Annotated in this window: 60 protein-coding genes and 2 pseudogenes (1 of these 62 only partly in view); 26 read left to right on the top strand and 36 right to left on the bottom strand. The window is 64.1% G+C overall.

The window, feature by feature from the left end; translation table 11 throughout:
* Positions 1–33: 33 nt before the first annotated feature.
* The 17 genes and pseudogenes from HG250_RS05155 to HG250_RS05235 all read right to left on the bottom strand — a co-directional run bounded on the left by HG250_RS05155 (position 34) and on the right by HG250_RS05235 (position 14,619).
* Entirely contained in the window at positions 34–762 is a 729-nt protein-coding gene (locus tag HG250_RS05155) for an outer membrane beta-barrel protein (protein WP_170003368.1), read from the bottom strand.
* Between the two features lie 208 nt (positions 763–970).
* Positions 971–1,354 (bottom strand): DUF2793 domain-containing protein, encoded by a 384-nt coding sequence (locus HG250_RS05160; protein ID WP_338103866.1) that lies wholly within the window; start codon positions 1,352–1,354, stop codon positions 971–973.
* An 86-nt stretch (positions 1,355–1,440) separates the two neighbouring features.
* Positions 1,441–3,642, bottom strand: a complete 2,202-nt coding sequence (locus HG250_RS05165) for a GTA baseplate fiber-binding domain-containing protein (protein WP_170003374.1) — start codon at positions 3,640–3,642, stop codon at positions 1,441–1,443.
* Complete coding sequence (locus HG250_RS05170) at positions 3,643–4,062, bottom strand: NlpC/P60 family protein (RefSeq protein WP_170003376.1); 420 nt, start codon at positions 4,060–4,062, stop codon at positions 3,643–3,645.
* Positions 4,059–4,874 (bottom strand): DUF2163 domain-containing protein, encoded by an 816-nt coding sequence (locus HG250_RS05175; protein ID WP_170003377.1) that lies wholly within the window; start codon positions 4,872–4,874, stop codon positions 4,059–4,061. Before HG250_RS05175 ends, HG250_RS05170 begins: the two co-directional genes overlap by 4 nt.
* Positions 4,871–7,182 (bottom strand): annotated as a pseudogene (locus tag HG250_RS05180) (DUF2460 domain-containing protein). The gene HG250_RS05175 and the pseudogene HG250_RS05180 overlap by 4 nt, the downstream one beginning before the upstream one ends.
* 64 nt (positions 7,183–7,246) lie before the next feature.
* Complete coding sequence (locus HG250_RS05185; RefSeq protein WP_170003379.1) at positions 7,247–7,828, bottom strand: tail tape measure protein; 582 nt, start codon at positions 7,826–7,828, stop codon at positions 7,247–7,249.
* The gene (locus HG250_RS13035) at positions 7,821–8,048 is read right to left on the bottom strand and encodes a phage tail assembly chaperone (RefSeq protein ID WP_170003381.1); all 228 of its coding nucleotides are present in this window, start codon (positions 8,046–8,048) and stop codon (positions 7,821–7,823) included. The genes HG250_RS05185 and HG250_RS13035 overlap by 8 nt, the downstream gene beginning before the upstream one ends.
* The gene (locus HG250_RS05195) at positions 8,045–8,356 is read right to left on the bottom strand and encodes a gene transfer agent family protein (RefSeq protein ID WP_170003383.1); all 312 of its coding nucleotides are present in this window, start codon (positions 8,354–8,356) and stop codon (positions 8,045–8,047) included. The genes HG250_RS13035 and HG250_RS05195 overlap by 4 nt, the downstream gene beginning before the upstream one ends.
* A pseudogene (locus HG250_RS05200) lies at positions 8,353–8,706 on the bottom strand (phage tail tube protein); the annotation flags it as partial. The gene HG250_RS05195 and the pseudogene HG250_RS05200, both read right to left, overlap by 4 nt.
* A 79-nt stretch (positions 8,707–8,785) precedes the next feature.
* The gene (locus HG250_RS05205; RefSeq protein ID WP_170003385.1) at positions 8,786–9,340 is read right to left on the bottom strand and encodes a head-tail connector protein; all 555 of its coding nucleotides are present in this window, start codon (positions 9,338–9,340) and stop codon (positions 8,786–8,788) included.
* 109 nt (positions 9,341–9,449) lie between these two features.
* A complete protein-coding gene (locus HG250_RS05210; protein ID WP_170003387.1) occupies positions 9,450–10,652 on the bottom strand; it encodes a phage major capsid protein in 1,203 nt (400 codons plus the stop codon).
* Between the two features lie 129 nt (positions 10,653–10,781).
* Positions 10,782–11,174 (bottom strand): HK97 family phage prohead protease, encoded by a 393-nt coding sequence (locus tag HG250_RS05215; protein ID WP_170003920.1) that lies wholly within the window; start codon positions 11,172–11,174, stop codon positions 10,782–10,784.
* Positions 11,174–11,482 (bottom strand): DUF6127 family protein, encoded by a 309-nt coding sequence (locus HG250_RS05220; RefSeq protein ID WP_170003389.1) that lies wholly within the window; start codon positions 11,480–11,482, stop codon positions 11,174–11,176. The genes HG250_RS05215 and HG250_RS05220 overlap by 1 nt, the downstream gene beginning before the upstream one ends.
* Complete coding sequence (locus HG250_RS05225; protein WP_170003391.1) at positions 11,479–12,684, bottom strand: phage portal protein; 1,206 nt, start codon at positions 12,682–12,684, stop codon at positions 11,479–11,481. Before HG250_RS05225 ends, HG250_RS05220 begins: the two co-directional genes overlap by 4 nt.
* Positions 12,685–12,709: 25 nt before the next feature.
* On the bottom strand, positions 12,710–14,047 hold the full coding sequence (locus HG250_RS05230; protein WP_170003922.1) for a DNA-packaging protein: 1,338 nt from the start codon (positions 14,045–14,047) through the stop codon (positions 12,710–12,712).
* 50 nt (positions 14,048–14,097) lie between these two features.
* Positions 14,098–14,619, bottom strand: a complete 522-nt coding sequence (locus HG250_RS05235; protein WP_205763536.1) for a hypothetical protein — start codon at positions 14,617–14,619, stop codon at positions 14,098–14,100.
* Positions 14,620–14,869: 250 nt separating this feature from the next.
* Here HG250_RS05235 and HG250_RS05240 point away from each other — a divergent pair, with 250 nt between their 5' ends.
* Entirely contained in the window at positions 14,870–15,517 is a 648-nt protein-coding gene (locus tag HG250_RS05240; RefSeq protein ID WP_170003393.1) for a YqaA family protein, read from the top strand.
* Here HG250_RS05240 and HG250_RS05245 read toward each other — a convergent pair.
* The 7 genes from HG250_RS05245 to HG250_RS05275 all read right to left on the bottom strand — a co-directional run bounded on the left by HG250_RS05245 (position 15,514) and on the right by HG250_RS05275 (position 20,113).
* Positions 15,514–15,945 (bottom strand): OsmC family protein, encoded by a 432-nt coding sequence (locus tag HG250_RS05245; RefSeq protein WP_170003395.1) that lies wholly within the window; start codon positions 15,943–15,945, stop codon positions 15,514–15,516. The two genes, HG250_RS05240 and HG250_RS05245, sit on opposite strands and share 4 nt — an antisense overlap.
* 77 nt (positions 15,946–16,022) lie before the next feature.
* On the bottom strand, positions 16,023–16,424 hold the full coding sequence (locus HG250_RS05250) for a YsnF/AvaK domain-containing protein (protein WP_170003397.1): 402 nt from the start codon (positions 16,422–16,424) through the stop codon (positions 16,023–16,025).
* 86 nt (positions 16,425–16,510) lie between these two features.
* A complete protein-coding gene (locus tag HG250_RS05255) occupies positions 16,511–17,167 on the bottom strand; it encodes a YsnF/AvaK domain-containing protein (RefSeq protein WP_170003399.1) in 657 nt (218 codons plus the stop codon).
* Positions 17,168–17,219: 52 nt separating this feature from the next.
* Positions 17,220–17,690 carry a hypothetical protein gene (locus HG250_RS05260; RefSeq protein ID WP_170003401.1) on the bottom strand — a complete coding sequence of 157 codons (471 nt, stop codon included), beginning with the start codon at positions 17,688–17,690 and terminating at the stop codon, positions 17,220–17,222.
* A 405-nt stretch (positions 17,691–18,095) separates the two neighbouring features.
* Positions 18,096–19,349 (bottom strand): serine palmitoyltransferase, encoded by a 1,254-nt coding sequence (spt, locus tag HG250_RS05265; RefSeq protein ID WP_170003403.1) that lies wholly within the window; start codon positions 19,347–19,349, stop codon positions 18,096–18,098.
* Entirely contained in the window at positions 19,346–19,594 is a 249-nt protein-coding gene (locus HG250_RS05270; RefSeq protein WP_170003404.1) for an acyl carrier protein, read from the bottom strand. Before HG250_RS05270 ends, spt begins: the two co-directional genes overlap by 4 nt.
* A 111-nt stretch (positions 19,595–19,705) precedes the next feature.
* Positions 19,706–20,113, bottom strand: coding sequence for a response regulator (locus HG250_RS05275; protein ID WP_170003406.1), 408 nt, complete (start codon positions 20,111–20,113; stop codon positions 19,706–19,708).
* Positions 20,114–20,230: 117 nt separating this feature from the next.
* On the opposite strand from HG250_RS05275, the gene HG250_RS05280 reads away from it, so the two are divergent.
* Genes HG250_RS05280 through HG250_RS05300 form a run of 5 tightly spaced genes read left to right on the top strand, consistent with a single transcriptional unit; the run spans position 20,231 to position 23,567 of the window.
* A complete protein-coding gene (locus tag HG250_RS05280) occupies positions 20,231–20,500 on the top strand; it encodes a DUF3572 domain-containing protein (protein ID WP_170003408.1) in 270 nt (89 codons plus the stop codon).
* Positions 20,497–21,186 carry an HAD family hydrolase gene (locus HG250_RS05285; RefSeq protein ID WP_170003410.1) on the top strand — a complete coding sequence of 230 codons (690 nt, stop codon included), beginning with the start codon at positions 20,497–20,499 and terminating at the stop codon, positions 21,184–21,186. Before HG250_RS05280 ends, HG250_RS05285 begins: the two co-directional genes overlap by 4 nt.
* Positions 21,183–21,644 (top strand): RidA family protein, encoded by a 462-nt coding sequence (locus tag HG250_RS05290; RefSeq protein ID WP_170003412.1) that lies wholly within the window; start codon positions 21,183–21,185, stop codon positions 21,642–21,644. Before HG250_RS05285 ends, HG250_RS05290 begins: the two co-directional genes overlap by 4 nt.
* Complete coding sequence (locus HG250_RS05295) at positions 21,616–22,434, top strand: glycerophosphodiester phosphodiesterase family protein (RefSeq protein ID WP_170003414.1); 819 nt, start codon at positions 21,616–21,618, stop codon at positions 22,432–22,434. The genes HG250_RS05290 and HG250_RS05295 overlap by 29 nt, the downstream gene beginning before the upstream one ends.
* Entirely contained in the window at positions 22,431–23,567 is a 1,137-nt protein-coding gene (locus HG250_RS05300; protein ID WP_170003416.1) for a GNAT family N-acetyltransferase, read from the top strand. The genes HG250_RS05295 and HG250_RS05300 overlap by 4 nt, the downstream gene beginning before the upstream one ends.
* Positions 23,568–23,590: 23 nt before the next feature.
* On the opposite strand, the gene HG250_RS05305 is transcribed toward HG250_RS05300, so the two are convergent.
* Positions 23,591–23,920, bottom strand: coding sequence for an SEL1-like repeat protein (locus HG250_RS05305; protein ID WP_170003418.1), 330 nt, complete (start codon positions 23,918–23,920; stop codon positions 23,591–23,593).
* A 350-nt stretch (positions 23,921–24,270) separates the two neighbouring features.
* Here HG250_RS05305 and dksA point away from each other — a divergent pair, with 350 nt between their 5' ends.
* The 7 genes from dksA (at position 24,271) to kynU (ending at position 30,098) form a co-directional block, all read left to right on the top strand.
* Positions 24,271–24,726: an RNA polymerase-binding protein DksA gene (gene dksA / locus HG250_RS05310; RefSeq protein WP_170003420.1), complete on the top strand. Its 456-nt coding sequence runs from the start codon at positions 24,271–24,273 to the stop codon at positions 24,724–24,726.
* Positions 24,727–24,896: 170 nt separating this feature from the next.
* The gene (locus HG250_RS05315; RefSeq protein WP_170003422.1) at positions 24,897–25,277 is read left to right on the top strand and encodes a PilZ domain-containing protein; all 381 of its coding nucleotides are present in this window, start codon (positions 24,897–24,899) and stop codon (positions 25,275–25,277) included.
* 65 nt (positions 25,278–25,342) lie between these two features.
* Positions 25,343–26,860 carry an ABC transporter substrate-binding protein gene (locus tag HG250_RS05320; protein WP_170003424.1) on the top strand — a complete coding sequence of 506 codons (1,518 nt, stop codon included), beginning with the start codon at positions 25,343–25,345 and terminating at the stop codon, positions 26,858–26,860.
* A 144-nt stretch (positions 26,861–27,004) separates the two neighbouring features.
* The gene (locus HG250_RS05325; RefSeq protein ID WP_170003924.1) at positions 27,005–27,394 is read left to right on the top strand and encodes a DUF4112 domain-containing protein; all 390 of its coding nucleotides are present in this window, start codon (positions 27,005–27,007) and stop codon (positions 27,392–27,394) included.
* Positions 27,395–27,406: 12 nt separating this feature from the next.
* Positions 27,407–28,198 carry a tryptophan 2,3-dioxygenase gene (locus HG250_RS05330; protein ID WP_170003426.1) on the top strand — a complete coding sequence of 264 codons (792 nt, stop codon included), beginning with the start codon at positions 27,407–27,409 and terminating at the stop codon, positions 28,196–28,198.
* Positions 28,195–28,836 carry an arylformamidase gene (kynB, locus tag HG250_RS05335; RefSeq protein ID WP_170003428.1) on the top strand — a complete coding sequence of 214 codons (642 nt, stop codon included), beginning with the start codon at positions 28,195–28,197 and terminating at the stop codon, positions 28,834–28,836. Before HG250_RS05330 ends, kynB begins: the two co-directional genes overlap by 4 nt.
* Positions 28,833–30,098: a kynureninase gene (gene kynU, locus HG250_RS05340; RefSeq protein WP_170003430.1), complete on the top strand. Its 1,266-nt coding sequence runs from the start codon at positions 28,833–28,835 to the stop codon at positions 30,096–30,098. The genes kynB and kynU overlap by 4 nt, the downstream gene beginning before the upstream one ends.
* A 16-nt stretch (positions 30,099–30,114) precedes the next feature.
* On the opposite strand, the gene HG250_RS05345 is transcribed toward kynU, so the two are convergent.
* Entirely contained in the window at positions 30,115–30,702 is a 588-nt protein-coding gene (locus tag HG250_RS05345; RefSeq protein WP_338103872.1) for an HNH endonuclease, read from the bottom strand.
* Between the two features lie 141 nt (positions 30,703–30,843).
* On the opposite strand from HG250_RS05345, the gene gluQRS reads away from it, so the two are divergent.
* The 5 genes from gluQRS to HG250_RS05370 all read left to right on the top strand — a co-directional run bounded on the left by gluQRS (position 30,844) and on the right by HG250_RS05370 (position 33,937).
* A complete protein-coding gene (gluQRS, locus tag HG250_RS05350) occupies positions 30,844–31,698 on the top strand; it encodes a tRNA glutamyl-Q(34) synthetase GluQRS (RefSeq protein ID WP_170003926.1) in 855 nt (284 codons plus the stop codon).
* Between the two features lie 33 nt (positions 31,699–31,731).
* The gene (locus HG250_RS05355; protein WP_170003434.1) at positions 31,732–31,962 is read left to right on the top strand and encodes an HIG1 domain-containing protein; all 231 of its coding nucleotides are present in this window, start codon (positions 31,732–31,734) and stop codon (positions 31,960–31,962) included.
* A 12-nt stretch (positions 31,963–31,974) separates the two neighbouring features.
* The gene (locus HG250_RS05360; protein ID WP_170003436.1) at positions 31,975–32,553 is read left to right on the top strand and encodes a cob(I)yrinic acid a,c-diamide adenosyltransferase; all 579 of its coding nucleotides are present in this window, start codon (positions 31,975–31,977) and stop codon (positions 32,551–32,553) included.
* Between the two features lie 92 nt (positions 32,554–32,645).
* Positions 32,646–33,515, top strand: a complete 870-nt coding sequence (locus HG250_RS05365) for a 3-hydroxybutyryl-CoA dehydrogenase (protein ID WP_170003928.1) — start codon at positions 32,646–32,648, stop codon at positions 33,513–33,515.
* 53 nt (positions 33,516–33,568) lie between these two features.
* Positions 33,569–33,937, top strand: a complete 369-nt coding sequence (locus tag HG250_RS05370; protein WP_170003438.1) for a hypothetical protein — start codon at positions 33,569–33,571, stop codon at positions 33,935–33,937.
* A gap of 18 nt (positions 33,938–33,955) precedes the next feature.
* Here HG250_RS05370 and HG250_RS05375 read toward each other — a convergent pair whose 3' ends face one another.
* From HG250_RS05375 to mutS, 3 genes are read right to left on the bottom strand one after another with little or no spacing between them, the layout of a single operon-like run.
* Positions 33,956–34,369: a YidH family protein gene (locus HG250_RS05375; RefSeq protein WP_170003440.1), complete on the bottom strand. Its 414-nt coding sequence runs from the start codon at positions 34,367–34,369 to the stop codon at positions 33,956–33,958.
* Positions 34,341–34,703, bottom strand: coding sequence for a hypothetical protein (locus HG250_RS05380; protein WP_170003442.1), 363 nt, complete (start codon positions 34,701–34,703; stop codon positions 34,341–34,343). The genes HG250_RS05375 and HG250_RS05380 overlap by 29 nt, the downstream gene beginning before the upstream one ends.
* A gap of 60 nt (positions 34,704–34,763) precedes the next feature.
* Complete coding sequence (gene mutS / locus HG250_RS05385; protein ID WP_170003443.1) at positions 34,764–37,388, bottom strand: DNA mismatch repair protein MutS; 2,625 nt, start codon at positions 37,386–37,388, stop codon at positions 34,764–34,766.
* 237 nt (positions 37,389–37,625) lie between these two features.
* Between mutS and HG250_RS05390 the strand changes: the two genes are divergently transcribed.
* Positions 37,626–39,845 (top strand): NADP-dependent malic enzyme, encoded by a 2,220-nt coding sequence (locus tag HG250_RS05390; RefSeq protein ID WP_205763544.1) that lies wholly within the window; start codon positions 37,626–37,628, stop codon positions 39,843–39,845.
* Between the two features lie 226 nt (positions 39,846–40,071).
* On the opposite strand, the gene trmB is transcribed toward HG250_RS05390, so the two are convergent.
* From trmB to lptB, 4 genes are all read right to left on the bottom strand, one after another.
* Complete coding sequence (trmB, locus tag HG250_RS05395) at positions 40,072–40,770, bottom strand: tRNA (guanine(46)-N(7))-methyltransferase TrmB (protein WP_170003447.1); 699 nt, start codon at positions 40,768–40,770, stop codon at positions 40,072–40,074.
* A 70-nt stretch (positions 40,771–40,840) separates the two neighbouring features.
* Positions 40,841–41,536: a response regulator transcription factor CtrA gene (gene ctrA / locus HG250_RS05400; protein ID WP_170003449.1), complete on the bottom strand. Its 696-nt coding sequence runs from the start codon at positions 41,534–41,536 to the stop codon at positions 40,841–40,843.
* Between the two features lie 137 nt (positions 41,537–41,673).
* Positions 41,674–43,137: an RNA polymerase factor sigma-54 gene (rpoN, locus tag HG250_RS05405; protein ID WP_170003451.1), complete on the bottom strand. Its 1,464-nt coding sequence runs from the start codon at positions 43,135–43,137 to the stop codon at positions 41,674–41,676.
* Positions 43,138–43,175: 38 nt separating this feature from the next.
* Positions 43,176–43,961, bottom strand: a complete 786-nt coding sequence (lptB, locus tag HG250_RS05410) for an LPS export ABC transporter ATP-binding protein (RefSeq protein ID WP_170003930.1) — start codon at positions 43,959–43,961, stop codon at positions 43,176–43,178.
* A gap of 285 nt (positions 43,962–44,246) precedes the next feature.
* Here lptB and HG250_RS05415 point away from each other — a divergent pair, with 285 nt between their 5' ends.
* Entirely contained in the window at positions 44,247–45,713 is a 1,467-nt protein-coding gene (locus tag HG250_RS05415) for a mechanosensitive ion channel family protein (protein ID WP_170003453.1), read from the top strand.
* Positions 45,714–45,781: 68 nt separating this feature from the next.
* Here the strand turns inward: HG250_RS05415 and ppa are convergent, their stop codons facing one another.
* Positions 45,782–46,318, bottom strand: coding sequence for an inorganic diphosphatase (gene ppa, locus HG250_RS05420; protein WP_170003455.1), 537 nt, complete (start codon positions 46,316–46,318; stop codon positions 45,782–45,784).
* 127 nt (positions 46,319–46,445) lie between these two features.
* Here ppa and hisS point away from each other — a divergent pair, with 127 nt between their 5' ends.
* The 6 genes from hisS to metK all read left to right on the top strand — a co-directional run bounded on the left by hisS (position 46,446) and on the right by metK (position 53,677).
* The gene (hisS, locus tag HG250_RS05425) at positions 46,446–47,735 is read left to right on the top strand and encodes a histidine--tRNA ligase (protein ID WP_170003457.1); all 1,290 of its coding nucleotides are present in this window, start codon (positions 46,446–46,448) and stop codon (positions 47,733–47,735) included.
* Positions 47,732–48,802 (top strand): peptide chain release factor 1, encoded by a 1,071-nt coding sequence (gene prfA, locus HG250_RS05430; RefSeq protein ID WP_170003459.1) that lies wholly within the window; start codon positions 47,732–47,734, stop codon positions 48,800–48,802. The genes hisS and prfA overlap by 4 nt, the downstream gene beginning before the upstream one ends.
* Positions 48,802–49,662 (top strand): peptide chain release factor N(5)-glutamine methyltransferase, encoded by an 861-nt coding sequence (gene prmC, locus HG250_RS05435; RefSeq protein ID WP_170003461.1) that lies wholly within the window; start codon positions 48,802–48,804, stop codon positions 49,660–49,662. Before prfA ends, prmC begins: the two co-directional genes overlap by 1 nt.
* Before the next feature lie 244 nt (positions 49,663–49,906).
* The gene (locus HG250_RS05440; protein ID WP_170003463.1) at positions 49,907–50,743 is read left to right on the top strand and encodes a DUF4167 domain-containing protein; all 837 of its coding nucleotides are present in this window, start codon (positions 49,907–49,909) and stop codon (positions 50,741–50,743) included.
* Positions 50,744–50,771: 28 nt separating this feature from the next.
* On the top strand, positions 50,772–52,382 hold the full coding sequence (lnt, locus tag HG250_RS05445; protein ID WP_170003465.1) for an apolipoprotein N-acyltransferase: 1,611 nt from the start codon (positions 50,772–50,774) through the stop codon (positions 52,380–52,382).
* Positions 52,383–52,441: 59 nt separating this feature from the next.
* Positions 52,442–53,677 (top strand): methionine adenosyltransferase, encoded by a 1,236-nt coding sequence (gene metK / locus HG250_RS05450; protein WP_170003467.1) that lies wholly within the window; start codon positions 52,442–52,444, stop codon positions 53,675–53,677.
* Positions 53,678–53,756: 79 nt separating this feature from the next.
* Here the strand turns inward: metK and HG250_RS05455 are convergent, their stop codons facing one another.
* Together HG250_RS05455 and HG250_RS05460 are read right to left on the bottom strand one after the other, a co-directional pair.
* Positions 53,757–54,398, bottom strand: coding sequence for a CoA transferase subunit B (locus tag HG250_RS05455; RefSeq protein ID WP_170003469.1), 642 nt, complete (start codon positions 54,396–54,398; stop codon positions 53,757–53,759).
* Positions 54,399–54,409: 11 nt separating this feature from the next.
* On the bottom strand, positions 54,410–54,633 hold the final stretch of the coding sequence (locus HG250_RS05460; RefSeq protein WP_170003471.1) for an HAD family hydrolase. Its footprint extends 430 nt past the window's final position; the window shows 224 of its 654 coding nt (coding positions 431–654); its start codon lies off the right edge, out of view; it ends in the stop codon at positions 54,410–54,412.

The raw sequence follows: 54,633 nt of genomic DNA on the forward strand, positions 1-54,633 counted from the left end.
ATCCGGTGACGAGGCAATCCTGTCCCGCGCGCTTCAGCGCCGTGCAGGCGGCGGCGGCGGGGGCGGCGGCGGCGGCGGGGGAGGCGGGGGCGGCGGCGGCGGAAGGATCTCTTCGCCACCGAAGTTGAACGTCAGCGTTCCCAGCAGGGAGTGCGTACGCAACTTACCGTCGATGTCGCGGCCGAGCGAATCGATGATCCGCACATCTTCTGCCGTGAACATGCGGTATCTGAGGCCCACGTCGACATTGTCGCTCAAAGGAGCGCGCACGCCGGCCAGGATCTGCCATGCAAAACCGGTGTCGGAATCGTTGAATGCATCCGGAGCCGACAGCTGGATGGACGTATCCAGATCGGTCCGGGCAACGCCGACACCACCACCAACGAAGCCCTGAAGGCTGTCATCGTCGCCGAAATCGGCAAGGCCGTTCAGCATGAAGCTGAGAGCGTTGATCGATCCATCGGAGACGAAGGTACCCGCGCCTGAGTTGCCACGATTTGCGATAACGCCCGACGGGCCAACGATCAGATTGTCGATATCCGCATCACGATAGCTGGCTTCAGCTTCGAGACGGACGGCACCGAAATCGTAACCGACGATACCACCGACATCCCAGCCGTAATCCGTGTCAGCCGTAATAGTGTCTGCATCGCCGTTGACATCGAGATCGATGTCTTCAACGATCATTGCGCCACCATCGAGCTCGACGTACCATTGTCCGTCGCGCGCGAGGGCTGGCGACGCAAGGGCCGTCGAAGCCATCGCCATTCCTATGACGAGTTTCCGCATTAGATAATCCCCTTTATAGCGAAACTAATTCCACCGAGTGGCGTGTTTTCTAACTTCTCCCCCGAAGGGTGGCAAGCGGGCATTCTTCGGGAACTGTTGCAAGAAAGCCTCGAATGTTGTGGCCTGATGCAAAAAGATGCCGTGAATACGCCCTCCTGTGGCGTCATAACGGGGTGAAGTGTCAGATGTTCCCAGCGGAGGGCGGCAGTAGCTTCGCTAATTCGAGCGCTTCGATCAGCTTCGCCAAAGTACTGCGCGCTTCGGCGTCCACCGTGTGGCCGCCGCTGGCAGGCGGCACTGCGGAGATCCGCTGCCAGCCTTTTGCAAAGAACAAGGTCTGCGACGCGGCCCTGTCCACAACCTGCATGCCCGTCTTCGGCTTTATGAAGAGCCAGTTGCCACCCTGGTAACCTGCCAATGCGCCATCATGACCAGACCATGCACCGCCAGCGCCGGGGCCGACGATCCAGCATTCGCCTTCGCCCGGTTCGGTCGGGGGAAGGCTGCCTTCGCCCTCGACACAGGCGTGCAGGAGAATGTCGGTCAGCGCATGCGCCTCCTTCACGAAGAATTCCTTTTGCGCCTGTCCTGCAAAGAGCATTGGAAGGGCGAATCGGGCAGTGGCAGAGGGAAAATTGGTTGCCTGTGTCATCACGTGTCCTCGAGTTGGGAAAAGCTGAACAGGAAAAGAGGGTCGGATTGGGCGAAGGTGCCGATCTGCCGGACCCACAATTGTTCAGAAGGATAGATGATTCGCAAAGCCGCGAGTTCTTCCGCCGGGAAGCGGAACGATAGTGCAGAAATAACCCAGTTGCGATGCGGTTGATCCAGAGGGCCAATGCCAAGGCGATATGATTCGGTCTGCTCGACGAGCGGAGCATCAACTTCGTCCGGCCACGCCCAGGCACCCCGCGCCCTGCGCGTCCAGCGCAGATCGAGTCCGCCACTCGCGCTGAGAGAGGCGCGGGGGTGAACGGGTGGCAAGGGGCGCAGCGATGCTCCGGCATCGCTCAGGTGAACCGATGCTTCCGATCTGTCTGCCGGACTGATCGCCGTAACCGTCACCCCTGCGGAACCAGCCGTCAGATCGGCATCCAGTAGCGTCAATCGATCGTCGATCACCACGAAGGCCGAACCCGGTGCGTGCGGATGCGCGGAACGTTGTTCCGTACCACCCCGCCCACGCAGCAATCCGGAAAGCGTCCACGAGCGCGGCGCTGTTCTGACGGCGTTGCTATATTGCACGATCTCTCCGTCGATCCAGATTCGATTGGCACCTTGCGCCAGCGCTGCAAGCGATGCCGGAGGGAGGATTGCATCATCCGATTCGAGGGTGACGGCAAGGATCGCGCTCCGATCGAACAACATGGCGCTGGAAGGCATCAAGGGGCTGCTGATCGTTCCGCCGATATTCGGCCTTCTGCCGCTTACACCGGCAGGAACGAGGCGGCCTTCCTGCGACAGGTAGAGAGCGGCTCCGGCGAAGGAGCCTCCCTTGCTGCCCGTCGCCACATAGGCGCGGCGGATGTCGGCCGCACCGATGCCGTCCCAGGGCAGTTCGAAGGCGCGCAGCCAGAGCGCGCCTGCACTGACATCCGCCGCGATCTGCGCCCGGCCGGCGTCGCCGGGAAGGGCGACTGCCGTGACGGGACGCAGCCGGACCAGCTGCAGTTCAATTCCCTTGTCGCTCCATTCCCATTCCTCGACAGTCCAGAACCCGTCGACTCCAGGCGCCATCACCGTACTGCCCGGCGCGATTGCAGGGTCGAGCTCCGCAACCCGCCACAGCATCCTTTCCTGCTGCCAGGCTGCGCGGCGCATGGCCATGTCCACCAGACTTCGCGCTGCACCGGCGGAAAGCGCGCCGGAAAATTCGATGGATCGCCGGGAGCTGACGATCGCCCTGCCGCCGGCTCGTTGCAGATTCGGCTGATAATCCCGATCGAGGTCGTAATAACGCATCGCACCTAGGGAACCTTGCCCAGCTGGATCCCGCTGGCGGTGGGTTCCGTCCCCCGCGGATGCTTCATCATCCCACCCCGCAGTCGGCTGCCCGAGCAGGATCGGCATCGAATTCTGTTCTTCAGCGGCAGACAGCGTCAGGGTGTCACCACCTGAATCGCAGGCGATCGGATGCAGCGCGTGGATTGCCGCCAAGGGATGAACCAGCGGACCGCCTTCGATCGAAAATCCGCCGATATCGCGCAGCACGAGATCGCTTCGGCCGCCGTCCGGCAGGGTGTTCAGCAATTGCGCCACCGTCATCGGCTCGTCGTCGGCGATGATCTCGAAGGTAAGCGAGGGGATGCGGTTGCCAAAATCCGCGAGTTGCAGATCTTCGAAGACCACATAGGCTGTGCCGCGATAGGCCGGGCTCCTCGATCCTTCCGCATCGCGCAGCAGAGGGTCCGGCTCATGATCGCCGCATCCATCGTAGAAGCGCAGGCTGCCGCCCGTCTTCAGATCGCCGGCTGCGCCGCGCAGCAGACTGCCGTCGGCCCAGATCCGGCCCAGCCGACTCATCGGCCGGCTCGACAGGGCCACTGCAAAGCTGGCGGAATAGCTGTAAGTGGTCACCTTGGGCTGACCTTTTCCGCCGCCAGCCACATCGCTGACCTCCTTCAGGTCTGTCGCCCAGATGACCGTGCCACCCACGCGCATCCTGCCAAAATGCTTGGGCACCGGATTACCGTAAGTCGATGTCGTTAACGTCAGATCCTTCAGCCGCGGTCCTTCGCCGGAGGGCCGGCCCAGGATCGTTCCGTCGATTGCCTGACCGGCAAGCGCGCCCAGGGCACCGCCCAGCGGCCCTCCGAGCGCGGTTCCGGCGGCTGTCAGTAGCAAGGTTGCCATCTATCTGTCCTGTCGCTTTGGGGCGAGGTGCCATTGCGAGATCACCGGCCAGGGAATGCGTCCGGTGAATGCGACCACGCGGCCCAACCCGGCATGAGCGTGAATGAGATCGTTACCGGGCCCGGCAATCACCAGATGCTGCTGGAGCGGACCTGCAAGGACCATCAGGATGTCGCCGGGCTGCAACTGCCTTTCGCCCCTGGAGAAGCCCTGCCGCAGCGCGCTTTGTTCGATCCGGTCGAGCGAGCGATTGCGCAGCCCATAGAGTCCGGCAAGGTCCAGCACATGGCCTGCTGCCGCATAGGCGCATTCGATCAGACCGACGCAATCCAGCCCATGCCCGACCGCACGCCCGTGCAGACGAAAAGGGGTGCCGATCATCGCCCGCGCGGCCCGAGCGGCGCGAAAACCCGTCGTCATGGCTGCACCGGATAGCGCATGAGCAGGTCGTTTCCGGGAAGAAACGGTTCGCCCTGAAAATTGACGGCGTTGGCGAAGCGGTCCGCGCAGGTCGCGATTGTATGGTCGCAGCCCTCGCGCAGGATAACACGCATGCCGGCAGAGACTTCGCCGCTCAGGGGCATGTCCGTATAGAGTGCGTCTGCTTCGGCATCGACGATCTGCATGACGGCCCCGACATGCGGGCCATCTATCCAGCGCAGTTCACCATAAAGATACCGACCGTGATCGGGCAGATCGAAGCCCATGCGGTTGGATGCATGCCCGACATGCGACAGTCGTGCTTCGCGTGAGAAGCGTGAGGCTGGAAGAGTGCAGCCCGGTCCGCAGAAGCGGGCACGGCAGGTGGGGCTGGTGCGCGGAACCGGGTCTGCCTCCAGCCTGGCCTTGGACGACACCAGATCAGCCGCAAAGCCGTTCCCGTGGCTGGCGACGCTGCCGATGTTCCCATTGTAAAGGATGGCCCGGTCCAGCGTTTCCCAGTCCACCGCGCCGATCTCGACAGTCGCATCGTCGAAACGCCCGGAGGTCAGATCGGCATTGCCGATGCTTCCATGGCTGAGCGGTCCCTGCATTTCGGCGCTATCCGGTGCAAACCCGGCATTGCGGCGAATGGCTGAAGGAACCATTCCCGGCGCAGCGCGATGCAGCACGCCGTCGAACCAGATATCCCGGTCATGACTGGTAAAGCCCAGGGTCACGCCGTCACGCCGATAGATCCGCCAGAAGGTAGCGACCCCTTCCAGTTCCTTGCGGAAGAACACCCGGCTCATGTCGCCTCGCGAATTTCGACGAGCGGAACGGACGGCACTTCGCCGGCAGCGAAAGTGGCGCCGGTGACGTCCAGCCGGTCTTCGGCAAAACGGACCGGCACATCGAAGAGGAAACCGGCGGTCACGGCTGCACCGACAGGCGGCGCAGTGTCGAAGGCCAGCCATCCTCCTGCCTCGCGGGTGAAACCTGCCGTTTCGATCCCATCTATGGCGGCGCGGATCGTATCGGGACGCGGCCGGGTAACCGGTCTGACCTGCGGTTCGTCGCCATCGCCATAGCGCTTTGCAAGGCGGAAGCGCGACCGAAACCCATCGCCCGTACCGATGCGCTGATCCAGCGGGCCGGGATTGCCGGTCATGCCTGCGGAACTGAAATCGAAAGGATCGCCGAGGCGGAAGCCGCGCGCTGCCCCGCGGCGCGCGCGGAAGAATGCAATAAGCGTGCCCAGTTCGGCTTCGGATCGCAGGCCGGGCCCGACATCGAAGCGCAGGCGGGCGTCGGACCAGAGCGAATTGCGGCGTTCATGCCCGCTCGAACATTGGTTGAGAATTCGGGGCTGACGCCTACGTCCTGTCCAAAGGGCAAGGGGTAGAGAACATCGTCGAAGGCTTGCATTGCATCGTCTCCAATCGGCGGCAATCGCGTGTATCCATCGCGCGCGACCTGCGGCAGCGCCCAGACGAAGCGCTGTTTGACGCCGCGCGCTGCCGCTTCGTCCAGGACTCTGTCGATATGCGCCCAGTAGGCGTCCGCATCTTCGGCAAGCAGCACGAAACCGGACAGGTAATCCTGCCGGTCCACCGGATAATTCAGGCGTTTGTCCACCAGCCTTACCGCTGCGCGCCGCGCGGCATCGGCACCGGCGGTGAGCCAGTCGTAATCTTCCAGTTGCAGCCGGTCGAAAGCGGGCCAGGCCCAGCCGGTGGGCATGTTGGCACGCTGCAGTTCCGGCATTTCGGGGTTCAGCACGGTCGGCGTGAAGGCCAGCAACAGGATTTCGGCATCGGTCTTGGCTGCCTGCCGGACCGCGTCGGACAGCGCGGCGGTGCTGTTCGCCAGCACTTCGCCGGCCCGGTCGAGCAATTGCAGCTGCGCTTCATCCAGCGACGCGCGCATATCGGCAATGATCGCGGGCGAGCCGCCGAAGGCCGTGCGGGCGGCATCGTCGTAAAGGCAGATGCGCCCATCGCCCATGACCCACCACCACGGCTCCCCCACCTGGAACAGAACCGGCAGCCCGGCCCTCTCGAGCAGGGTCACGAATGCGCGGGCGACGTCCTGCAACCATGCCATCGCGCCCTCATGAGCGGGTGAGAGCAAGGCGGAGGGCGGCTCCCACCCGGTACGGCCGGGCGCGCCGTCATGGGCACGTTGCTGCCAGTCGCCCGGACAATGTTCGGCAAACAATTCGTAGGACAGGGACGCGATGGTCTGGAAGCCGCGATCGGCACATTCCCGGAAATAGGCTTCGTGCCAGCTCGCTGCGGGCCTGCACAACAGCACGTCCGGCGAAACCAGCAGGCGCTCGCCTTGCGGTGCCAGCCGGAAGAAATGGCTCATGCCGACATAATGGACGATGCGACCGCGATAGCCGAGGCCACGCACCTGTCTGACGAGGCGGGCAGGGGTCTGGTTGAAGGCATCGTCATAAGCCGTCGCCATCTGTTCGCCATGCGGCGGCAGGAAGACGTCGCCCACTTCCAGCATCGGCCTGTCGCCTTTGCAGGCGATCTCGCTCAGTTCCGCCCACCCATCGGCCCTTGCAGGCAGGCGTTCATTGCTGCCTTCGACATAGAGCGGCGGGGCAAGCGAGATGAACATGCGGTCGATCGCTGCGGGAAACACCGCTTCGCCGGGCAGATTGAACCCGCTTTCGAGGGCGGAGAAAGGCAGGTCGATGCGAGCATCCGTCGGCGTGCCTTCCGCATAGTTCCAGAGCCGGACATACCAGGCGCGGCTTGCACCACCGGCATCCCGGCCCTCGATCGTGAGCGTCGGCCCGTGATTAGCATCGAGCGGTATCAAGCCGCCCGATCGCCAGCGGAACCGCAGGCGCGTGCGCGAATAATCGCGATCCGTCGCATAGGCCAGCAGCGGGTGATCGAGCATGTCGACGCTGTCCCAGATCAGCCCGGCAAGTTCGCCCTCGTGGTGAAATTCACACTCCACGCGAAGGGATTGCGGGCCTGTGGTGATGACCGATGCCATCATCGGGCGCGGGAAGTTTACGGTCCAGAAACGCGGGTCGAAGCGCTGGATCCAGTCGCTGTCCTGTCCTCGTCGCTTGCGGGCAAGCCAGAATGCCATTGCAGCAAAATCCTTCTGATATCGGTTTGGAAAGACAGGGCGCAGCCTGCCGCTCTCCGGATTTTCAGCGTAGCGAACGGCTGATCGCGCTGGCGACCTGGCGGCTCGATCTTTGCAGGGCGGCGGGGGCGCTCGTGCCCTTGGGCGTGGCCAGCTGAATCGATACGCGATTGTTCCGCCGGTTGGCTGGCTCGCCACGGTTCGGTTCGACGCGGCCGGCGCTGGTCGGCACGAACAGTTCGGGTCCGCGCTCCCCCACGAGATAGCCACGCCCGGGCGAGACAGGGCCGCCCGTCGCCCGCCCGGGAAGGCCGAAGATCGCTCCAAGCGCGCCGCCCAGGAGGCCGCCGATCCCGCTTCCGCCCGCACTGCCCTTGTCCTGCCGGAACAGATTGCCGATGCCGGATTGCAACGCCTGTGCGGCGATGCGGTCCATGGCCTGCAGCGCGGTCCGGGCAAGGTCTTCGAAACCGATCCCGCCCTTGCGGATCGCACCGAGCAGGCTCCGCTCCAGCACCGAACCTGCCTTGTCGAAGCCCTGCAACAGGGTGGAATCGAAAGTGCCGCGCATTTCCGCAATATCGGCGGCAAAGCCGCGCGTTCCGGCGCGCACCTCGATCAGCAATTCGTCGATGTTGTCATCCATGTCTGTCAGCCTCGATCATGCGTTGAATATCCGTGCGGGACGGAGGAGCGGTGCCGACTTGCGGTTCGGCCGTGAGGCAGGCCGTCAGTTCAGCTGGAGTGGAGTTCCAGAATTCAGGAGGCCGCCAGCCGAGGCTGCGTGCTGCCAGTCCGGCCAGGCGCAAGGCTCGGGGGCCAAAACTGGCGTCGTCATCCCGGGAGTTTGGCCTGGCTACACTCACCCCGTACCCTGCAGGATCTGCCCCAGCAGCACGCGAAGGGGCTTCACGCTCGCCGCCATGCCGTGCCGCATCACCGCCGCACCGACATCGTCGCGCGTCAGATCGCCGCGTTCCTCCATGCAATGCCAGAACAGCGCCGCCATTTCGCCCAGCCGCAGCTGTCCTTCACCTGCGCGTTCGACCAGCGCGAACAGCGGCCCCAGTTCCTCCTCCGCTGCGACCAGGGCGGCAAAGCTGGGGCGCAACCGGCAGTCGCGCCCCGCAATGTCCAGCGTCGCTTCGCCGCGATAGGGGTTCGCGCCGCTCATGCGGGCAGCACCGCGCCGGAGCTTTCCAGCTGCAGCGTATAATTGCGCTCCCCGTTGAAATCGCCCGCATAGTCCAGCCGCTGCACCAGGAACCTGCCTCGCAGGCGTTCACCGTCCTCGAAGCTCAACTCGTAATCGGCAATCGTCCCGGCCAGTGCATGGGCGCGAATGGCACCTTCCGCTTCGCTGCCAAGGAAAATGCCGCTGGCGGATACCGAGACGGAGCGTGTTCCCGCACCCGACAGCAATTCCCGCCAGCCGCCGCTTTCCTTGTGAGTCACCACGACCGTGTCGCCGTTCACGGACATCTGTGTCGTGCGAAGACCGGCCACCGTATGGTAGGCGGGAGGCTGACCGGCGGCGGATGCCGCGCCGCCTTGTCGTTCAGCCGCGCGGCGAGTTTTGCGAAGCCGCCCGCATCGGAACGGATCATGCCAGCCGCAGCCGCCGCCACGGCCGCCACAGCGCCGCCACGGCCAGCGGCGGTGTTCCGGTCGGGGTGTCGCCCAGGGCATCGCGGGCGCGGTAATCATGGGCGGCAAGGCGCAGGATGCCATGCGCCAATGCTTCGGGCAGGCTGCTCCAGTCCGGAGCCAGACCCGCAACGAAGCGGACCGCGACGCGCCCTGCATCGCCCTGCCTCAGGATGCGGATCAGACCGCCGCCCTCGGCGTCCAGTTCGACGGCATAATCGGTACTGGCCAGCGGTCTGCGCGCACCTTCTGCCGGCAGCGCATCCACGCCGACGATCGCCTGCACGGGCCTTGTCGCAAGTTTCTGCCATTCGCCGCTCGCGCACAGGATTTCCTCGCAGGTTGCGGACAAGGGCATGGTGCCGGTGAAGGCTTCGCACATGTCGGTGGCGGCGCGCAGCAGGCGCTGCAATGCCGGGTCTTCGGCAGCGGACCTGATGCCCAGCCAGTTCCGCAATTCCTCGAGAGCCGCGCCCGGCAAGGGGGCAGGCGTGACGATGGCCCGCTTCATGGCGGTCTCCTTGATCTATCGAAAAGAACGGGCAGAGCGCTTCATGCGCCTGCCGCATCCGAAGCCCCCGCGCCTCCTGGCGCGGGGGTCCGGCAGCGATCGGAAGGCGTCAGGCCTCGATCTTCAGCAGCTTGATGGCGGCGCTGTCCATCACCTTGCCGCCCACCCGTTTCGTCGCGTAGAAATGCACGAAGGGCTTGTTGGTGTAGGGATCGCGCAGCACCTGCGTGGCGCTGCGCTCGGCGATCAGATAGCCATGGCGGAAATTGCCGAAGGCGATGGGGAATGCTCCCGTCGCGATATCGGGCATGTCTTCCGCCTCGACCACGGGATAGCCGAGCAGGCGGTCGGGCTGACCTTCGACCAGACCCGGCTGCCACAGGAAGGCACCGTCGGCGGTCTTCAGCTTGCGGACCTCGGCCAGAGTGGTGGAATTCATCACCCAGGTCGCGCCCTGACGGTGACCGGCCTTCATCGTGTGGACGAGGTCGATGAGGCGTCCTTCGGGCGCGGTGCCGAAGCCAGTGTCATCGCCGCTGCCGAGGTATTGCAGCGAGCCAAAGGCGCGAACCGCATCGCTGGCGGTGGAGACCGGCGCGCGCAGAAAGCCTTCGGGCATGTTGACACCGCTGCCATGCACGAAGGCCGCCCCTTCGGCCCGGGCGAATTCCATGGCGACTTCGCTCGCCAGCCATGCCTCCAGGTCGAACTGGGCATCGTCCAGCATCGCCTGGCTCGCTGCCGGATTGGCATAAAGCTCTCCGGTGGGCGGCGCAATCTCGGCGAAATCGGGCGTCTGCGTCTCCGGGCGAAGCGCGGTTTCGCTGACCCACCCACTCGACGTGCCGCCAGTGGTCACCAGCTTGCGATATCCGGCGCTGCCGGTCTGCACCACTTGCGCCAGGCCGCGGATCGGGCTGATCTCGGTAAGCTGACGGGCGATCATCGCATCCAGTTCGCGCGGCACGGCATAGCCGCCGTCGCTGGGCACCTTTCCGTTTACCGATTTGATCTCGCTGGTGCTGCCCGCACGCAGATAATTGTTCACGAAGCTTTTCACTTCGGCCGTGCCGGCATCACTCGGGGCGGCGGCACCGGCGATGGCGGGGCGGGTAGCGGCGCGGGCCACCCGGTCGATCCGGGCCTTTACCTCGTCCACGTCGGTGCGGAGCGAGGAGACGGCCGCTTCGGTCCGGTCCTGCCGGGCAACGATGTCGAAGCTGGCGTCCAGCTGATCGGGGGCAGCTGCGCCGACAGAGACGGGGCCGGTGGCGAGAGTCGCCGGGTTGGCGGCGGGAATGAGAGTATCCATAGAGGCGTAACCTTTCAGGTCGTTGGGAGGTAGTGACAGGCATCCCGCCCGCAATCTGCGAACGAAACGGCTACGAAAAACCCGCCGGCAGGCGGGTGATCGATGGGGTGAAAAAGGGGGGCGTTGCGCTCAGCCGGCGATCAGATGCACGCGCGCGCCATGCTGCAGCGGATGGCTGACCAGGCTGATCTCGAAAATCTCGACATCGTCCAGCTTGCGCCCATCCGCATCGTGGCGCGCACGTCGGGCGCGGTAGCCGAAGCTGAGACCGTCAACCGCCCGGCCGCGCAACATGGCGGCGGCCCTGCTGTCCGGATTGTCGATGGTGGCGACCACGCGCAATCCGCGTGCATCCTCCGCCACCTGCTCGACCCAGCCGATGCGCTGGTCGGCCCGGTGCTGCCAATAAAGCGGCAGCGGGCCCCGGCGCTCCGAAATGCTGCGGGTGAAGGCACCGGGCAGGATGGTGTCACGGGCGCCGTCGGGCCTGCCGAACAGGGCGGCATACCCGGCAAAGCGCATCATCGCAGCATCCCCGGCACACCGATGCGGACGGCGATGCCGACCAGCAGCAACGCGCAGACGCCGCGCACCAGCCATTCCACTACCGCCTTCCAGGCGCTGGCCTTGGCATCGCGCCACGCCCCCAGCAATTCGCGCAATTCGGCGATATCGTCCTGCGCATTGTCGTCATGGAGGCCGAGGCGCATCAGCACGCGATTGGCACCGAGTTCGCTCGATTCCTCGACGATGGCGCGCAGCGTGACCAGCTCGCCGCCTTCGCCTGCGGCCTGCGCGATCAGCCGCGCCAGCATATCCTCGCGTTTCATGCCGCGTCTCCCTTCTTGTCGGTCGGCTTCGCAGGGTCGGAATCTTCGAGGCCGAGCATCCGGCGTTTTTCGGCATCGGTCAGGAAATCCGCCCCGGACACTTGCGCCCACAGCCGTTCGCGGTCTTCGGACAGCGCCGTCACCCGGTCGAGATCGACCGCCAGCCGCGCCTTCGGGAACCAGGGTGCCAGACCTTCGCCGAGGCCCGAGAGGATCTTGCCCGCCAGCGGCAGCAAGGTAAGCCGCCACAGCGCTTTGTTCGCCTCGCGGTAATTGGCGTAGGTATTGTCGCCCGGCAGGCCGAGCAGCATCGGCGGCACACCGAAGGCAAGGGCGATGTCGCGGGCAGCGGCCGCCTTCAGGGTGGCGAAATCCATGTCCGCCGGCGACAGCGCCATGCTCTGCCAGGTCAGCCCGCCTTCCAGCAGCATCGGGCGGCCCGCATTGGCCTGCCCCTGATAGGCGGCCGCCAGTTCGGCCTTCAGCCGGTCGAACTGATCGGCGGTGAGGCCGCCCGCATCCTTCGCATCATAGACCAGGGCGCCGCTGGGGCGCGCGGCATTGGCGAGCAGGGCGCGGTTCCATTCGCTGGCGGCATTGTGAATGGCCACGGCCTGGCTGGCCGCCGCAAGGCACCCTGCGCCGTAATGATCGTCCGCCGGGTGAAAGGCCTTGAGATGGATGATATTGGGCCAGCCCGATTCATCCTCCACCGCCATGCTGATGGCCTGATCGGTTCCATGGCCGGGCAGGCGATAGGAATAGGCGGCGGGCCAGCCATCCTCGCCCGCGACCACGCTGACGCGTTCGGGCCTGAGGGCGAACAGTTCGATGGGGCGCCCGGAGCCGTCCTTCATCACCTGCACATAGCCGTTTCCGTGCAGCAGCAGATGCGCGGCCAGCGTCTCGATCAACGACTGGCCCGCGCTTGTCGCGCTGACGAGGCTTCCCAGATCGTCGTCGGTCGGGCCGAGCGGCGCACTGCCGACCCCTTCGGCCACGATTCGGACAGCGCGCTGCGCCACCGGGTTTTCGACAAAGGCGTCGCGCACCTCGCGGTCGTAGCGGAACGGAGCGCGGGGCTGGGGCGCCGAGGCGGCGGCAAAAGGCTGCGCCCATGGGGAGACGAAGCCGCGCGCCAGCGGCACGCGAGCCTCGCCCCCGCCCTTGAAGGCGGAAGCGACGGTTTGGAGGAAAGACATGGCAATTCCCTGGCTAGATTTTCGTTCAGATTTCGCGGACCCGCGGCACGCCGCGCGATCCCAGCATCAATTCGCTCAAGGCCCAGACCAGCGCGTCGGCGCGGTCGGGGCTGCGGCCGGGGCCGTCATAGGTGCCGCCCGCCATCAACCCGCACAGCTGGTCCTCCAGCCGCGCGAACAGGCCTGCGTGCCGGACCCGCCCGGCTTCGTATAATGCGGCGACGGGTTCGGCGCGTGCGACCTTGCCGCGACTGGCATGCACCAGCTTCACCGGCAGGTTCACATCCGCCGCGCGCAACACGCTGCCGACCATGGCGCCGCCCTGGTTCGCTTCCGCCACGATCCGGTCCGCGCCCCAGAGATCCGCCGTCCTGGCGACGGCGCGTGCCCAGGTTTCGGGCGTGGGCCTGACCACGGAACAATCGGCCAGCACCTTGCCGATGCCGTCGCCGTCCAACCCGCAGACGACGATCCCGCATTCATCGCCATGCGCGCTGACCGGCGGATCAACGCCGACGACGATCCGCGCGAAGGCGGTGGCGGGAAGGGCCATTCCGTCGCTTGGCCCGGACATGCGGCAGGCTTCGATCAGATCGCGGCTCCACAATGCACCTTCCGCTTCGGTCAGCATGGCGCCTTCCAGTTCCTGCCGCCCGAGCGAGGTGCCGCCAAATGCGCGGCGCATGTCGCGAATGTACCGGTCCGGCAGATTGGCCCAATTGTCATATGTGGTGCCGCGCGTGACGATGACGCCGCCCGCTTCGCGGCCCTTCCCAGACGATCCTTCCTCTTCCTTCAGCAGCCGCCGCACGAGCGCCACCGGACGCGGGGTAGTCGTTGCGAGAATGCGGGGAAGTTCTCCCAGCCGCATTCCCATCAGCAGATTGTCCCATGCCGCCATGGCCTTGCCGGTCCCGGCGGTTTCGGCGCTGTTGTGCCATTTGGCGATTTCGTCGCACCACGCATGGCTGTGCTGGGGGCCGCGCAGGCTTTCGGGTTCGGCCGCGGAATAGATCGTGGCCTGCGCGCCATTGGCCCAGACGATCCGCTTTCGCGACGGTTCGAATTCCGGCTGGCGGTGCGGCGCGCAGGCAGCCAAAATGCCGCTTTCGCCTTCGACCATCACCTGCCGCACCTCGCCGATGGAGGCGCCGACCAGTGCGATCCGCGCATCCGGGTTGTGCCGGGCAATCTGCTGCACCCATTCGGCCCCGGCTCTTGTCTTGCCGAAACCGCGCCCGGCGCAGATCAGCCAGATGCTCCAGTCGCCCGGTGGCGGCAATTGTTCGGGCCGCGCCCACAGGCTCCAGTGCCAGCGGAGATCGTCCCGTTCCTTGTCCGACAGCCCGGACAGAAAGACCATGCGTTCCTTATGCGACAGCGCCAGCAACAGGCGCAGCCTTCCGGTTGCATTCACGAAGGCGTTCCGTCGGCGGCATCGCCCCGCTCTTGCCCGCTGACCCGGTAGACGCCATCTTCCGCGACGATGGCGGTAATCGTCTTCTGGCGGGCCTGCATGGCATCCAGCTTGGCGTTGATCGAGGCGAAGACCGCTTCCTCGTCCTCGATCTCGCGAATGGCGCGCTGCCGCTTTACCGTTTCACGGTGTGCGGCAAGCAGGCGGAACGCCGTTCCATTGTCGAACTTGCGCCTGGCCCGCGCCTTGCCTTTCTCGCCGCCGTCCAGTTCCCCGCTACGCAGGCGGTGCAGAAGGTCCATCTCGAGATTGTCGTATCCTTCGCACAAGGCATCGAACCAGGCCGAGGCAAACTCCGCATTCTGCCGGCGCAAGCGATAGGTTGCGCTGACATCCACTCCGGCGCCCCGCGCGGCGGCAGCCACGTTCGACGTCTGGGCCAAGGCTTCGAGAAACGGCTTGCGCCAATGCGGATTGGTCCGCCGGCGCTTCGGCCCGGCAGCGGATTTCTTGACCATCGGCCACCCATCCCTGTTGCTGATTTTCGAGTATGGTCGCGATGGTGAGATCGTCGTTCAGGCCTGAGGCGCGCCATCGATGGCTGCTGCCGAGGGCCGATTCGGTCCGGACTATCGCGATGTTCCGTTTCTCTAACCAGACAGCGTCACAATGTCAATCGAAAATAACCATACGGGTTATATGATGGGCGTTGCGGCATTGGGATCGCCCGTCTAAGCAGCGGCTTTCCCGCGATCCGATTGAGCCGATATGCTGCGCAGCCTGTATGAATGGACGATGGAAAAGGCCGCGCACCGTCATGCGGTCTGGTGGCTGGGTCTCATCTGCTTCATGGAATCGAGCTTCTTCCCCATTCCGCCCCATCCTTTGCTGGGGCTGATGTGCCTGGCGGAACCGAAGAAGGCGCTGCGGTTCGGGCTGATCGCCACGGCGGCGTCCGTTGCCGGAGCCCTGCTTGGCTATGCGATCGGCTATGGATTGTACGATGCCATCGGCGCGCAGATCATCACGTTTCTGGGCCTGACCGAAAGTTTCCCTGTCGCCGCCTGTTATCTGCGCGAATATGACGTGGAGGTAATCCTGATCGCCGGCGCCACGCCGGTGCCGTTCAAGCTCCTGACCATCACCGCCGGCTTCATCGAAATGGCGCTCGTCCCCTTCATTCTGGCCAGCATCGCCGGGCGGGGCATGATCTTCGTCACGGTCGGCCTGCTATTCCGGCTGTTCGGCGCACCGATCAAGCGGTTCATCGACCGCTATCTCGGGCTGGTCACGGCCGCGTTCGTGCTGCTGGTGGTCGCCGGTTTCCTGGCGCTGACTCAATTGGGCAACGGGGACAGCGCAGAGCCGTCCCCTTGCGACAATGCCACCAGTCTCGACGGCCGGATACGGAATTAGCCGGTAAAGCTGGTGTCGAGAGTAATCTCGGTGTCGAGCAGCTTCGAGATCGGGCAGTTTGCCTTGGCATCCCTTGCCAGTTCCTCGAACTTGTCCTTGCCGATGCCAGCGACGTCGCCGGTCAGGGTCAGGGCTGACTTGGTTACCTTGAACCCGTCGCCGTCCTTTTCCAGGCTGACCTTCGCAGTCGTCTCGAGGCTGCCTTTCTCATGCCCGGCCTTGGCCAGCGCGAAGGACAGGGCCATCGTGAAGCAGCTCGCATGGGCTGCTGCGATCAATTCTTCCGGATTGGTGCCCGGCGCATCTTCGAAACGGGTGTTGAACCCGTAAGGCTGCCCGTCCAGCACGCCGCTTTCCGTCGACACATGGCCTTTGCCATCCTTGCCGAGGCCATCATATTTCGCACTACCGCTGCGGATTGTCGCCATCTTCGTTACTCCAGGATCAGGATTGCATGTCTTCATGAGGGGGGATGGGCGCGCTCAGGCGCGCTACCCGCTTCCCATCATTTTTCGATATCGACTTCGGTACGGCGCAACTCGACCGTCTTTTCATCCGTAACCGTCTTGCTCGTTCGGCGAAGATGGATCTCTTCAGTGAGCACGAGTTGCTTGGTCACCACGATGCGTTCCTCCACCACCGGGATGACGGTCAGATCGCCGTCGCGACGAACTTCGGGAATCGCATCGACAACGGAATTTACCGGCACGCGCTCGACCGTGACCGTTTCCTTCGTGACCTGCTGGGAAATCGTTTCCGTGCTGCTCACCGGGCGGGTGGTAACGGTGACGGTCTGCCCCTCGATGATCCGCTTGTCGACGGATACGTGTTCTTCAACGATGGGAATTGCGACTTCCTCGACCAGCCTGCCACCCGGCGCGTCGCGGGGATCCTTCCTGTCTGCCATGATATGTTCCTTGACTGTAAATGAAACGGGGGCCGGTTACGCAACGGCAACCGGCCCCCGGGTAGTATCAGCGAGTTGCCTGCCGATCAGCGGCGGTGCTTGCCGTCCCTGTCGACATCGACTTCGGTGCGGCGGACGGTTTCGTCCACTCGTTCAACCTTGTCGTCGACGGTCTTCTTGACCACGACCTCGTCGGTGACCACGGCTTTCTTGCCGACGACGACTTCCTCGTCGCGCTCGGTCATGGAAACCGTCTTGCCCTTCAGCAGGGCGTCGGCTTCCTCGCCGGTCACGGCACGGTTTACCGGACGCTTGTCCACCGAGACGGTTTCGTCCCGCAGATGCACGTCTTCGCTCACCCTGTCCGTCACGACACGCGAAGTTACGGTGATGTCCTTGCCATGGTCGGCAACGCGCTTGCCGATGGCAACCTGTTCCTCGACGACGGGAACGACTTCTTCCGAAACCGCGGAACCGCCGGTCTTGGCATGGGCAACTGCTTCCTCGCCATAAACAACGGAATTGTCGTGAATGACCAGGGGCTCGACGGCACAGACGCGGCCATCGTCCAGACGAATGGCAGTGACGCGGTTGTGGTCACGATCGACCAGCAGATCCTTGATGATGCCGAACTTCTTGCCTTCGGGGCTCACCAGCGGGCGGCCGCGGATGTCCTGGGATTTATGTTCGAGTTCATAATGATCGAGCGTGTCGAGATCGTCATAGCGGGAGTCATGTCTCATAAAGTAATTCCTTTTGATTTTTGTGAAGGGAGCGTCTTTCTCGAAGGAAGGATCAGCTCACCATTTCGATGCTGTCGGCATAGATGTAACGGTCGGTTCCGGCCGGAATTTCCGCCACCACACCTTCGGGAAGCGGATCGCTGGCCGAACGTACCGAACCTTCGATGTTCAGCACCGAACCCGGATTGATGTCATATTCGCCTTCGGTCGGATCGCCAGGGGTGGGCACCTGGTCGAACAGGACGAGCATGTTCTGCCCGTTGACATCGGCATTGAACGCCATGTCGCCAGCGAGCGAGGTCACGCGGATGTTGTCCAGATCGACACTTTCGCCGACAGCCAGCATGCCTGCGGCTGCAACCGGCTCTACCGGAGCGGCTACGACGGCATCGTTTTCGACGTAATCGACGTCGTCATCGTCACTATCGAGCAGCCACCATGCGAGGAGCGCAAGGATGAGCAAGGCAAGCAATACCCACAGCCACCCCATGCTGGATTTCTTTTCTACCGGAATTTCAGCCATATTTCTTTCACCTGTTTTGCCTGTGGACTTGCATATCCTACAAATACAGAAGCAGCAGGCGGTGCGATGGTTCCGGACAACAGGCCACAAATATATGACCGCCATCACCTACTACAAAGCTGTAGAGGGTAGGCCGAGCAATCAGGTTTCAATCGCGGACAATATGATGTTGGTAAAAGATCAAGCGAATCTTGGAAGGAACCCTTCGATGCCCCAATAACCAGCATTTATCGGAAGTTTTGACGTTTAAATCGCTAGTACGCCAGTGTTCTTTTTCTTGGCCTGCTTTACCGAGTAAAAGACGGTTCCGACTTATTTTCGTGAACCATTTGTGAATAACTAAGCCCCGAGGCGCTGCTCTTGTGAAGAGTCCCTGCCGAAGCCTTCCGCTACGTCAGGGCGTTGTCAGATGATGCCGACAGCTTTCCCGGCGCGCTCGAACATGCCGAGGATCGTCTCGACCTCTGCATCGCTGTGTTCCGCGCATAGCGAACAGCGCAGCAGCGTCATGTTCGCAGGCGTGGCCGGCGGGCGCGCCAGGTTCACATACAGCCCTTCATGCAGCAGCGCCTGCCACATGGCGGCACCCTTTTCCAGATCGGGCATGATGACCGCCACGATGGCGCTCAGTGCCTTGGCCGTGCCGAGTTCGAACCCGAGTGCTTTCAGCCCGCCATGCAGCCGGCGCGAGTTCTTCCACAGATGCGCGCGCTTGTCGGCGCCATCCATCAGCTTGCGGATGCTCGTGGCGGCGGTCGCGACCACCGATGGCGGCAGGCTGGCGGTGAACACATAGGGACGGCACACCAGCCGCATGATCTCGAACTTCGGATGATTGGAAACGCAGAAACCGCCCACTGTGCCGACACTCTTCGAGAAGGTGCCGATGATGAAGTCGACATCGTCCATCACGCCCGCATCCTCGGCCACGCCGCGCCCGTTCTCGCCGATGAAGCCCATCGAATGGGCCTCGTCCACCAGGACCATCGCGCCGTGCTTCCGGGCGATCGCCACCATCTCCTTGAGCGGGGCAATGTCCCCCAGCATGGAATAGACGCCCTCCAGTATCACCAGCTTGCCCGCGCCTTCGGGGATGCGCTTCAGGCGCTTCTCCATCGCGTCGATGTCATTGTGCCGGAAGGGCACCACCTCGGCATTGCCGAGCGCGCAGCCGTCCCAGATGCTGGCATGGCTATCGATGTCGAGGACGATGTAATCGCCCTTGCCGGCAATGGTCGAGATGATGCCGAGATTGGCCTGATATCCGGTGGAGAATACCATGGCGTGATCCATGCCGTAGAATTCCCGCAACGCGTCCTCGCATTCGCGGTGGCCCTGATAGGTGCCGTTCAAGACGCGGCTACCGGTGGTGCCGGTGCCGAAATCGGCCAGCGCCTGCTTGCCCGCCGCGATCACGTCGGGGTCGAAGGTCATGCCCATGTAATTATAGGTGCCGAGCAGGATCGTCTCGCGCCCGTTGCAGATCGCGCGGGTGGGCGAGAGCACCTGTTCCATCACCAGGCTGAAGGGGTCTTCCTGCCCGGCCTTCAGCAGCCCTTCGCGCATGGCGATCACCCCGTCGAACTTGGCGAACAGATCGCCTGCCGGCGCCGCCTCGATCACCGGCGGCTGGTCCGCCTGCATCACGCCTTCGCTCATGCGCCATCCTTCCGCATGGCGTGCACCGCATCGACCAGCTGGGCCCAGGTTTCGATCTCCGCCTGCTGGTTCATGCTGATGATGATGTCGAATTCATCCTCGATGGCGGCGACGAAATCCATCACCGTCAGGCTGTCGAATTCCAGGTCTCCGGCAAAGCTGGTGCCTTCGGCCACGGCAATCCTCTTGCTGTTGAAGGGTTCGAGCTGTTCGCGAATCCGTCGGTCGGTTTCGGCACGGTCCATCGATAGTTCCAATCGGTCCAGGGGCGGCAGGCGGCTCTGCCCGTGATAAGGTATTCGCGTGGAAAGCGGGCTGGGTAGCGGATTGTCAAGCCCTGCCCATAGCTGCGCGGTTCAGCCGGTGGCGGGGAGCAGCCGCCTGACCGCAGCCATGAATGGGCCGATCGACACGGGTTTCGACAGGTAATCCTGTGCCCCGGCGGCCCTGATGCGGTCTTCATCGCCCTTGCCCGCATAAGCGGTGACGGCAAGTACCGGCATATCGGCAAGCGCCGTATCGGCCTTGAGCGCGGCAATGAGATCGATGCCGGAGATGCCCGGCAATTGTATGTCCATGATCGCCAGGTCGGGCGCGAAACGGCGGGCGACCGCCAGCACTTCCGCACCGTCGGCAACCGGTTCCACCACATATCCACCCGCCCGCAGCACGTCGCAGAACAGCTTGCGGTTGAGGTCGTTGTCCTCGACCACGAGGATGCGCTGATTGTTCGCCGCGCCGCTGATTTCCGGTTTGTCTGCCATCTTTGCCCCTTTACCCTTGCGGCTGCATGCGCGAAACCCGAAATGGACCCGAACCGGAATGCGGCGCCGCTCGCCGCGCGCCGCACCGCTCTAGAACCCCGCAGACCAGGCAGGCAGATGTCGAACGCACATGACCGCAGTGATCCCGAGGCGCTGGCCCTGTCCGCGCTTGGCTGGATCCTGAACGATCCGGATCGCGCCGAACGGCTGCTGACGCTGACCGGCCTGACCCCGCAGGTCTTGCGTGACGGCCTCGGCAGCCGGGCGGTACAGGCCGCCGTACTCGAATTCCTCGCCAATCACGAACCCGATCTCGTGCTCGCGGCGGACGCGCTGAACGTCACGCCGCAGGATCTGGTCGCGGCTCATGAAGGACTTATCCGATGAATGCACCCGCTCCTGCCGAAACCGCCGCAGCGGGTTCGCTCAACCGTCCGCTGATCATTTCCGATTGCGACGAGGTGCTGCTGCGCATGGTCAGCCACTTCGCCGACTGGCTTGGCGAAGAGCAGGGTGTGAATTTTCATCTCGAAGGCAACAGCTTCGCCCAGGCGATGCGCTGGCAGGAAAGCGGAGAACCGGTAGCGGAACGCGACATCTGGCACCTGCTGGGCAAGTTCTTCGACACGGAGATGGATCGGCAGGATCCGGTCGATGGCGCAATTCCTGCGCTGAACCGGCTGGCCGAACACGCCGATGTAGTCATCCTGACCAACCTGACCGACGAGCGGCAGGAAAGCCGCACCCGCCAACTCGCCACCGCCGGACTGAACGCGCGGGTCTTCACCAATCAGGGTCCGAAAGGCCCGGCGATCCAGGCGATCCTGGAAGAATACCGGCCCAGCAAGGCGGTTTTTATCGACGATCTCGCGCAGCATCACCGCAGCGCCGCCGATATCGTCCCGCATGTCACGCGCCTGCATCTGTGTGCCGAGCCGAGGCTTGCACCGCATATCGACTGCGCGCATGCGGCAGGCCATGCCCACGCCCGTATCGATAATTGGAACGACGCGCTGCCCTGGCTGCTCGACTGGCTGGACGGCGACATGCAGCAGGAGGAACCATCCGCATGAATATCGAACAACGCCTTCAGACCCTCGGCATCGAATTGCCCGAAGCCGCCGCGCCCGTCGCCAGCTACAGGCCGGTAGTGGTGCATGGCGGGCTGGCCCATGTCTCGGGCCAGCTCCCCTTCATCGGCGGCAAGCTGGTGACCGGCCGTCTGGGCGAGGATGTGTCCCTTGAAGACGGCACGGCAGCCGCGCGCGCCTGCGGGATCATGATCCTGGCGCAACTGAAGAATGCGCTGGGCTCGCTCGACAGAGTGGAAAGCATTCTGAAACTGGGTGCCTTCGTCAGTTCGGCCGGCTCCTTCACCGATCAGCCCAAGGTGGCGAATGGCGCGTCCGACCTGATGTTCGAGGTTTTCGGCGAGGCCGGACGTCACGCCCGCAGCGCCGTGGGCGTGCCCGTCCTGCCGCTGGGCGTTCCGGTCGAAGTGGATGCGATCGTTGCCATCCGGCAGGGTTGACAGAGACCCGGAGAGGACGGGCTGGCTGACCGGCCACGTCTATGCCCACCGCGGGCTGCACGGCACGCTGCCGGATGGACGTATGCTGGCGGAAAACTCGCCGGGTGCCATCGCGGCGGCGGCGGAGCGCGGCTTGGGCGTGGAATGCGACGTTCAGCGCAGCGCCGACGATCAGGCAATGGTGTTCCATGATTGGGAACTGGACCGGTTGACGGACGAGCGTGGTCCGGTGTCGAAGCGCACGGCCGCGCAGCTTGCCGCCATTCCCCTGGCGGGCAGCGGTGAGACGATCATTCCGCTGGCCGAGATGCTGGAGCGGATTGCGGGGCGGGTGCCGGTGCTGGTCGAGATCAAATCTCGTGCCAGCGTTCCGCACGCGCCCCTCTGCCGGGCGGTCAGCGACGCGATCGGCCGCATGCGAGCCGGCAATGTCGCGGTGATGAGCTTCGACCCGCGGGTAGGTGCCTGGTTTGCCCGCTTCGCTCCCGATATCGTTCGCGGGCTGATCGTGACCGAGGAAGGGGAGCGGGGCTGGCAAGGGCGACTGAAGCGGTCTCTCGCCATGCGCCACGCCCGTCCCGATTTCCTGGCGGTCGACATTCGCGACCTGCCTTCCGCCTTTGCCGCACGGTGGCGTGCGTCGGGCGTGCCGGTGCTGAGCTGGACAGTCCGGTCACCCGCCTTGCGGCAACGTGCCGCGCTCTACGCCGATGCACCCATCGCCGAAGGCACCGGCCTGCTTCCACCGGAACTGCCGCCGGAATCGCCGCAATACGGGGCCGGGACATGAGCGACGGCGAGCTGATCGCGCGGATCGCAGGTTCGGTGGGCGATGTCGACCGAGCCGCCTGGGACGCGGTGGCGGGTACAGACAACCCCTTCATGTCGCACGCTTTCCTCAGCGCGATGGAGGATTCTGGCAGCGTCGGTCCACATACCGGCTGGCAACCGGCACCCATTCTGCTCGAGGATGCAGGCGGCACGCTTCTCGGTGCCTTGCCCGCCTATGCCAAGGCGCACAGCCAGGGCGAATATGTCTTCGATCATGCCTGGGCCGACGCCTATCGCCGGGCCGGAGGGCGCTATTATCCCAAGCTGCAGATTGCCGCCCCGTTCACACCCGCCACCGGCCCGCGCATTCTGGTGGCGGATCAGGCTTATGCCCTGCCGCTGCTACGGGCGGCCGAACAGGTCGTGACGGGGAACGGTTTCTCCTCGGCCCATGCGACCTTCATCGAACCTTCGCGCCGTTCGGTCTTTGCCGAAGCGGGCTGGCTGCTGCGAAGCGATATCCAGTTCCACTGGGAAAATCGCGGCTATGGCAGCTTCGACGATTTCCTTGCCGCCCTGTCGTCGCGCAAGCGCAAGGATTTGCGCAAGGAACGCGCCGCAGCGCAGGCCGAAGTCGATATCCGCCGCCTGACCGGAAACGAGATAAACGAAAGCGACTGGGATGCGTTCTGGATCTTCTATCAGGATACCGGCGCGCGCAAATGGGGCACGCCCTATCTGACGCGGGACGCCTTTACGCTGCTGGGCGAACGCATGGGCGATGCGCTGATGCTGGTGATGGCCTATCGGGATGGCAACCCTGTCGCCGGGGCGCTGAATTTCATCGGCGGAACGGCTCTGTATGGCCGGTACTGGGGCTGCACGCAGGACATCCGTTTCCTGCATTTCGAACTATGTTATTATCAGGCGATCGATGCGGCCATCGATCTTGGGTTGCAACGGGTGGAAGCGGGCGCGCAGGGCGGGCACAAGCTGGCCCGCGGCTATGAACCGGTGCAGACCTGGTCGGCCCATTTCATCGCCGATCCCGGCTTTCGCGCGGCGGTGGACGATTATCTGGCGCAGGAGCGCGAGGGCATTGCCGTCGACAGCCTGATGCTGGGCGACCGGACGCCGTTCCGTAAAGGTTGATGCGCCGCGCGTAACAGACCCTTTCAGGCGACCTTGCGCAGATCGGCGGCCAGCCATTCGCGCGCGCGGCGCTGCGCCTCGGCGATTTCCCGGGCGGTCATCTCGTCGGCGACGTCCGCCCGGCAGCAGCTTGCCTCCTCATGACCCCTGGACGCGGCAAGGTTGAACCATTTATGCGCTTCGATCAGGTCGGCCGAAATGCCGCGACTACCGGTCGAAAATGCGACGCCCAGATCGAACAGGGCATCTTCGTCGCCGCGCGATGCGGCAGCAATGCAGCGGGCCAGGAACAGGTCCGAACCGGCGGCGGATGACGGCAGGGCCTCGCTCGTTTCCCTAACTATCAGTTTCATGTGTTCCCCCAGGATGAACCGGCACCTTTTCCCCTCCGGCGAGCAGGAATGTCGGCTTTCATGGTCAACAAAAAGTTAACGGCCGCCTGAAATTACATGAATAAGCGGAAACGGGCCGTTTGGCCGATAGTCATGACGCTGCATCCACTGTGCCGCTGCGGCATGGATTGCCGGGGAACAGGCCCCTTGTTTGACCCGATGCGCGCGCTTATAGCGCCGCCGACAAGGTCGCGCATATCGCCGAAAAGAATTCGGGAAGTCGGGGCGAACCGCGATGCGGCTCCCCGGTTGCAGGTTCCGCTGGGAGGCCCAAGTCGCAGGCCCGAGTCGCAGGGAAGAGGATAGGTCGCATGGCATCATCGGCGCTCGATTTGAACGATCTCGAACAGGCGAAACGCGCTGTTCCCGACGAATATTTTCCGCGTGAGGACGAGCCTTACATGAATGAGCGGCAGTTGCGGTTTTTCCGCACGCTGCTGGTGGAATGGAAGCGCTCCATCCATGAATCCGCGACGGCCACGCTGCAGAACCTGCAGGATGGGCCGATCAGGGAAGCCGATGCCAACGATCGTGCCAGTAGCGAAGCCGATTGGGGCCTCGAACTGCGCACGCGCGACCGGCAGCGCAAGCTGACCGCCAAGATCGATGCTGCCTTGCGCCGTATCGATGAAGGCGATTACGGCTATTGCGAACAGACGGGCGACCCCATCGGCATCAAGCGCCTGCTGGCGCGCCCGGTCGCCACGCTGACGGTCGAGGCGCAGGAGGCGCATGAGCGGCGCGAGAAGATCAGCCGTGACGACTGAGGCGCGAAACCGGGGGTCGAGACCGTACCAGCAAGCCCGAAAAACTTGTCCCTCGCGGCGAAAGGACTTAAAGCTATCTTAGCTATTTTCGTCGATATGGTGCGTACCAGGCCTGCACTATCGGACGCAGAGGCAAGCGTGGCCAGAATACGAAAGGGTGCCTGAGCGCAATGTCCTCCGTCGATACACGCAACATCCCGCGGGACAGCCTGTTCCTGATGGCCGACGTCCGTGTCGACGGTCGGGACGAGGGGGAACGGGTAAAGGTCCGCAATCTGTCCGCAGGCGGCATGATGGCCGATGGCGCGGTCGGGGTCGTTCGCGGTTCGCCCATTTCGGTCAATTTGCGAGGTGTCGGCTGGGTGGACGGTGTCGTGGCCTGGGTTCAGGACCACCGCTTCGGCATTGCTTTCGGCAGGGAAATCGACCCCAAGCTCGCACGCGCGCCGGTTAGCGTGAACAATGGCCCCTCGACGCCGCGCTTCGTGCGCTCCGAAGTCCTGCATCCCGATCCGCGGTCTCGTCCGACTACGGGTTTGCGGAAAATCTGATTCCCATGCGCCGCGTGGCGCATCTTTCGCTGACCGCGTGCAGGCGATGTGCTAGGCGATCCGCAATGTCCGCGCCTGCCTGCTCCCTGTTGCAATCCATCGCCCGATCCGTCCGGAAAGGCGCCACGCTTCTGTCCATCGTGTCCGGCGCGCTGTTGCTCTCCGCATGCGGTCAGAACAATGAGGATGGCCCGGTGGAGATCGCCTTCATCGGCAATCCGGCAACCCTGGTGCAAAGCGGCATGCGCCTGTCGCCCGCCGCACAGCAGATCCGTGCCGCGACGGCTCAGGGCCTGATCTCCATCGATGCCGCTGGCGAGATCGTGCCCGCTATGGCGGAGCGCTGGATCGTCACCGATGACGGGATGAGCTATATTTTCCGGCTGCGCGATTCCGACTGGCCCGACGGTTCGCGCCTGACGGCGGCATCGGTCCGCCAGTCGCTCCTGCGCAATATCGCCGCTTTGGAAGGAACATCCCTCGGCCTTGATCTCGGCAAGATAGAAGAGATACGCGCCATGACGGGCCGCGTCGTCGAAATTCGCCTGAGCAGCCCGATGCCGGGTTTCCTGCAATTGCTGGCACAACCGGAACTCGGCCTGATGCGCGATGGCGAGGGTATAGGCCCGATGAATATCGTGGGCGATGGCGCTTCCGCTCTGCTCACCGTTCTTCCTCCCGAGATGCGAGGGCTGCCGCAGGCGGAAGACTGGCACGGCGAATACCGGCCTCTCCGTGTCCGCGTACTGGCCCCGGAAGAGGCGCTCGATTCGTTCAGACGCGGGGAGGTCGACGGAGTGTTCTCCGGTCGCATCGCCAGCCTGCCAATGGTGGATACCGGACCACTGGCGCGGGGAACCGTCCGGCTCGATGCGCCGCGCGGCCTGTTCGGACTGCGCTTCGCCTCTCTGGCCGGGTTCCTGGCCGATCCGGCGGCGCGGGAGGCCTTGTCGATGGCGATCGACCGGGACACGCTGCTCGCGCCTTTCAGCATTGGCGGCTGGAGCCCGGCCCTGAGCGTCGTCCCGCCGGAATTCGCCCGCCAACCGGAGGACGCCCAACCCGTTTGGGCAGGGCAGACGCTGGAGGAAAGGCGCGCCGTGGCTGCTGCCCGCGTCGCCGGATATGAGCGGGATACGGGAGAAGCCGTGACCCTGCGCCTGGTGATGCCGAGGGGTCCGGGTGCCGATATACTCTTCGCCCGGCTGGCCGCGGATCTTGCTGCGATCGGCGTCGATGCCGCGCGCGTCCCGGCCGGAGAACCGGCGGAAATGAGGCTCGTCGACACCGTTGCCCGCTATGCCGCCCCTCGCTGGTATCTCAACCAGTTCAACTGCTCGCTTGGTGGCGGCGCCTGTTCCGAAGCGGCCGATACTCTGGTCAGCGAGGCCTTGGCCGCTGACGATCCGGTGGCGGAGGATGCGCTGCTGGCGGCGGCAGAGGTCCGATTGAACGAAGCCCATATATTCATCCCTTTCGGCCCCCCGATCCGCTGGGCGCTGGTGCGGGCAGATCTTCCGGGCTTTGTCGAGAATGGCTGGAGCCTGCATCCCTTGTTCCCGATGGCGCAGCGTCCCATCTGATATCAGGCGGCGTGAGACTTACAGCCCGGGTTCGACGACCGGCACGATACAGGATTAACTGCGATGGACGACCCGAACAATCCGCGCGACATGATGTCGCCGCCCCGTACCGGCGATGACCGGCCACCGCAGCAATTGCATAAGATGGGGTTCGATCTTCCGCTGGGAAACGATCTCGCTTCCATCCGCCGCCGGATCGAACAGGCCGAACGCCTGCTCGAGAGCAGCTTCACCATTCCCGGCACCAATTATCCGGTGGGTCTGGATGCTGTGATCGGGCTGGTTCCCGTCGTAGGCGATCTGATTTCGGCGGCGCTCGGCAGCTATATCGTGTGGGAGGCGCGCAATCTCGGCCTGCCTAAATGGAAGCTGTTCCGGATGATGGGCAATCTCGGCGTGGACACGGCCATCGGCGCCATCCCGCTGGTCGGCGATGCCTTCGACCTCGCCTTCCGGTCCAACACCCGAAACTTGCGAATCGTGCGGCGTCATCTCGACAAGCATCATCCCGAAACGCGGATCATCGAACAATGAAGGGTGCGCTTCATGCCGTCTGACGTGACCTACGCCTCTTATCTGGATCTTGATCGCATTCTGTCGGCGCAGCATCCGGCGTCGGATGCTCACGACGAAATGCTGTTCATCGTGGTGCATCAGGCCAGCGAATTGTGGCTCAAACTCTGCCTGCACGAATTGCGCGCCGCGCGGCAGGGGATCATCGCGGGCGATCTGCGGCCCGCCTTCAAGATGCTGGCGCGGGTGGCGCGGGCGCAGAACCAGCTGATCCACAGCTGGGAAGTCCTGTCGACCATGACGCCGCACGACTATTCGCGTGTGCGCCCGTTTCTCGGCACTTCGTCGGGCTTTCAGTCGGCGCAATACCGGTTGATGGAATTCATGCTGGGCGGGCGCAATCCCGACATGGTCACCATGCACGAGGCAACGCCCGAAGTGGCGCGCGAATTGCGCGCCGAACTGGACCGCCCCAGCCTTTATGACGAGGCGGTGCGGCTGCTGGCGCGGCGCGGCTTTGCCATTCCCGGTGACGTGCTGAACCGTGAGACGGGCGGGGCATGGCAGCCGAGCGAAGCCGTGGAAGCTGCATGGGCCGACATCTACCGCAATCCCGAAGAGCATTGGGATCTGTACGAACTGGCGGAAAAGCTGGTCGATCTGGAATATCACTTCCAGCGCTGGCGTTTCGGCCATCTCAAGACGGTGGAGCGGATCATCGGCTTCAAGCGCGGCACGGGCGGTACCGCCGGGGTGGCCTATCTCGCCAAGGTGCTCGAGCAGACCTTCTTCCCCGAATTGCTGTCGGTGAGGACCGAAATATGAGCAGCTGGAAATCCGCCAGGCGCATCCATGACATTTCGCAGACCCTGCGTCCCGGTCTGCCGGTCTGGCCGGGCGATACCGATTTCACGCTGGAGCGCAGCTGGCGAATGGAGGACGGTTCGCCGGTAAACGTGGCACGCATGACGATGTCGACCCATTCGGGCACGCATGGCGATGCCCCGCTGCATTACGCCCATGATGCGGGTGATGCCGCCAGCCTCGCTCTCGACCCTTATATCGGCGAATGCCTGGTGGTCGATGCCCGCGATGCCGGCCCCGTCATCGGTATCGGCGATCTGCCGGATATCGAAAGCACCGATCGCGTGCTGTTCCGCACCTTCGACAAATTTCCCCATCATGCCTGGCCCGACAGCTTTACCACCATCGCGCCAGAGGCGATCGACTGGCTGGCGGTGCAGGGCGTGAAGCTGGTCGGACTGGACTCGCCATCGCTCGACCCGCAGGATTCCAAGGACATGGCGGCGCATCTGGCCGTGCTGAAGGCTGATATGCGGATATTGGAAGGGCTGGTCCTGGATGAGATCAAGCCGGGGCGGTATGAATTGATCGCCCTGCCGCTGAAGATAGCAGGCGGCGATGCCGGCCTCTGCCGTGCAATCCTGCGTGAACTGGCATGAATTTGCGCAAGGAAGCTGTCCGCCGCGATAAGGCCGATCCGCTCGCCCGCTATCGCGAGCGTTTTCATCTGCCGGACGGGATCATCTATCTCGACGGCAATTCGCTTGGCGCTCTGCCGAAGGCCACCTGCGAACGCATGGCGCAGGTGGTGACCGGGGAATGGGGTCAGGGGCTGATCCGTAGCTGGAACGATGCGGGGAGCGGCGGCGCAGGCTGGATTTCGCTTTCGCGGCGGGTCGGGGCGAAGATCGCGCCGCTGATCGGCGCCGATACGGAGGAGGTGATCGCCTGCGATTCCACCTCGGTCAATCTGTTCAAGCTGATCGCCGCGGCGCTGGACATGCAGGCGCGGCAGGCAGGCGGTGCCGGTCTGAACGCGCGCAAGGTGATCCTGTCAGAAGCCGGCAATTTCCCGACCGATCTTTACATGATCGCCGGTCTGGAGCGGCAGGGACTGGCGGAGCGCCGGCTGGCCGAACGCGATGGCATCGCGGCGGCACTCTCGGGCGACGTGGCCCTGCTGATGCTGACCCATGTTCACTACAAGACCGGTGCGATGTACGACATGCGGGCGCTGACCGCCGCTGCGCAGGATGCCGGCGCGTTGGTGCTTTGGGATCTGTCCCATTCGACCGGTGCGGTGCCGGTCGTGCTGAACGATTGCAACGCCGATTTCGCGGTGGGTTGCGGCTATAAATATCTGAATGGCGGGCCGGGCGCGCCAGCCTTCGCCTATGCCGCGCGCAGGCACCACGACAGGCTGGCACAGCCGCTGACGGGTTGGTTCGGCCATGAACGGCCTTTCGCTTTCGTTGACGATTATGCTCCTGCGCCGGGTATCGAAAGGATGCTCGCCGGGACGCCCCCGGTGCTGGGCCTCAGCGCGCTTGAAGTCGGAGTGGACCTGATTGCAGAGATCGGCATCGCCAATTTGCGCGAGAAATCGCTGAAAATGGGAGCTTTCTTCCTCGAATGCCTCGAGCAGATGAACCTCACCTTGGAGCTGGTCAGCCCCGCGAATGGCGCGGAACGGGGCAGCCAGCTGTCGTTCCGCCACGACGAAGCCTATGCCATCAGCCAGGCGTTGATCGCACGCGGAGTGATCGGCGATTTCCGCGATCCGGACATTTTGCGGCTGGGCTTCGCCCCCGCCTATCTGTCGTTTGGCGATCTTTGGCAGGCGGCGGATATTCTGCGGCAGGTCATCACCAATCGGGAATGGGACCGGGACCAATTTCGCAGGCGGGCCGCCGTGACCTGATCGGCGGAGCTGGGCGTCAGGCTTCCAGCTCGATGTCCCAATACAGCCAGTCGCGCCAGGTCTCGTGCAGGAAACCTGGCGGGAACCGCTTGCCCCGCTGTTGCAATTGCCAGCTGGTCGGGCGGATCGGTCGCACCTGCGTCATATGCGCCTGCGAGGGGGTGCGCCCGCCCTTCTTCATATTGCAGGGCGCACAGGCGGTGACGATATTCTCCCACGTCGTTTTCCCGCCCATTCGCCGGGGAATGACGTGATCGAAGGTAAGATGGCTGTTGTCGCCGCAATATTGGCAGGCGAAACGGTCGCGCAGGAACAGGTTGAACCGTGTGAAGGCCGGAAATTCGCTGGGCCGCACATATTGGCGCAGCGCGATGACCGAAGGTATCTGCATGTCGAGCGATGGCGAATGCACGTTCCGGTCATAGCTGGCGATGATATCCACCCGGTCGAGGAACACCGCCTTGATCGCGGTCTGCCAGGGCCAGATGCTGAGGGGATAATAGGACAGCGGCGTGTAGTCGGCGTTCAGCACCAGCGCCGGGCAGGATTGCGGACTGCGCGTCGCATCTTCCTCGGCGCTGCGAAAGCGCGCGGCTGTTTCGATCAGATCGGCCTTGAACACGGTCGGCGTTCCCTCCTGATGGTTGTACAGGGACCATTGCCGAAGGAAAAAATCAACCCTGTTACGTCTGCCCCTCCACAGCCATTCCGTTAATTGCGCGGGTCCGCTAACGTCATGCAGATCATGATCGTCTCGCGCTTCGCCCCCAGTCCCAACGGTCCGCTGCACCTTGGCCATGCTCTGTCGGCCATCGTCGCGCATGATGCGGCAGAAGCGGAAGGCGGCCTTGCGCTGCTGCGGATCGAGGATGTGGATGCGGCCCGCGCCCGGCCTGACATGGCGGCGGAATTCCGCGCCGATTTGACATGGCTCGGCCTCCAATTCGGCGAAGTTCCGGCACAGTCGCTGCGGCTGGATGACTATGCACGGGCTGCCGATCGCCTGAAGGCCGATGGCCTCCTTTATCCCTGCCGCTGCAGCCGGACCGAACAGGCCCGCGACAGGCCCGCCGCCGAGGAGCGTTCCGCAGGTGGCACCGCGCCCGCCCGGTGCCGCATCTGCAAGACGGGCCTGAGCGATGCGGCAGAGGAGCCTGGCACCCGGCCCGTCGCCTGGCGGCTGGACATCATCGAAGCCATGCGGCGCACCGGCCCCCTGCGCTGGACCGACATGCGCGCCGGACCGCAGAACGCCCGGCCCGATCTGCTGGGCGATATCGTCCTGGTGCCGAAACATGCCGCTGCCGCCTATCATCTGGCCGCGACGCTGGACGATGCGGCCGATGGGGTGACGCTGGTCACGCGGGGGCAGGATCTGTTTGCCGCCACGCATGTGCATCGCCTGCTGCAGGCCCTGCTCGGCCTGCCGGTTCCGCAATGGCTCCACCATCCGCTGGTCCGGGACGAAAGCGGCGAGAAGCTGGCGAAAAGCCGCCTGTCGGCATCGCTCGCCAGCCGCCGCCATGCCGGTGAGGACGGGCTGGAACTGGCCCGCGCCCTGCGCGAGGGGCGGCTGCCTTCAGGGCTGCACCTGTTCTAGCATTCCGCCGCCGCCGGGCCTATATGGCAAGGCATGAACACTCTGCTCGTCATCCTGCTTGTCGTCCTGTGCGGACTTGTCGTCTATTCTCTCGTGCGGGGCATCATCGCCTTCATGAAAAGCACCAAGATCGATCTCGAAACGGGGGAGGGGCAGGATGCTACCGACATGCAGCTGATGCAGAACAAGATGATGTTCGCCCGCATCAAATATCAGGCCCTTGCGGTTCTGGTGGTGGCGGTTTTACTGATGATCAGCAACTGATCCGATCGCATCATGGTAAAGCTGAACAAGATTTACACGCGAACGGGCGATGATGGCACTACGGGCCTCGTCGATGGCTCGCGCGCTGCAAAACACGCCCTGCGGATCGAAGCGATCGGCCGGGTGGACGAGGCGAACAGCGCCGTTGGTCTTGCTGCCGCCGCGCTGAAGGACACCCTACATCGCGATGCGCTGATGCGGGTGCAGAACGACCTGTTCGATCTCGGTGCCGATCTCGCCACGCCAGCGGACGACAAGGATGATTTTGCACCTTCGGACATGGTCCTGCGGATCGTTCCGGCGCAGACCGACTGGCTCGAACAGGCGATCGACTCCTTCAACGAAAACCTCGGACCGCTCACCAGCTTCGTCCTGCCCGGCGGCAGCGAGGCTGCGGCACGAACTCATGTCGCCCGCGCCACGACTCGCGCGGCAGAGCGGGCGATGACCCGGCTGGCCGAAGAAGAGGCGATCAATCCGGCGGCGATCGCCTATGTCAATCGCCTGTCCGATCTTCTGTTCGTGCTGGCACGGGTGCTGAACGACAATGGCGGGTCGGACGTCAAATGGGTTCCCGGCGGCAGCCGCTGATCTGCACATCAGGCATGTTCCGTAGGCTGGAAGTTTCGATCCCGATGCTCTAGCGCAGCCATCCATGCTGCATCTGCGAAGGATTCAAAGTGATCAATAAAGTGGCCGTAATCGGCGCGGGCCAGATGGGTTCGGGCATCGCCCAGACCATCGCCCGACACGGAATGGAGGTGATGCTTTCCGATGTCGATCTCGCAGTCGCGGAAAAGGCGCGCGAAAAGATCGGCGCGGCACTCGCGCGCATGATTTCGCGCGGCAAGATCGAAGCTGGCGTAGCTGAGAGCGCTCTGGCGCGGATCACGCCGGTCGCCAGTTATGAACCAATGGCCGATGCCGATTTGATCATCGAGGCCGCAACCGAAAAGGAAGCGGTAAAGCGCGCGATTTTCGCCGAAGCGGGCAAGGTGCTGCGAGGCGATGCAATACTCGCCAGCAATACCAGTTCAATTCCCATCACCCGCATGGCGCAGGCCAGCCCCGACCCTGCCCGCTTCATCGGGCTGCATTTCTTCAACCCGGTGCCGGTCATGGGCCTCATCGAAGTGATTCCCGGCCTTGCCACCAGCGACGACACGGTGGCGCGCGTGCGCCAGTTCGCAAAGCGGCTGAACAAGGAAGTGGTGGAAGCACAGGACGAGCCGGGTTTCGTCGTCAACCGCATCCTGCTGCCGATGATCAACGAGGCAGTTTTCGTGCTGGGGCAGGGCACCGCCGATGTCGCCGATATCGACAAGGGCTGCCGCATAGGCCTCAATCACCCGATGGGCCCGCTGGAACTGGCGGATTTCGTGGGGCTGGACACCTGCCTCGATATTATCATGGTGCTGTATAACACCACGGGCGACAGCAAGTACCGGCCCGCGCCGTTGCTGGTCAAATATGTCGAGGCCGGCTGGCTCGGCCGCAAGAGTGGGCGAGGCTTCTACGATTATTCCGGGCAGGAGCCTGTCCCGACCCGTTAAGGCGGGAACATGGCGCCAGCCCCGGTCGTTGATGCGGCAAAGGAGAATTCGCCATGAGCAGCGACAAGCAGAAGAGTGACAAAAGCGGCGTGGGCGAGAGCAAGGAACAGCGAATGAGCGAACTTGCACCCGAATTGCACAATGACGAGCAGGACGATCACCGCAATCAGGCGCAGGAAGTTGCGAAAGACGCACGGGGGTTGACGCCTGCCACCCCCAGCCCGACCGAAAGCGTCAAAAGCGATAGCAAGAGCGGGCTGATGAACGATTCGACGCAGGATACCGTCGATCACATGCGCGACATGGAAAGCTCGGGGCGCATCGACATGGATGCCTATCGCGGCGAGCCGAACCACGACGACAATGTCGATAAATATGGCAAGGGCCACAAACCCGATGGCCTGCGCGGCGACGGCACCTGACGCAGCCGGTCGTTTCCGTCAGGTGGACGGAGCGACCTCGCCATTGTTCAGAACCCAAAGGCCCGCAATCAGCACTGCCGCCCCGAAGGCGACGGCAAATCCAAGCAGGCGGAAATTGGGTGTCGAGGCGGGCTTCATCCGGTGAGAATTGAGGCGTGCCATCGTCTTGCAGGTGCGCCGCTGCGCGACAATGGCCAGAATACCGCCTGCCGCGACGAACATCGTGGCGATGGCCTTGGCCAGCCAGGGCGGCTGGAATTCACCGAACACCGCGCGGAACGCCAGTCCGATGCCGATGGCAGCAAAGGCCGTTCGCATCCAGCCGGCGAAGGTCCGCTCCACGGCCATGATATTGCGATCCTCGGCGAGATCGGTCCGTTGTTCGGCCAGATCGATCGAGGAATCATTCGAGGAGTTCGTATCGTCGCTCATCGGCAGGCAGCCTATCACCCGCACCCGGTTCCGCAACCGGTTCGATCGTATCGCCCGTCGAAGGACCGGCATCCAGCAGTACCGGGTCGGGCGTGTCCGACATGGGCGTCGGATCGAGTCCTTCGGCATCGTCGATCAGATCGTCGTCCGCGGCGAAGGCAACAACGTCCTGCCCCAGATCGGCAATGTCGGCAGGCAAACCTTCCGAATAATCCTGCGGCTCGGTGCCCGCAGGATCGGTCATCCGGTCAGCGGCCGCAGAGATCACGCCTTCATCCTTATCGGTTCCGACGAGCGCTGCTGCGGTCAGGAGCGTGAATCCGGCAAAAGCCATGGCGACATATCGGCCCCGGAGCGGATTTCTGCGCATCTGCCGCAGGATAGCGCAGCCGGGTTAACGATCGGTGGCACCGATTTCTTCCTTTAATTCATACAGCAGGTCGAGTGCATCGCGCGGGGTCAGCGCATCGACATCGACGCTGCGCAACCGGTCGCGAAGCGTATCGCATTCCGCCTCCTCGGCCGCGGCGGCAAACAGCGGCAGTTCGCCCAAACCTGCCGCCAGCCCGCCGGTTTCCGCGCGGGTCTTCTCCAGCCTGTCGAGCACGGATCGCGCCCGCTCCACGACCTGTTCCGGCACACCGGCAAGCCGGGCAACGGCCAGGCCATAGGATCGGTCGGCCGGGCCGGTTGCCAGTTCGTGCAGCAGGACCAGTTCGCCCTTCCATTCGCGGGCGCGGACATGGTGCAGCGAAAGCGCATCGCAACTGTCCGCGAGGCGCGACAATTCATGGTAATGGGTGGCGAACAGGCACCTGCAGCAATTGTTTTCATGCACCGCCTCCACGACCGCCCAGGCCAGCGCCAAACCATCGTAAGTGCTCGTCCCCCGGCCGACCTCGTCCAGTATGACGAAGCTGCGCGGTGTTGCCTGCGCCAGGATGGCCGCGGTCTCCACCATCTCGACCATGAAGGTGGAACGTCCCCGCGCCAGGTTGTCGGATGCACCGACGCGGCTGAACAGACGATCCACCAGCCCGATTTCGGCGCTCTCCGCCGGGACGTAACCACCGGCCTGTGCCAGCAGGACGATGAGCGCATTCTGGCGCAGGTAAGTGGATTTGCCGCCCATGTTCGGACCGCCGATCAGCCACAGCCGGTCACTCTCGCTCAGGGTGCAATTATTGGCGACGAAGCGCCTGCCGCTGCGTTCCAGCGCCGCTTCCACCACCGGATGCCTCCCCGATGTGATGGACAGCACGCTAGAGTTCGTGACCGCTGGCCGGCACCAATGCCCTTCGGCGGCTCGTTCGGCCTGTCCCGCAGACACGTCCAGCCGGGCCAGCGCCTCCGCAGTCAGGGCGATGGACCGGCGATGTTCCCCGACCTCGCCGCACAGGCGGCTGAAATGCTCTTCCTCGGCCGCCAGCGCCCGGCCGCCGGCCTCGGCGATACGGTTGGCCTCCTCATGCAATTTCAGCGAGTTGAAGCGCACCGCGCCGGCCATCGTCTGCCGGTGAGTGAAGCCGCTGTCCTGCGCCATCAGCGCATCGGCGTGGCGTGCGGGCACCTCGATGAAATAGCCGAGCACGCCATTGTGCCTGATCTTCAGCGCGGCGACGCCGGTTTCCTCGCGGTAGCGGCTTTCCATCGCGGCAATGGCGCGGCGGGCATTGCCCGATACCTGCCGCAATTCGTCGAGAGCCGCGTCCAGCCCTTCGGCGATGTAGCCCCCCTGGCTGCGTTCCGTGGGCGGCGAGGGCACGAGGGCGCGGGACAGCAGATCGACCAGAGCGCCATGCCCGCCGAGATGCGGCAGCAGCCCGTCCAGCAGCGGCGGCAGGTCGTCCCGTTCCCGCAGATGGTCACGAATGCGCCGCGCCTCGCCCAGCCCGTCGCGCAATTGGCCTAGATCGCGCGGACTTCCGCGTCCCGCCGCCACCCGGCCAAGGGCGCGGCCGATATCGGGCAGGCTGCGCATCGCGGCCCGCAGATCGCCGCGCAGCATGGTATCGGCATGAAGCCATGCGATCAGCGCCAGCCGTTCCTCTATGGCGTCCCGCGACAGCAGGGGCGCTGAAAGGTCTTCCGCCAGTTGCCGCGCACCGGCACCCGTGACGCAGCGGTCGATCGCGGCAAGCAGGCTGCCTTCGCGGCGGCCGTCCTGCGTCTGCACGATCTCGAGGCTGGCGCGGGTCGCTTCGTCCATCGCCAGCGCCGCATCATTGCCGCGCATCACCGGCGGGAGCAGCAAGGGGAGCGATCCGCGTCCGACGTGATCCAGATAGGCGATCAACCCCGCAGCTGCGGCCAGGGCGGCGCGTCCGAAATTGCCGAAACCGTCCAGAGTCGCCACGCCATGCAGCGCCTGCAGGCGTTCGGCACCCGATGCACTGTCGAAACTTTGCGCAGGCCTGCTGACCGCATCCGCAGGAATCACCGGCACCGCAGGAGAATCACCGGTCGGCAGATCGTCCGGCACGATCAGTTCGCTTGCGCCGACACGGGCAAGAATGGCGGCGAGTTCTTCCTCCCTCGTTTCCTCCAGCTCCATCCGGCCGGTCGAAATATCGCAGGAAGCAATTCCCAGCTGGCCGCGGACCACGCACAGCGCCGCCAGCCGGTTCGCGCGGCGCGGTTCCAGCAGCGCTTCTTCCGTCAGCGTGCCGGCCGTGACCAAGCGCACGATGTCGCGCTTCACCAGCGCCTTCGATCCGCCGCGCTTCTTCGCCTCCGCCGGTGTCTCCACCTGTTCGGCGATGGCCACGCGGCAGCCTGCCCTGATCAGCCGCGCCAGGTAATTCTCCGCCGCATGGACCGGCACACCGCACATCGGCACGGGTGCGCCGTCATGTTCGCCCCGCGTCGTCAACGCGATGTCCAGAATTGCCGCCGCCTTGCGCGCATCGTCGAAGAACAGTTCGAAGAAATCGCCCATCCGGTAGAACAGCAGACACCCCGCCGCCTGCGCCTTCAGCATCAGATATTGAGTCATCATCGGCGTGGGTTTCGCGGCCATGCGGCAGCGTTAGCCGAGGCAGCGGCGATTCGGAACAAGCGCCGCGGCGGTTTCCCCTGATTGCCCCCTGTATTCCGCGCCGGCTTTCCCCTAGGCCAGCGGCGGAAATTCACCCTTGGGGAACATGCCGTGGCCGACAGCAAAGACAATCACACCGACCAGACCGCAACGCCGGAGAGTGTTTCGGACCAGCCGGTTGCGGAGGAACGCAAGGGCGGCTTCACCACGCGCGAGGCGCTGTTCTATCACGAGACATTGCGCCCGGGTAAGATCGAGATCATCGCGTCGAAGCCGATGGCGACTCAGCGCGACCTCAGCCTCGCCTATTCGCCGGGCGTTGCCGCGCCCGTCCAGGCGATTGCCGACGATCCGGCGATGGCAGCCCGCTATACGGCGCGCTCGAACCTGGTTGCAGTCATTTCCAACGGCACGGCCATTCTCGGCATGGGTAACCTGGGCGCGCTGGCATCCAAGCCGGTGATGGAGGGCAAGGCCGTGTTGTTCAAGCGGTTCGCCGATGTCGATTCCATCGATATCGAACTCGACACCGAAGACCCGGACAAGTTCATCGAGGCCGTCGCCTTGATGGAGCCGACCTTTGGCGGCATCAATCTGGAAGATATCGCCGCACCCGAATGTTTCATCATCGAACAGGCGCTGCGCGAACGCATGAACATCCCCGTCATGCATGACGACCAGCACGGCACCGCCATCATCGCGGCTGCCGGACTGATCAATGCCTGTCACCTGACCGGCCGCGATCTGAAGGACGTGAAGATGGTGGTGAACGGGGCGGGTGCCTCGGCGCTGGCCTGCACGGCATTGGTAAAAGCCATGGGCGTGCGCCACGATAATGTAATCGTCTGCGACCGTACCGGCCCGATCTATCCCGGGCGCAAGGATGTCGACCAGTGGAAAAGCGCGCATGCCGTGGCGACCGAGGCGCGCACGCTGGAAGAAGCACTCGACGGTGCGGATATCTTCCTCGGCCTCTCGGCTGCCGGTGCGCTGAAGCCGGAATGGGTCGAGAAAATGGCGAATCAGCCCATCATCTTCGCCATGGCCAACCCGGTGCCGGAAATCATGCCGGACGAGGCGAAAAGGGTGCGCCCCGATGCGATCATCGCCACAGGGCGATCGGATTATCCGAACCAGGTGAACAATGTCCTCGGCTTCCCCTTCATCTTCCGCGGCGCGCTGGATGTGCGCGCCACTGCGATCAACGAGGAAATGAAGATTGCCGCCGCCCGAGCCATCGCGGAACTGGCGCGCGAACGCGTGCCCGAGGAAGTCGCCGCCGCTTACGGTGTTCAGCACCAGTTCGGCCGCGACTACATCATTCCCGCCCCGTTCGACCCGCGCCTGATGGAACGGGTTTCGAGCGCGGTGGCCAAGGCCGCGATGGATTCCGGCGTGGCGCAGGATTCCATCGCGGATTTCGAGGATTACCGCCTCAGCCTGAAAGCACGCCTCAACCCGACCACCTCGGTTCTGACCCGCGTCTACGAAGAGGCGCAAAAGCACCCCAAGCGGGTCGTCTTCGCCGAAGCCGAAGAGGATGTCGTGCTGCGCGCCGCCATCCAGTTCCGCGATTTCGGCTATGGCACGCCCGTCCTTGTCGGCCGAACCCATGCGGTGCTGGCCAAATTGGAGGAACTCGCCATCGAGGATCCGGCCAGCTTCGAGATCCAGAACTCCAATGATTCCGAGCATGTGCCGGAAATGGTGGAATATCTCTATCAGCGTTTGCAGCGGCGCGGCTATACCGAACGCGACGTGCGCCGCATGGTCAATCAGGACCGCAACGTCTTCGCCTCGCTGCTCCTGGCGCTCGGCCATGGCGAGGCCATGATTTCGGGCCTCACGCGCCCCTTTGCACAGACGATGAAGGAAGTGAGCCTCGTTCTCGACCCCAAGCCGGGGCAGGTGCCTTTCGGCATCCATTTGATGATCGGCAAGAATTACACGACCTTCCTTGCCGATACGACGATCAACGAGCGTCCGACCAAGGAAGAACTGGCGCATATCGCCCGCGAAACCGCTGCGGTCGCAAGGCGGCTGGGGCATGAACCGCGCGTTGCCTTCCTGTCCTATTCCACCTTCGGCAACCCCAGTGGCAAATGGCTGGAAAATATCCGCGGCGCGGTGCATCTGCTGGACGAGGAAGGGGCGGATTTCGAATATGAAGGCGAGATGGCGCCCGACGCGGCCCTGAACGCAAAGGTCATGGAACTCTATCCGTTCAGTCGTCTGTCGGCCCCGGCCAACGTGCTGATCATGCCCGGTCTGCAATCGGCCAATCTGTCGGCCAAGCTGCTGCGCGAACTGGCCGGGAACCCGACGATCGGCCCGATGATGATCGGCATGGAAAAGCCGGTCCAGATCGCGCCGATGACCGCGATCGCGCCCGATGTGCTCACTCTCGCCGTGCTCGCTGCGGCAGGAGTGGTCGGTTAGAGGCCGCCTTGGCCGCCAGCTTTTCGGGTCCATCCGCATCGGGGCTGGCTGGCGGTCACATGCCAGCCCCGATGTGCCAGTTCACCCGTCAGGCCGAGGCCGCCTGATCCGCCGATGATGAGCGCTTGTCGGTCTGCCCTGCGTCAATCGTCCTTGCTCCGACAATCGTTGCAGGCTCAAGCGGCGAGAGTGGACGGGCGTTCCGGATGTAAGGACCGCCAAGGCCTCAGCGCCGGCGATAGCGGAAATACCAGACCTCGTGTCCCTGCCGCCGGGCCTTCGCCTCGTAGCGGGTTTCGCACCAGCCGCCGGGGCGTTGCTGCCAGCTATGCGGCCCCTCCACCAGCCATTCGAAGTGATGCGTATGGCGGCGCATGACCATCAGGGCGTGCTGCAGGTAAATATCATGATCGGTGCCGAAGCGGAACTCTCCACCCGGCTTCAGCTTGGCCGCGATCAGGTCCAGCGGGCCGTCATTCATCATCCGCCGCTTGGCATGGCGGGCCTTGGGCCAGGGATCGGGGTGCAGCAGATAGACGAAGCTGAGCGCCCCGTCGGGTACGCGGGCGAGCACCTCGAGCGCATCGCCCAACTGAATGCGGACGTTGCCGAGGCCCTTGTCCCGCACGTGGGCCAGAGCGCCGACGACGCCGTTGACGAAGGGTTCGGCGCCGATGAAACCGTGATCGGGCAGCAGATCGGCACGATAGGCCAGATGTTCGCCCGCACCGAAGCCGATCTCGAAATGCAGCGGCACATCCTGCCCGAACAGGCGCCGTGCCGTGACGGGGCCGCTATCCGGAACTGCAATCTTTGGCAGAAACCGGTCGACCAGCTCCTGCTGACCTTTCCGCAAACCCCGCGACTGGGTGCGGCCGTACAAGCGGTTGAGCGTCGTGGGATCGCCGGATTTATGCGCTGTCATGCCCGCGCAGATACAGTATTTTCCCGCGCTCTCAAGCGGCAGCCGGGCCTGCATTCATCACGTGCGGCGATCACGCCGCTTCGGCGGCATCCTCATCATCGCGCAGGACGTAACCTCGGCCCCAGACGGTCTCGATGTAGTTTTCACCGCCGCAGGTGTGCGACAGTTTCTTGCGCAGCTTGCAGATGAAGACGTCGATGATCTTCAGTTCGGGTTCGTCCATGCCGCCATACAGATGGTTGAGGAACATCTCCTTGGTCAGCGTGGTGCCCTTGCGAAGCGAGAGCAGTTCCAGCATCGCATATTCCTTGCCGGTCAGATGGACGCGCGCGCCGTCGACCTCGACCGTCTTGGCATCCAGGTTGACCGCCAGCTTGCCGGTGCGGATGACCGACTGGCTGTGCCCCTTGGAACGGCGAACCACGGCATGGATGCGCGCGATCAGTTCCTCGCGGTGAAAGGGCTTCGTCACGTAATCGTCGGCGCCAAAGCCAAAGCTGCGGATCTTGCTGTCCATCTCGGCAATGCCCGACAGGATCAGCACCGGCGTCTGCACCTTGGCGACGCGCAATTTCTTGAGAACGTCATAACCGTGCATATCGGGCAGGTTGAGATCGAGCAGGATAATGTCGTAATCGTATAATTTGCCCAGATCGAGGCCTTCTTCGCCAAGATCGGTCGAATAGACGTTGAAACCTTCTGTCGTCAGCATCAGTTCGATGGCCTTCGCCGTCGTTGGTTCGTCTTCGATCAGCAGAACGCGCATGGGATCAATCCCCCCCTGTTAGCCCGGAACTCCGTTCGTAATCCCCTGTAAAGGTGTTGACCGGAGTTAACCACACAAGGGATGAACGGAAAAGGTTAATCTTGTGTAAATGGTCAGGCAGATGATGCCCGAATTTCTTACAGGCCGCGCAATTTCTTCTGCCGCCGCCGCTGGACGCTGCTGCCGATGCCCGCAGCCTCCCGATATTTCGCTACTGTCCGGCGGGCGAGATCGTAACCCTGTTCCTTCAGCAATTCCACCAGTCGGTCGTCGGAAAGCACGTTTTTCGCATCCTCCGCATCGGTCAGACTGCGGATCGCCGCCTTGACAGCGGCGCTGCTCGCCCCATCGCCATCGGCGCTGCCGACTCCGCTGGTGAAGAAATATTTCAGTTCGAACGTACCGCGCGGGCAATGCAGATATTTGTTGCTGGTAACCCGGCTGACCGTGCTTTCGTGCATCTCGATGGCGTCGGCCACGATGCGCAGGGTCAGCGGCTTGAGTTCCGAAATGCCCCGCCGGAAGAAGCCTTCCTGCTGCTCCACGATTTCCGCCGTAACCTTCAGAATGGTCTTCTGCCGCTGGTCCAGCGCCTTGATCAGCCAGTTGGCGTCGGACAGCTTTTCGCGCAGCCATGCCTTCGCCTCGGCCCCGCTGCAACCGCCCCTCAGCGACAGATAATAGGGGCGGTTGACCACGAGGCGCGGCAAGCTGGCCGGGTTGATCGCAATGTCCCAGCCGCCCTGCGCCGGTGCCAGCAGAACGTCAGGCACGATGGCGGCGCTGACCCCGCCGCCATAGGCGATGCCTGGCTTGGGATCGTAACTGCGCAATTCGGCCAGCATCTCGGCGAAATCCTCGTCATCGACATTGCAGATGCGCTTCAGGCGGCGGAAATCGCCTTTCGCGACGAGATCCAGATTGTCGATCAGGTTTTCCATGCAGGGGTCGTACCGGTCCGCTTCGCGGGCCTGCAGGGCGAGGCATTCCGAAAGGCTGCGCGCCCCGACGCCGGTGGGGTCGAGCGTGTGGATCACGGCAAGGGCGGCTTCCACCTCCGCCAGCGGCACCTGCAGATCACCCGCAACATCGAGCAGGCTGGAGGCGAGATAGCCGGCTTCGTCCAGCAGGCCGATCAGCGTCCTCGCGATGAATGCCTGCCGCTCGTTCGCCGCAGCGGCGCCGATCTGGCTGTCGAGATGCTGCGCAAGGGTAGGCCCATCCGCGCCCCGCTCGTCGATATCCGGCCCCTCGGCACCCGTGCCGCCCGCCGGGATGGCCGATCCCCATTCCCCGTCACCCGTTTCGCGGTCGCCATCCAGCGCGGCGGGATCGATATCGAGTGCTGCGTCCCCGCCAGAGGCGAGACTGTCGGCGCTCTGGTCAAAAGGTCCGTCATCCGAGCCGTTTGCCGCTCCGCCCGGCTCCTCCTCGCGGCTGACCTCGCCCGCTTCCAGCAGGGGATTGCTTTCCAGCGCCTCGCCGATAAAACTTTCTATCTCGAGGTTCGGCAGCGCCAGAAGCTTGATCGCCTGCTGCAATTGCGGCGTCATCACCAGTGATTGCGACTGCCGCAGCTCCAGGCGGGGGCCGATCGCCATGCCTCAATTCCGTACCGGCTTCAGGCGCGGCGCACAGGTCACAAGGTGAAGCCTTCGCCCAGATAAAGCCGGCGCACGTTTTCATCCGCGACCAGATCTTCCGGCGTCCCTGCGAACAGCACCTGTCCGCCATAGATGATGCAGGCGCGGTCGACGATATCCAGCGTCTCTCGCACATTGTGATCGGTGATCAGCACGCCGATCCCGCGCTGCTTCAGATCCTTCACAAGGTCGCGAATATCGCTGATGGAAAGCGGATCGATGCCGGCGAAGGGTTCGTCCAGCAGCATGATCGAAGGTTTCGCCGCCAGCGCCCGCGCGATTTCGCAGCGGCGCCGCTCGCCGCCCGAAAGCGCCATGGCGGGGCTGGTGCGAAGGCGCGTCAGGCCGAATTCGTCCAGCAGGCGTTCGAGTTCGGCGGCGCGGGTGGCCCGGTCGGGTTCGACCATCTCGAGCACGCATTCGATGTTCTGTTCGACGGTCATGCCGCGAAAGATGCTGGTTTCCTGCGGCAGATAGCCAAGACCAAGGATCGCGCGCCGATACATCGGCAGCTTGGTGACATCCTCCCCGTCCATCAGGATGCGGCCGGAATCGGGACGAACCAGCCCCATGATGGAATAGAAACAGGTCGTCTTGCCCGCGCCGTTCGGGCCGAGCAGGCCGAGAACCTCTCCCTTGGCCACGCTCAGCGAAATGTCGGTGAGGATTGCGCGCTTGTCATAGCTTTTCGCAATGGAGACCACCTCCAGACCGCCGTTCAGCAAAGGCGGAGCGGCGGCACGGTCCAGCACTTCGGGATCGGCCGTATCGGGTTCGGCCAGATCGGGTACGGTGAGCGCCGGGACACTGCCAGGCGCACCCGGCAGCACCGGATCGTCAGCCTGCAAAGGAGCCGCGCCGGAGTTTTCGCGTGAAAAATGTTCTTCCTTGTCGATCGTCGTCGTTCCCATCAGTTGCCTTCATCATGTAGCATTGCGGCGGCGGGGCGAAACCCCCTGCGCGACAGGTGGGGCGGAATTTGCCCCATATCCGTCGCGGTGCACCAGCGCCGCGCAGCAGATCGCCGCATGGCTTGACGCGGCAGGGCTGGCGCAGGAAACGGAGGCATGAACATCTTTGCATTTCTCAAGATACCGGCGTCTGTCTTGCTCATCTTTGTAGGGTTCTGTAGCCTGGCGATTACACCGGCTCTGGCCCTGGTGCCCGGCGCACCCGCGCCGGAGCCTGCGGCCGAGGCGACGGCCGAACCCACGATCGACGATCAGGCCGATGCCGGAGCGGACAGCCGCATCGCGCGCCGCATCGAAGGTATCTTTGGCGAATTGCCTGCCTTCGCCGGCGTTCGCGTGACGGTGAACGAAGGCGTGGTCATCCTCGGCGGCAAGGTGCCGGCCGAAGAAGATATCGCGCGCGCCGAAGCGATCGTCTCGCGCATTTCCGGTGTCGCCACGGTCGACAATGGCCTGACGCGCGATGTGTCGGTCGACAACAGCCTGTCCTCTCTGGGAGATCTGACCGAACGGATCGCCGGTTTTACGCAGATGATCCCGATCTTCCTGCTGGCTGTCGGCGTGGCGATCCTGATCGGCGCCATTGGCTATCTGCTCTCTTCCTTTTCTTCGATATGGCGGCGGATTGCGCCCAATGGCTTCCTCGCCGAGCTGATAGCCAGCGCGATCCGCTTCGTATTCGTCGTTGGCGGGATCGTCGTCGGTCTCGACATCATCGGGGCAGGGGCCTTGCTGGGTGCGGTGCTGGGCGGTGCGGGCGTGGTCGGCATCGCGCTGGGCTTCGCCATGCGCGACACGATCGAGAATTACGTCGCTTCCCTCATGCTGAGCCTGCGGCAGCCCTTCCGCGCCAATGACCACGTGATGATCGACGAACATGAAGGCCGGGTCATCCGCCTGACCAGCCGCGCAACCATCCTGATGACGCTGGATGGCAATCATCTGCGGATCCCCAATGCGACCGTGTTTGGTGCGGTGCTGCTCAATTTCACCCGCAACCCGCAGAGGCGCTTCGATTTCGAACTCGGCATCGATGCGGATGACGATCCGGAAGCGGCGCGCGCGCTGGGGCGCGAAATGCTGGCGCAACTGCCCTATATTCTCGACGATCCCGCTCCAGAGGTCCGGACTGTCGAGGTCGGCGATTCGAACATCGTCCTGCGGTTCTTCGGCTGGATCGACCAGCGTGAGGCTGACTGGTTCAAGGCGCGCAGCCGCTCCATAGCCGTGGTGAAGGCGGCACTGGAAAAGGCCGGGTTTGCGCTGCCGGAGCCAATCTATCGCCTGCGTTTCGACCCGCGCGGCGCGCCGCTGTCGCTCGGTTCCGCGCAGGATGGGGAGGCGTCATCCCGGAACGCGGAGAGCGATGCAGGCGCTGCGGCTATCGGCAATATCGCGGCGGAGTCCGGTGGAACCCCCGCCACTCCCGCAGTACCCACGGCTGCTACCGAAGATCACGCCGATGTTCGCCCCGACGACGAGGTTCTTCGCATGGTAGAGGCCGAACGCGCCGCCGAACCGGGGGAGAATGACCTCCTCGATTCCAGCCGGCCAGTGGAATAAGGCTGGCGCCAGGCTCTCCGAAAATCGAACCGGGCAGGGGCCGCACCGGCGCGCCCCTGCCCTCTCACTCAAGTCTTGGCGTTCCGGGCGCGGTCGATCGATTCGATCACTATGCGCTTGGCTTCCGCCGCATCGCCCCATTCGCCCACGCGCACCCATTTCTCCTTCTCGAGATCCTTGTAATGGGTGAAGAAATGCTCGATCTGCTCGAAGATGATCGAGGGCAGATCCTGCCGCTCGCCCACATCGGTGTAATAAGGGAAGGTCGTGTCGACCGGCACGCAGACGAGCTTCTCATCGCCGCCATGCTCGTCTTCCAGCTTCAGCACGCCGATGGGGCGGGCGCGCACCACGCAGCCTGGAATGAAGGGGCTGCGCGCGATCACCAGAGCGTCCAGCGGGTCGCCATCGGGTGACAGCGTATGCGGGATGAAGCCGTAATTGGCAGGGTAACGCATCGGCGTGTGCAGGATGCGGTCGACGAACAGCGCCCCCGAATCCTTGTCGAATTCATATTTGACCGGCTCGCCGCCCGTCGGGACTTCGATGATGACATTCAGGCTGTCGGGGACATTGTCGCCCGTGGGAATCTTCTCTATCTGCATGCGCCGGGGCCTTAGCGGGCGGTTTTGCCTTCGCCAACAGGATTTTGCCGCCTTGGCATGATCGTTCGGCAGCAGATGGCAGCCAAGATTGTTGATAGGCCGCCATTTGCCATTTAAGCGCAAGCCCATGAGCAAGACACCCCAGGCGATCCGCGGCACGCAGGACATTTTCGGCGCGGAGGCAGAAGCCTTCGCCCATGTCGTTGCGACGTTCGAGCGCATTCGCAAACTCTACCGCTTCCGCCGCGCGGAAATGCCGGTGTTCGAGAAAACCGAGGTGTTCAGCCGCTCCCTGGGCGAAACCACGGATGTCGTCTCCAAGGAAATGTATTCCTTCGAGGATCGCGGCGGCGATTCCCTGACCCTGCGTCCCGAATTCACCGCCGGCATCGCCCGCGCGTTCCTGACAGATGGCTGGCAGCAGCACGTTCCGCTGAAACTGGCCACGCATGGCCCGCTGTTCCGCTATGAACGCCCGCAGAAGGGCCGCTATCGCCAGTTCCACCAGATCGACGCCGAACTGATCGGTTCGGCCGAGCCGCAGGCGGATGTCGAACTGCTGACCATGGCGGACCACCTGCTTCAGGAACTCGGCATTGCAGACGGGGTCACGCTGCAGTTGAACACGCTGGGCGATGCGGAAAGCCGCGAAGCGTGGCGCGTCGCGCTGGTCGAACATTTCAGCGAACACCGTGCGGATTTGAGCGAGGACAGTCAGGACCGGCTGGACAGGAACCCCTTCCGTATTCTCGACAGCAAGGATTCGCGCGACCGCACCCTTGTCGACGATGCGCCCCGGATCGACAGTTTCCTTTCTGCCGAAGCGCGGGATTTCTTTGGCGCGGTGACTTCCGGCCTCGATGCGGCGGGCGTGGCGTGGGTCCGCAACCAGTCGCTGGTCCGCGGCCTCGACTATTACCGCCATACCGCCTTTGAATTCGTCACCGACCGACTGGGCGCACAAGGCACGGTCCTGGGCGGCGGGCGCTATGACGGCCTGATGGAAAGCCTTGGCGGAGCGCCTACGCCTGCGGTCGGATGGGCCGCTGGCATCGAACGCCTGGCGATGTTGCTGGACATGCAGGACGAAGACGCGGCGGATTGCATCCTCGTGGTCGAGGATGACGCTTTGATGGCCCCTGCCATTGCCGCCCTGCGCCGGATTCGCACCGCCGGACTATCCGCCGACCTGCTGGCGAGCGGCAGCCCGCGCAAGCGATATGACAAGGCGGTGAAATCGGGTGCGCGCACCATCCTTGCCCTGTCGATGCGGGGTAGCGCCCCTGATTACCGGATGAAGGGCGATGCTGCCGACTTGTCGCGACTGGAAGATGCCTTGGGCGACATGTTCAAGGCCCGCTCGGACATGGGCACGGACATGGGCGCGGACCTGAGCGCGGCTTCGGGCACCGCATGACCATTACCGCCGAAAGGCTGCGCCAGATTACCGACCGCTTTGCCGCGCTGGAAGCCCGCATGGCGAGCGGAACGCTGGAGGGGGAGGAGTTTTCGGCCGCCAGCCGCGATTATGCCGAACTGGAGCCGGTGGTGCAGATCGCCCGCGAAATTCAAGCGATGCGCGTAGAGATCGGCGAGTTGGAGGCCTTGGAGGGCAGCGATCCTGAAATGAAGGCACTGGCGGAGGAGGAGCTGACTAGGCTTCGCCGCATCCTGCCTGCAACGGAACGGCGATTGGCGCTGGCGATGCTGCCGCGCGATTCCGCCGATGCCCGGCCCGCTATGCTGGAAATCCGCGCTGGCACCGGCGGTGACGAAGCGGCCCTGTTCGCCGCCGATCTGTTCCGGATGTATGAAAAATTCGCCGCCGAGCAGGGCTGGCGGGTCGAAACCGTCAGCATGAACGCCAGCGATGTCGGCGGGTTCAAGGAAGTCGTCGCCAATATCCGCGGCAACAATGTCTTTGCCCGGCTGAAATTCGAAAGCGGCGTTCACCGGGTGCAGCGGGTTCCGGTGACCGAGAGCGGGGGGCGCATCCACACCTCGGCGGCAACGGTAGCCGTGCTGCCCGAAGCGGACGAGGTCGACGTGACCATCGATCCCAACGATCTGAAGATCGACATCTACCGCGCCAGCGGGGCGGGCGGGCAGCATGTCAACACCACCGATTCCGCCGTGCGCCTGACCCATCTGCCCACCGGCCTCGTCGTCATCCAGCAGGATCAGCGCAGCCAGCACAAGAATCGGGAGAAGGCGATGCAGGTGCTGCGAACCCGGCTCTACGATCTGAAACGGGCCGAAGCACACGGTGCCGAGGCCGAGGCGCGCCGGGCGATGGTTGGCAGCGGCGACCGGTCGGAACGCATCCGCACCTATAATTTCCCGCAGGGCCGCGTAACCGACCACCGTATCGGGTTGACCCTGCACAAATTGCCGGAAATCCTTGAAGGCGGCGCCCTAGCGGAACTCATCGACGCGCTTACCGCCGAGGACGAGGCGAAGCGGCTCGCAAGTCTGGACGCGTGATGGGGCAGCAGGCGGGAGCGGCAGCAAATGTCGGGCAGGCCCTGCGGCAGGCGGCTGCGCTGCTGGCGGCAACCTCCGATACCGCCCGCCTCGATGCCGAATTGCTGATGGCCCATGCGCTCGCCATGTCGCGGTCGCACATGCTGCTGCATGCCATGGGGACGCCGGTTCCGCCGGTCTTCGGCACGCTCGTCCAGCGCCGCTGTGCCCATGAACCGGTCGCCTACATCACCGGGTTGCAGGAATTCTACGGGCGTTCCTTCGTCGTTTCACCCGATGTCCTGATCCCGCGGAGCGATAGCGAAAGCGTGGTCGAGGCGGCGCTGGCCGTCATGCCCGCCAATGCGGCTATCCTCGACTGCGGTACCGGATCGGGCGCCCTGCTACTCACCCTGCTGTGCGAGCGTGGAGACAGCATCGGAACGGGCATGGACGAGTCCGCTGCCGCCCTGCGGATCGCCTGCCGCAATGGCACGCGACTGGGGCTGGAGGAACGCGCGCGTCTGGAACGTCGCAGCTGGGCGGAACCCGGCTGGGCGGCGGATCTGGGGCGTTTCGATCTGGTCATCGCCAACCCGCCCTATGTCGAGGACGATGCCGAACTGATGCCCGATGTCGCCCTGCACGAACCCGCCGCCGCCTTGTTCGCAGGGCCGCAGGGGCTTGACGATTATGCGCTGCTGATCCCGCAAATGGCAGGCCTGCTGAACCCGGGAGGGATTTGTGTGCTGGAAATTGGCGCGACGCAGGCCAAAGCGGTGACCGCGCTGGCGCAAGCAGCGGGCTTCGGCGCGGCCACACACCGGGATCTCGGTGGCAGGCCGCGGGCGCTTGTCCTGCGGCCGGATGGTGCCTGTTGAACATTCCTGCCCGTTGGGGCTTGGCAAAGCGGGCTGCTCTCGCTACTTCATCGGGCAGGGTCAGTGTTTCGGGCGAACAGCCGGTCCCCTGATCCAGTTCCTGCATCTGTGAAATGGACGGGCTTGGGGGCCAGCCGGGGAACAGACGGAGCACCCGCGAAACTGCAAATCAGCACTCGTGGCGAGAGGTCATGCAGCCTGACGGTATGAAATCCCGATGGCTGGGAACGAGGGAAAACCTCCTTTGAACAATAATCGCAACAACAACAATCGCCGGCGCGGCCGGAACACCAATCGTCCGCAGGGCGGGGCCAGCGGCAGTCAGGCGAACCGGATCGACAACCGTGCGCGTGGCAATGCACCGCAGATGCTCGACAAGTACAAGAAGCTGGCACAGGATGCCCAGCATAATGGCGACCGGGTGCAGACCGAATATTACCTGCAATTCGCTGACCATTATTTCCGGGTAATCGCGGATAACAAGGCGCGGCAGGACGAGGCACGCGGCAAGCGCGGCGATGGCGACGATAATCGCGGTGACGGGCGCAGCGATAGCCGAAATGACGGGCGGAACGACAGAAACAACGACCCCCGTTCCGACCGGAACAACGATGATGACGAGCAGGACGGTAGCGAGCGGGACGAGCGCGAAGACCGCTTCCGCAATCGCCGCGAGAGCGAGGATGCGGATCGTGCAACGCGTCGCCCGTCACGCCGTAGCCGCAATGATCGCAATGATGATGACAGCGGTGACGAAGATAGCGCCAGCGGGAACATGCAGGACGCTTCCGGCGGCGATGATGACGAACGCCAGCCGCGCCGCCGGAATGTTCGCCGTGCTGCTGAAACCGGCGCGGATACGGATGGTGTGCGCAGTGATGCACCTGTGAAGAGGCCGCGTGCAGCGGCCCGCAGCCCGCGCAGGAAGGCCGCCGACGAGAATGGCACGGCCATCGACTCTGCCGCACTGCCTCCGGCCATCGGATCGGCAGGCGAAGCAGGCGATGGAGACAGCAAACCGGCGCCGCGCCGTCGTCGCAAGGCCGTAGAAGACGTTCAATCGATGCGCGAGGCCGGCTGACGCCGGGCGGAGGGGCGGAACCGGGCTTATGGCAGGAACGCCTGCGACCACTAAGGAAACAACCGTGGCGCAGGGTTCGGCGATTGCCGGAATCCTGCAAAAGCATCCGCTGATCGCCTCGGCCCTGCTGGGCCTGGTAGCGGCGATCGGCTTCCCGCCGCTGCATATCTGGCCAGCCACCCTGCTGGCGATAGGCGCATTCGCATTTCTCGTGCGCGCTGCCCCGACGCCCAAGGCCGCCTTTGCGCGCGGCTGGGTGTTCGGCGTGTTCCATTTCACGCTGGCGAATAACTGGATCGCGACCGCATTCACCTTTCAGGCCGAGATGCCGCCCGTTCTCGGCTGGCTGGCGGTGCCGCTGCTGTCGCTCTACCTTGCCGTCTATCCCGCACTGGCCGCGATGGTGGCACGGCGGCTGGGCTGGGCCATGCGCCGCGGGCCCTTCGCCGCGGTGCTGGCGGGCTGCTGGATCGTCGGCGAATGGCTGCGCGGCCATGTATTCACAGGCTATGCATGGGACCCGCTCGGGCTGGTCTTTCTGGGCGGATGGGACCGGCCGGGGATCGCCGCCGTCCTGCCGTGGATGGGCACCTATGCGCTTTCGGGTCTGGTCGTATTGGCGGGCGGTATGCTCTGGGCCCTGGCGGCGCAGCGGCGATGGCTGCCTCTCGCGATTGTCGCGCTCGGGATCGTCGCGGGGATGTTCTGGCCTGCCGGACCGGGCGCCGAAGGGGAGATGCCGTTCACGCTCGTGCAACCGAACCTGAAGCAGACCGAGATCAATGACCCCGCCCGCTTCGAGGCACAATTCGCGACCCTCGCCAATCTGACCGCTCCGCGCGAACGCAGCGGTCGCAGGATCGTCCTCTGGCCGGAATCGGGCGTGCCGGACTATCTTCGCCCCGGCTATCCGCAACGCTATTACGATCAGACGACTGCGGGCGGCGATCCGGAATTCGCCCGCCGCCGCATTGCGCGGATCATGGGGCCGGAAGGCGTGCTGCTGACCGGTGCCGTGGACCTGGAGATCGAAGGAGGCCGAGCGGTAGCCGCCTATAACACGGTCACCGCACTGGCGGACGACGGCGACATCGTCGGCAGCTACAGCAAGGCGCATCTGGTGCCCTATGGCGAATATCTGGCCCTACGCTGGCTGCTGGAGCCTCTCGGCGCCTCGCGGCTGGTAGCAGGATCGCTCGATTTCCTGCCCGGTCCCGGCCCGCGTACCCTCGACCTTGGGCCATGGGGTGAAGCGGGCGTGCAGATCTGTTACGAGATTATCTTCTCCGGCCAGACCGTCGATCCTGCAAATCGCCCGGATTACATCTTCAACCCGTCGAACGACGGCTGGTTCGGCACCTGGGGGCCGCCGCAGCATATGGCGCAGGCCCGCATGCGGGCGATCGAGGAAGGCCTCCCGGTCCTGCGGGCGACCACCACCGGGATCAGCGCCGTGATTGATGCCCGCGGCGTGGTGCGCCAGCATGTTGGACAAGGAATTGCCGCCCGGATCGACGGGCGCATTCCTCCCGCGCATGCACCGACGCTGTTCGCGCGTTTGCAGAACTGGCTGGCCTTCGGGTGGGCGCTGCTGCTTATCGGGACTGCGGTGCTTGTGCATCGCAAATGGCCTGTCTAGGAACTCGCTACAGACCGGCCCGTTACGGGCATCGCTACCTTCCCTGAGGACTTCACTGCATGCGCCCCAACTATCTTTTCACTTCCGAAAGCGTGTCCGAAGGCCATCCCGACAAGGTTTCCGATCAGATTTCCGATGCCATCGTCGACCTGATGCTTTCGAAAGACCCGGAAGCGCGCGTCGCCTGCGAAACCATGACCACGACCGACAGGGTCGTTCTGGCGGGGGAGATCCGCTGCAAGCCCATGTACGACGAAGGCCGTGCCGATTGGGCTGACAATGATTACTGGGCACCCGGCGCGGGCAAGGAGATCGAGGAACTGGTCCGCCAGGTCGTACGAGACATCGGCTACGAGCAGGACGGCTTCCACTGGCGGACCTTGAGGTTCGAGAATTACCTGCACGGACAGTCGAGCGAGATTGCGCAGGGCGTCGATGCCAGTGGCAACAAGGACGAAGGCGCCGGCGACCAGGGAATCATGTTCGGCTTCGCCTGCGATGAAACGCCCGACCTGATGCCAGCCACGCTCGACTACAGTCACAAGATCCTGCATCGGATGGCGCAGGACCGGAAATCGGGCGCTGCTCCCTTCCTCGAACCCGACAGCAAGAGCCAAGTGACCCTGCGCTTCGAAGGCGGCAAGCCCGTCGCCTGCACCGCGATCGTCGTCTCCACCCAGCACGGCAAGGGATATCACGAGGGCGAGAAGGAAAGCGAACTCAAGAGATATGTAAAGAATATCGTGGCAGACATTCTTCCCGAAGGACTGCTGTCGGACGACACCGTCTATCACATCAATCCGACCGGCGCGTTCGAGATCGGCGGTCCTGACGGCGATGCCGGTCTGACCGGGCGCAAGATCATCGTCGATACCTATGGCGGTGCTGCCCCGCATGGCGGCGGCGCCTTTTCGGGCAAGGATCCGACGAAGGTGGATCGATCCGCCGCCTATATCACCCGCTACCTGGCGAAGAACATCGTCGCGGCAGGTCTGGCGACGCGCTGCACGATCCAGCTCGCCTATGCGATCGGTGTCGGCAAGCCGCTGTCGCTCTATGTCGATACGCATCGCACCGGCACGGTGGCTGACGAACGGCTTGAGGAGGCGATCCGGTCGCTATCGAAGCTTGGCGGCCTGACGCCGCGCGCGATCCGCACGCATCTTGGTCTCAACAAGCCGATTTACCGGCAGAGCGCCGCCTATGGCCATTTCGGCCGTGCAGCGGAAGGGGACGCCTTCCCCTGGGAACGGACCGATCTGGTCGACGACCTCAAGAGCGCCGTCAACGTCTGAGCCGCTTTTTTCGGGCGACAGGGAAAAGGCCCGCCGCCATGACGGGCCTTTTTCTCGATTCAGCCCTGCCGACGCTTTTCTAAAGCGCGATCTCGTAATGCGCAGTCGTCTTCGCGGCGATTTCGTCGGTCGTCACCCCGGGGGCAAGTTCGACCAGGGCGAAAGGGCTTGCATGGTCCGCACGGCGGAACACGCCCAGATTGGTAATGACCATGTCGACGACATTGGTCCCGGTCAGCGGCAGCGTGCAGGCGGGGATGAATTTCGCGCTGCCATCCTTGGCGGTATGGTCCATCACCACGATGATCTTCTTCACCCCCGCCACCAGGTCCATCGCCCCGCCCATGCCCTTGATCATCTTGCCCGGGATCATCCAATTGGCGATATCGCCGTTTTCGGCCACCTCCATGGCGCCGAGCACGGTCAGATCGATATGTCCGCCCCGGATCATGCCGAAGCTGGCGGCGCTGTCGAAATAGGCCGAGTGGGGCAATTCGCTGATCGTCTGCTTGCCCGCATTGATCAGGTCCGCGTCTTCCTCACCTTCATAGGGGAAGGGCCCGATGCCGAGCATGCCATTCTCGCTCTGCAAGGTTACCTGCATGCCATCGGGAATGTGATTGGCCACCAGCGTGGGTATGCCGATACCCAGATTGACGTAGAAGCCGTCCTCCAGTTCCTGTGCGGCGCGGGCGGCCATTTCGTCTCTTGTCCACGGCATGAGTAAGTCCTTCAGTCGAGCGGATGGGGGATAAGGAACCAGCGCGTTCCCAGCAAGGGGTCGGCGGCTGTGAGCGCGTCCGGGTCGCGAAGATATGCGAACATTTCGTCGAAATCGCGGCGGCTGTCGCCGGCGATCGCAAGCAGGCAATGGGACGCTGCCAGATCCTGCCGGCGGGTCTGCTTGCGATCATCCGGATAGCGCATCAGCAGGAGCGGGTCGCGCCCCTGCGGGT

It is taken from the genome of Pseudopontixanthobacter vadosimaris (assembly GCF_012979275.1).
GTDB classification, from domain to species: Bacteria; Pseudomonadota; Alphaproteobacteria; order Sphingomonadales; family Sphingomonadaceae; genus Pseudopontixanthobacter; species Pseudopontixanthobacter vadosimaris.

Coding starts and splice junctions, on each gene's coding strand:
- HG250_RS05165 (WP_170003374.1), bottom strand. CDS start 3,642: ATGGCAACCTTGCTACTGACAGCCGCCGGAACCGCGCTCGGAGGGCCG.
- dksA (WP_170003420.1), top strand. CDS start 24,271: ATGGCATCATCGGCGCTCGATTTGAACGATCTCGAACAGGCGAAACGC.
- HG250_RS05215 (WP_170003920.1), bottom strand. CDS start 11,174: ATGCGCTTTGCCGGGTATGCCGCCCTGTTCGGCAGGCCCGACGGCGCC.
- HG250_RS05250 (WP_170003397.1), bottom strand. CDS start 16,424: ATGGCAGACAGGAAGGATCCCCGCGACGCGCCGGGTGGCAGGCTGGTC.
- kynB (WP_170003428.1), top strand. CDS start 28,195: ATGAGCAGCTGGAAATCCGCCAGGCGCATCCATGACATTTCGCAGACC.
- spt (WP_170003403.1), bottom strand. CDS start 19,349: ATGAGCGAAGGCGTGATGCAGGCGGACCAGCCGCCGGTGATCGAGGCG.
- HG250_RS05270 (WP_170003404.1), bottom strand. CDS start 19,594: ATGGACCGTGCCGAAACCGACCGACGGATTCGCGAACAGCTCGAACCC.
- HG250_RS05195 (WP_170003383.1), bottom strand. CDS start 8,356: ATGAGCGGCGCGAACCCCTATCGCGGCGAAGCGACGCTGGACATTGCG.
- HG250_RS05305 (WP_170003418.1), bottom strand. CDS start 23,920: ATGAAACTGATAGTTAGGGAAACGAGCGAGGCCCTGCCGTCATCCGCC.
- HG250_RS05175 (WP_170003377.1), bottom strand. CDS start 4,874: ATGAGCCGGGTGTTCTTCCGCAAGGAACTGGAAGGGGTCGCTACCTTC.
- HG250_RS05225 (WP_170003391.1), bottom strand. CDS start 12,684: ATGTCTTTCCTCCAAACCGTCGCTTCCGCCTTCAAGGGCGGGGGCGAG.
- HG250_RS05235 (WP_205763536.1), bottom strand. CDS start 14,619: ATGGTCAAGAAATCCGCTGCCGGGCCGAAGCGCCGGCGGACCAATCCG.
- rpoN (WP_170003451.1), bottom strand. CDS start 43,137: ATGGCGATCGGCCCCCGCCTGGAGCTGCGGCAGTCGCAATCACTGGTG.
- ctrA (WP_170003449.1), bottom strand. CDS start 41,536: ATGCGCGTTCTGCTGATCGAAGACGAACCAACGACGGCGAAGGCCATC.
- gluQRS (WP_170003926.1), top strand. CDS start 30,844: ATGATCGTCTCGCGCTTCGCCCCCAGTCCCAACGGTCCGCTGCACCTT.
- HG250_RS05255 (WP_170003399.1), bottom strand. CDS start 17,167: ATGAGACATGACTCCCGCTATGACGATCTCGACACGCTCGATCATTAT.
- HG250_RS05415 (WP_170003453.1), top strand. CDS start 44,247: ATGAACATCTTTGCATTTCTCAAGATACCGGCGTCTGTCTTGCTCATC.
- metK (WP_170003467.1), top strand. CDS start 52,442: ATGCGCCCCAACTATCTTTTCACTTCCGAAAGCGTGTCCGAAGGCCAT.
- HG250_RS05230 (WP_170003922.1), bottom strand. CDS start 14,047: ATGGTCTTTCTGTCCGGGCTGTCGGACAAGGAACGGGACGATCTCCGC.
- HG250_RS05185 (WP_170003379.1), bottom strand. CDS start 7,828: ATGGATGACAACATCGACGAATTGCTGATCGAGGTGCGCGCCGGAACG.
- HG250_RS05320 (WP_170003424.1), top strand. CDS start 25,343: ATGTCCGCGCCTGCCTGCTCCCTGTTGCAATCCATCGCCCGATCCGTC.
- HG250_RS05285 (WP_170003410.1), top strand. CDS start 20,497: ATGAATGCACCCGCTCCTGCCGAAACCGCCGCAGCGGGTTCGCTCAAC.
- HG250_RS05205 (WP_170003385.1), bottom strand. CDS start 9,340: ATGAAGCGGGCCATCGTCACGCCTGCCCCCTTGCCGGGCGCGGCTCTC.
- HG250_RS05355 (WP_170003434.1), top strand. CDS start 31,732: ATGAACACTCTGCTCGTCATCCTGCTTGTCGTCCTGTGCGGACTTGTC.
- prfA (WP_170003459.1), top strand. CDS start 47,732: ATGACCATTACCGCCGAAAGGCTGCGCCAGATTACCGACCGCTTTGCC.
- ppa (WP_170003455.1), bottom strand. CDS start 46,318: ATGCAGATAGAGAAGATTCCCACGGGCGACAATGTCCCCGACAGCCTG.
- HG250_RS05245 (WP_170003395.1), bottom strand. CDS start 15,945: ATGGCGACAATCCGCAGCGGTAGTGCGAAATATGATGGCCTCGGCAAG.
- HG250_RS05240 (WP_170003393.1), top strand. CDS start 14,870: ATGCTGCGCAGCCTGTATGAATGGACGATGGAAAAGGCCGCGCACCGT.
- HG250_RS05375 (WP_170003440.1), bottom strand. CDS start 34,369: ATGAGCGACGATACGAACTCCTCGAATGATTCCTCGATCGATCTGGCC.
- HG250_RS05295 (WP_170003414.1), top strand. CDS start 21,616: ATGCGATCGTTGCCATCCGGCAGGGTTGACAGAGACCCGGAGAGGACG.
- HG250_RS05155 (WP_170003368.1), bottom strand. CDS start 762: ATGGCTTCGACGGCCCTTGCGTCGCCAGCCCTCGCGCGCGACGGACAA.
- HG250_RS05370 (WP_170003438.1), top strand. CDS start 33,569: ATGAGCAGCGACAAGCAGAAGAGTGACAAAAGCGGCGTGGGCGAGAGC.
- trmB (WP_170003447.1), bottom strand. CDS start 40,770: ATGACAGCGCATAAATCCGGCGATCCCACGACGCTCAACCGCTTGTAC.
- HG250_RS05315 (WP_170003422.1), top strand. CDS start 24,897: ATGTCCTCCGTCGATACACGCAACATCCCGCGGGACAGCCTGTTCCTG.
- kynU (WP_170003430.1), top strand. CDS start 28,833: ATGAATTTGCGCAAGGAAGCTGTCCGCCGCGATAAGGCCGATCCGCTC.
- mutS (WP_170003443.1), bottom strand. CDS start 37,388: ATGGCCGCGAAACCCACGCCGATGATGACTCAATATCTGATGCTGAAG.
- HG250_RS05325 (WP_170003924.1), top strand. CDS start 27,005: ATGGGGTTCGATCTTCCGCTGGGAAACGATCTCGCTTCCATCCGCCGC.
- HG250_RS05300 (WP_170003416.1), top strand. CDS start 22,431: ATGAGCGACGGCGAGCTGATCGCGCGGATCGCAGGTTCGGTGGGCGAT.
- HG250_RS05360 (WP_170003436.1), top strand. CDS start 31,975: ATGGTAAAGCTGAACAAGATTTACACGCGAACGGGCGATGATGGCACT.
- HG250_RS05260 (WP_170003401.1), bottom strand. CDS start 17,690: ATGGCTGAAATTCCGGTAGAAAAGAAATCCAGCATGGGGTGGCTGTGG.
- HG250_RS05210 (WP_170003387.1), bottom strand. CDS start 10,652: ATGGATACTCTCATTCCCGCCGCCAACCCGGCGACTCTCGCCACCGGC.
- HG250_RS05330 (WP_170003426.1), top strand. CDS start 27,407: ATGCCGTCTGACGTGACCTACGCCTCTTATCTGGATCTTGATCGCATT.
- HG250_RS05380 (WP_170003442.1), bottom strand. CDS start 34,703: ATGGCTTTTGCCGGATTCACGCTCCTGACCGCAGCAGCGCTCGTCGGA.
- hisS (WP_170003457.1), top strand. CDS start 46,446: ATGAGCAAGACACCCCAGGCGATCCGCGGCACGCAGGACATTTTCGGC.
- lnt (WP_170003465.1), top strand. CDS start 50,772: ATGGCAGGAACGCCTGCGACCACTAAGGAAACAACCGTGGCGCAGGGT.
- HG250_RS05275 (WP_170003406.1), bottom strand. CDS start 20,113: ATGGCAGACAAACCGGAAATCAGCGGCGCGGCGAACAATCAGCGCATC.
- HG250_RS05220 (WP_170003389.1), bottom strand. CDS start 11,482: ATGAAACGCGAGGATATGCTGGCGCGGCTGATCGCGCAGGCCGCAGGC.
- HG250_RS05170 (WP_170003376.1), bottom strand. CDS start 4,062: ATGACGACGGGTTTTCGCGCCGCTCGGGCCGCGCGGGCGATGATCGGC.
- HG250_RS05455 (WP_170003469.1), bottom strand. CDS start 54,398: ATGCCGTGGACAAGAGACGAAATGGCCGCCCGCGCCGCACAGGAACTG.
- prmC (WP_170003461.1), top strand. CDS start 48,802: ATGGGGCAGCAGGCGGGAGCGGCAGCAAATGTCGGGCAGGCCCTGCGG.
- HG250_RS05290 (WP_170003412.1), top strand. CDS start 21,183: ATGAATATCGAACAACGCCTTCAGACCCTCGGCATCGAATTGCCCGAA.
- HG250_RS05280 (WP_170003408.1), top strand. CDS start 20,231: ATGTCGAACGCACATGACCGCAGTGATCCCGAGGCGCTGGCCCTGTCC.